The following is a 57671-nucleotide window of genomic DNA, read 5'->3' on the forward strand; positions in this document are numbered from 1 at the left end:
GCTAGTAAGCGTGGAATTTGATGCAGACAAGGTTTCTCATATCGTTTTTAAAGGTGCTAGTTTTGAAGCTGATGAGTTTATGCTGTGCGATTTCAACGAAACTGTCATTTACAAAATGGGACTTAGCTTTGGAGTAAAAAAGAGCAGACTTTATAAAATAAACTTTTTAAGCCAAAATTTACCAGAATATCCGCTATTTTTTGTGCGTGAGGGGCTAAGCATTATCGCTGAGGACGAGAGTGTAAAAATTTATGCTTTGGGCAATGAAAAGAGCAGTGTAAATGAAATTTTAAACAGAGTTAGAGATTTTACCTCCACTAAAGAGCTTAGGGAGTTAAATATGTCTTTTAGAGATGTTGTGGTTGGCTCTAAGTTACCGATATTTGGCAGGGATAGCGTGTATGAAAACTTGATATTTTGCTTTGGTTTTGGAGCGTTTGAGCTATCAAGTGCAGCCAGTGTGGCTGAAATTTTAGGCAAAGTCGTTGGTAACGGACTTTTAAACGAACAAAGTGATGAAATTTTGCTTTATAGCGGTATTTTGTGAGAGAGTTAGCTATCATAGGCACCACTGCTAGTGGCAAAAGTGCCGTTGCGATAGAGCTTGCCAGTGAGTTTAATGGGGTAATTTTAAGCCTTGACAGCTTAGCGTTATATAAGCATATTGACATTGCTAGTGCAAAGCCAAGCAAGAGTGAGTTAGAGGCAGTAAGGCACTTTGGGATTGATGTTATAGAGCCAAATGATAGCTTTAGTGTCGGTGCGTTTTTTGAAATTTATAAACACTCAAAAGAAATTGCTAAAAAAGAGAATAAAACGCTCATCATAACCGGTGGCAGCGGATTTTACCTAAAGGCGATGTTAAGCGGTCTTAGTCCAGATGTGCCAAAGTGCGACACGCCTGATAATGCCCAAATTTATGATTTGGTTACCAAAATCGATCCAGATTTTGCCATAAAAGTTAGCCAAAATGATACATATCGCTTGCAAAAGTGGTTTCAAATTTATAAATTCTGTGCTACAAAACCAAGCAAATGGCTAAAGGATAACACCAAAGAGCCACTCATTAAAAGTCTAGAAATTTATGAAATTTTATGGGACACAGATGAGCTTAGAGAGCGTATAAAGTTACGAACAGATCAGATGTTAGATGATGGTTTGCTAGATGAGGCCGACTGGCTTTTTAAGAGATACGGCAAGGAGCTAAAACCCTTTAGCTCGATAGGATTAAAAGAGTGTATGGAGTTTTTTGACGGCAAAATTTCAACAAAAGATGAGTTGCGTGAGCTTATATCCACGCACACCGCACAACTTGCAAAACGTCAACGAACCTTTAACCGCTCACAATTTGATAAAACCTTAGTCGGTAGCAAGGAGCAAATTTTAGCCACCTTAAAGTCGCTACTTAAGGGCTAAAGCTCGTTTATCTCGCTACTTCTTGCGTTATAAACAAACCAAGATAGTAGCAACACAAGCAGTAAAAAACCAAACACTAAAACCGCGTAAAATGTATTGGCCTCTATGGCATTTAGTTTGTGTAGTGAGATGAAGGTCGCACAAAGAGCGATTAAAAATCCGCCAAGTCGCAGGATAAAGTTTCTAGGCTTTATGCATATTAACAAAAGTGCTGCCGATATCGTAAGCATAGGCGATATGAGTGCGATATTTAGACAGCAAAGATTGTCAAATTCAAGGTGTAAGATTAGCACCAAACCAAGTGCGATTAATGATAAAATCATAAAAAACGCTCTCTTTTTCATAAGATTATAAATCGCACAGACAAAGCCCTTATCTTCTCTGTTGTAGTCCATAACACTTCCTTTATTTTAGGGTTATTTTAAAATTTAAAAGTTAAAGCAAAGCTAAAAATTTATAAAATAGGCAAAATTTTTAAAGGATATCAATGCCCTATGTAAATATAAAACTAGCTGGTCCAGAGCCAACAGACGAGCAAAAAGAGCAAGTAATCGCTGAGGTTACTGAGGTTATGGAGCGTGTTTTGGGTAAGAAAAAAGAACGCGTTATGGTGATGATTGAAACGCTTAGCCCACAAAGTATTGGCATTGGTGGCAAGAGTGTAAAAACTATCACAAAGGAGAGCAAATGAGCGAGTTTAGCAAGGCTGATTTAGAGAGAAAGGTCACACTAAAAGCTGGCGATGAGGCCCCAAATTTTGAGCTTGAAAATCAAGATGGGGTTAAAGTTTCATTAAAAGATTTTGTTGGTAAAAATGTCGTTTTGTATTTTTATCCAAAGGATAATACGCCCGGTTGCACTACCGAGGCTTGTGAATTTAGCGGGCTTTATGATGATTTTATCAAGAATGACAGCGTGATTATCGGCATTAGCCCAGATAGCGTAAAAAGCCATGCAAATTTCATCACAAAACAGAGCTTAAAGCACATTTTACTAGCTGACACCGATAAAGAGGTGGCAAAGAGTTATGGTGTGTGGCAGGTTAGGAAAAACTACGGCAAAGAGTATCTAGGTATTGTAAGAACGACATTTGTCATTGATAAAACGGGCAAAATCGCCAAAGTTTATAAAAGCGTAAAGGCAAAAGATCACGCTGCAAAAGTTTTAGGCGATTTGGTTGGATAGGGTTTGTATGAGAAAATTTTTAATAACTATACTAAAACCACCTATTTTAAATATATTCTTGCTTACGCTTTTTACGGTTTATCTCTCTAGTATTTATAAAATTTACTTTTTTGAAGGTGCAGACAGAATAGCTATTATGCATATATTTAGAAGTTTTAGCACGATATTTTTGCTAAATTTTATTATTTTTCACATTTTGTATTTGCTGTCATTTAGGTTTTTTGATTTTGTTTTAAAAATTTATGCAGTTTTGGTGTTTGTCTTTGTTTTTGTAGATATTTTTCTACTAATAAATTTAAAAACTACGATAAATATTGAGCTTTTAGACGCTATTTTTCATACAAATTTTAAAGAAACTACTGAGTTTTTTGCTGAATTTTTTGATATAAAATTTATATTTTTTATCCTGCTTTGTGCGTCTCTATCTATATTTTTTGTAACTCGTAAATGGGGGGGGGTGTGGCTCGAATTTAGTAAACGCTCAGTTATTATAATCTCAGTAATTTACGCAGTTTTTACCGCATCTTTTGTCATAAGCTCTATAAAACATATAAAAAATAACAAAATCCACAGAATAACAAATAAAGTTTCAGAACACGTTGTAATTGAGTTTGGTTTGGTTTTAAATGAGTATTTTAAAGATGATAATTTGGTTGCAAATTTACGAAAAATTGAGCAAGGATACGATAAAGCCAAAGTGCAAAATTTTGGCATACAAGCAAATAATAAAATAAAAAATGTTGTTTTAATAATTGGTGAGAGTTTGCATAGGGATTTTATGCAAATTTACGGTTTTAATCTTAATACCACGCCAAATTTAAAGACTCTTTTTGATGAGCAAAAAATGATAATTTTTACCGACACAGTCGCACCAGCTACTGCTACAAATCCATCACTACAAAGGGTTTTAAATTTTAGTAACTATGAGAGCAAACAAAACTGGTTTGATAGCCTAAATATCGTTGATATGTTTGATTTGGTTGGCTATGAAACAGCGTGGATTAGTAATCAGGGTGGCGGAGTTTTTTCTAGTGTGGCAAAAAGCGTATCACTAAGAGCAAAAGAACAATTTTTCACAAATGAGTATAGTCAAGCAATCAATTTTGAAGGACAAGCGTATGATGGCGAACTTTTACCTGAAATTTTAAAATTTAAAAATAGCAACGAAAAACTAAAATTTTATGCCATTCACCTAATGGGTAGCCATTTTAAATATGAACAACGATACCCAAAAGATTTTACAAAATTTACCATAAAAGATGTGCCTAGCAACCTAAAAGATGAGCAGAAACGGGCGGTAGTCCACTATCTGAACAGTGTTTTTTACAACGATTTTGTCGTAGATGAAATTTATAAAATTTTTAAAGATGATGAAGCGGTTATAATTTACCTTTCAGACCACGGCGAAACTATGTTTAGGCAAAAAGATGTCAGGGCTCACGGTGTGCTAAACCGCTTTGTGCTTGAAATTCCGCTTATTTTTATCGCTACTGATAAGTTTAAGGCAAATCACGCTGATATTTGGCAAAAGTTAAATGAAGCTAAAAATTTAGCCTTTATGAGCGATGATTTAATTCACGTGGTTGCTGATATTATCGGTGTTAAACCACTTGAATACGATGCAAAACGAAGCTTGATAAGTGGCGAGTTTAACGCAAGTAGAGCACGAATAATAAACGGCGTAAATTATGAGAGCCTAAAAAACGAAAAGCCGTTTTGGTGAAATGAGTATTTTAAGCCCAAAATTTGGGCTTAAGGTAAATATTTTAGGCTTCTTTTTCTGATTTAACAGCATCAAGAGCTGACCAGCCAATTATAATAATGCTAATAACGATAAAACTAGCCACGATAAAACCGCTCATTTTGCCTCCAAAATGCGATAAATACTTGATGATTTTAACCAAAAAACCCGTAAAAAATTCTTATTTAAACATTTTTTTGCTACACTCAGCAGAAATTTTATTTTCAAAGGCGAAAAATGAACACAGCAGAATTTATCTGGATGGATGGTAAATTGGTTAAATGGGATGAAGCAAAAGTGCATATCTTAACACACTCGCTTCACTACGCAAACGCCGTTTTTGAAGGCACAAGAGCTTATAAAACTGATAAAGGTCTAGCTATTTTTAGATTAGAAGAGCATACAAAAAGGCTTTTAAAATCGGCAAAAATGACAATTCTAAACGTAAAATACACACAAAAAGAGCTAGAAGACGCACAAGTTGAACTACTACGTGCAAACAAATTTAACTCTAACGTCTATATTCGCCCACTTATCTACTTAGGATATGGCGTTATGGGTTTAGCACACACAAAAGCCCCTGTAAATACGGCAATTGCTGCTTGGGAGTGGGGTGCGTATCTTGGCGAAGATGGCTTGGAGAAAGGCATAAAAGTTAAAATTTCAAGCTTTGCAAAGCTAAATGTGGCTGGTCAGATGAATAGAGCAAAGGCAAGCTCAAACTACCTAAGCTCACAAATGGCAAACTACGAAGCAAAAGAGGCTGGATATGATGAGGCGTTGTTGCTTGATAGTGAAGGCTACATTTCAGAAGGTCCGGGCGAGTGCTTTTTTATCATTGAAAACGGCGTAATTATCACTCCGCCAAATGACAATAGCCTAGCAAGTATCACGCAAGATACGGTTATAACAATCGCAAAGGATTTAGGCTATGAGGTTCGCCGTGAGCGTATTTCAAGAGATAGAGCTTATGTGGCTGACGAGGCGTTTTTTACAGGCACCGCGGCCGAGGTTACGCCAATAGCTAATATTGACAACAGACAAATTGGCTCTGGCAGGCGTGGCGAGATAACTAAAAAGCTTCAAGATGCTTATTTTGACGTAGTTTATGGACGAAATCCAAAATACGCTAAATTTTTAACATATATAAATTAAGGGACGATAATGCCAGCAGATTTAAATGACTATTTTAATAAAAAAAATGGCTCAAACAACAGCCAAAATAGCCAAAATGATGAGCCAAAATTTAAAAAGCCAAATTTAAATTTACCAAATGGCTTTGGCAAAATGGGCGTTATGGCATACATAATCATTGCAATTATTGCCGTCATCGCACTAACTCAGCCCTTTGTCATCATAAACTCAGGCGAAGTTGGCATAAAATCAACGGCTGGTAAATACGAACCAGCACCGCTTCAACCGGGATTTCACTTCTTTATCCCAGTTATTCAAAAGGTAAATGTCGTTGATACACGTGTAAGGCTTATAAACTACACATCAGGCGAAGATATGGGCGAAGCAGCAGCAAAATTTGGTGCTACAAGCAGTGCTGGAATAATCAGAAAAAATTCTATCTCTGTTTTAGACGCTAGAAACTTACCAGTTAGCATTGATATAACCGTGCAATACCGCCTAAATCCAGAAAATGCACCGCAAACCATAGCTGCGTGGGGATTTAGCTGGGAGAGTAAAATAGTTGATCCAGTCGTTCGTGATGTCGTTCGTAGTGTTACAGGTAAATACACAGCCGAAGAGCTACCAACAAAGCGAAACGAGATAGCAACAGCCATTGATAATGGCATTAGAAAGGATATTGACGCTCAGCCAAATAAGCCAGTTGAGCTTTTAGCGGTTCAGCTTCGTGAGATTATATTGCCAGCTAAGGTAAAAGAGCAGATTGAACGAGTTCAGATCGCAAAACAAGAGGCTGAGCGAACAAAATACGAAGTTGAACGTGCTAGTCAAGAGGCGTTAAAGCAGGTTGCCTTAGCAGAAGGCGAGGCAAAATCTGAGATCATTAGAGCAAAGGCAAAGGCTGACGTGGTAAAAATCGGAGCAGACGCCCAGGCTTACGCTAATAAAGAGGTTGCAAAAAGCCTTGATAGTAACCTTTTAAATTTAAAACAGATTGAAACTCAGGGTAAATTTAACGAAGCACTTCGTGAGAACAAGGACGCGAAAATTTTCTTAACACCGGGTGGTGCTGTGCCAAATATTTGGGTTGATACCAAAGATAAAGCAAAACAGAGTGCGATAAATCAGTAAAGGTAGAGTGTGGTAAAAATAGATTGGCAAAAGGTGGCAGGGCTTATCCCTGCTATTGCTGTTGATAGCGTTACTGGCGAGGTTTTAATGCTTGGGTATATGAACGAAGAGGCGTTAAATTTAAGCATTAAGACCGGCTATGCTCATTATTTTTCACGTACGAAAAATCGCATTTGGCAAAAGGGCGAACAGAGCGGACACACACAAAAAATTCTCTCAATCAAGCTTGATTGTGATAACGACACACTGCTTTTAAGGGTAGAACAAAAAGGCGTGGCTTGTCACACGGGGCAAAAATCTTGCTTTTTTACTGAAATTTTTAACCCAAACGAGGCTAAGACGACAGATGAAATTTCAAAGCCAAACTACGATGTTTTAGATGAGCTTTACCACGTCGTGCTTGATAGAAAGCTAAATGCAAATCCTGAAAATTCATACGTTGCAAGTTTGTTTAAAAAGGGCGAAAATGCTATTTTAAAAAAGGTCGGCGAAGAGGCTAGTGAGCTTATAATGGCAGTTAAGGACGCCACGAATACTAAGCAAAATTTAGAAAAAGCAAAATCGGACGTGGTTTATGAGAGTGCTGATCTGTTTTTTCACGCCGTAGTCGCACTTGCGTATCTTAATATCCACCCAGAGCAGGTTTTAAACGAGCTAAAAAGGCGTTTTGGACTAAGCGGGATTGCTGAGAAAAACTCACGAAATGCTAAGTAGTCTGCGTCAGGATATATTTTTTATCATACAAAATGCAGGTTTGATCGACTACTTGTCGTATGGCTTTGTTGTTTTATGCTTTGTTTTTTTATTTTTTTTGGGTATCTTTTTTGCACTCAAGTGGTGGTGGCAGATAGGATTTTTAGTAATTTTGGCTGATTTTATAACCATATTTTTTGCATTTTACTATACACAAAATTTCTTATCAAGTAAGCTAAGGAACATAAGTCTAAGCCCACTTTATACAAAGCAACTCCAGTATTCAGATAATCTGATTTTAGACCTTAACATCACAAATAATTCAAAAGAGATCTTGCAAATTTGCAAGATTGATATTGGCTTTTATGTCGCTTCAGATAGTGAGTTTAAAAACTACGCAAACTCACTAAATCCATTTGTAAAAAAGACGATAATTATAAAAGAGCCGATATTTCCAAAGCAGACAAAACAGATAAATGGCAGTGTTGGAAATTTTGCTTTTATTGACTATAATACCACTATAAAAGCGGAGTGTTTTGAATGAGTGCTAGTTATTTTTCTATCGTCCATATTATCGTCATAGTCGTTATAGCGGTGTTGTCACTCTTTCTTTTTGTGCTATCTTTTAGGGCTGATAGAAAGATATTTTTATCGCTTCTTTTTACAAATGTTTTAGTTAGCACGACGCTTTGCATATTTTTAATGATAGTAATGGATAAATACACCAAAAAGGGTAAGCTAGAAAACATCACAAGCCATAGGGTGCTTATGAATGAAAGCATTGTTTTTAACGGCAGTGTAAGAAATGTAGGTCGTTTTATGATTAGCAACTGTAAACTTACGGTAAAGTTGGTAAATCAGCCTTTAAATAGCAAGAATCTAAATTCAGAAGCGTTGTTTAAACCAAGTGGAGCTAAGTTTTTCTCTTGGTTATTTAATGATAACAGCGATGATAAGCCAAATAGTGTGGAGTATAAATTTAGCGTCGCTAAGGATTTAGAGCCAAAAAAGAGTGTGCCATTTAGCGTTTCTATGCCGTATCCGCCGTATTTTAGTAAGACTATGCATATTACAAAGATAAATTGCTATTGAGGGACAAATGGGTAAGTATTTAAATTTAGTATATTTTATCGTGATCATAATTGTTTCCTCTATTATTCTTTCGCTAGTGGTCCCATATTTTTCAGGTAGTGTCAATAAATATGAAATCAGACGCGCAAAGAGCAATATTAATACAATTTTGCTTGATTTAAATACATACTATGAATCTCGCCAAAGGCTCTCTCGCTTACGAGATATAAACTTAGCCATACCACCTGTTGTATTAAATGGCAAGGTTTGTTTAAGAGTAAGACAGATAGACGAGAGTAAAATTTTATTTGATATAAATAGCGACGGCGTTTGCGATGAAGCGTGGAGAATGAGTGATTTTAACCACTTAAAAGAGAAAATTTTATCTAATGGCAATAAACTTGAACTAGTGCCAAATATGAACTACTTACAATATGAAAATTAATGGAGATAATATGATAAATATCGGTATTTACGGAGCTAGTGGCAGAATGGGGCAGGAGATAGCTCAGTGTTTAAAAGGCTTAAATAGTGCTAGACTCAGCGTTGCTTACGCAGTTGATGAGATAAAACATCATCTTGATAAAGATGTTTTAATCACAGATGACCTTAAAACGCTATTTGATAATAGCGATGTTATTATAGATTTTACTGCAAAAGAAGGAACTATAAATTTAATAAATTATGCAAGAACAAATCCAAAGCCACTAGTTATTGGCACAACTGGTCTTGGCGATGATGGAAATGCTCTAATAGATACAGCAAGTAACGCTATGCCAATACTTTGGGCTTCAAATATGAGCCTTGGCGTTGCCGTTTTAAGTCACTTAGTTGCCACCGCTTCAAAGGCATTGCGTGAGTTTGATATAGAGATAACAGAAATGCACCACAAGCACAAAAAAGACGCTCCGAGCGGCACAGCCCTAACCCTTGCCACATCTGCTTCGTTGGCTAGAGGGCTAAATTTAAATGATGTTATGATAACTGGAAGAGAGGGTTTGACTGGTGAGCGTAAAAAGGATAGCATAGCCGTTATGGCACTTCGTGGTGGCGATATAGTAGGACGTCACACCGTTGGCTTTTATAATGATGGGGAATTTATAGAGCTAAATCACACGGCGACATCTCGTGCTACATTTGCAAAAGGCGCGATAAAGGCGGCGATTTGGTTAGTGGCTCAGCCAAATGGCAGGTATGGTATAAATGATTGTTTGGGATTTTAGAATAAATTTAGTATTTAAAGGAAATTTATGTGTGCGATAGTTGGTGTGATAAACTCGAAAGACGCAGCTAAAACGGCGTATTATGCCCTATTTTCTATGCAACATAGAGGTCAGGAGTCTAGTGGCATTAGCTCTTGCGATGAAAATGGCATTATAAAAACTATCAAAGCCTCAGGGCTTGTCACAGAGGTTTTTGGCAAAGATAGCTTTGAAATTTTAAAGGGCGATATGGCAATAGGACATAACAGATATGCCACAGCTGGAACTCAGTCGCTACTTGACGCACAACCTGTTGCTGTAAATTACGCTTTAGGCTCTTTATCGCTAGTTCATAATGGAAATTTGGTAAATAAAGATAGCGTAAGAAACGAGCTTATAAACGAAGGTGCGATTTTTGCTACAAATATGGATACTGAAAATATCGTTCATCTTATAGCTAGAAGCCACGAAGAGCACTTAAAAGACCGCATTATTGCCGCGTTAAAAAAGATTGTTGGGGCGTATTGTTTACTTATCCAGTCGCGTCATAAAATTTTTGCCATTAGGGATCGTTATGGGGTAAGACCACTTAGCCTTGGTAGGTTAAAAGACGGCGGATATATAGTGGCTAGTGAAACTTGTGCGTTTGATTTGGTAGAGGCTGAATTTATACGCGACGTAAGACCTGGCGAGATGATTACGTTTGAAAGAGGTAAAGATGAGTTTGTAAGTGAGCAAATTTTCGAGCCTGATCCTAGAATTTGTGCTTTTGAATATATATATTTTGCTCGTCCAGATAGCGTGATAGAGGGCAAGAGCGTTTATGAGGCAAGAAAGCGTATGGGGGCTGCTTTGGCACGCAAAAGCAAGGTTGAGGCTGATTTTGTTATACCGGTTCCAGATAGTGGAGTCGCAGCAGCTTTAGGATATGCAAAACAGAGTGGTTTGCCTTTTGAAGCGGCGATAGTTAGAAACCATTATGTTGGCAGAACTTTTATCGAGCCTAGCCAAGAGATGAGAAATTTAAAGGTAAAACTAAAACTAAATCCGATGAGCTCGGTTTTAAAAGGCAAGAGCGTTGTCGTAGTAGATGATAGTATCGTAAGAGGCACAACTAGCAAAAAGATAGTTGATTTGCTAAGACATGCCGGAGTTAGTAAGATCCATTTTCGTGTTGCTTGTCCAGAGCTAAAATTTCCTGAAAGATACGGCATAGATACGCCTAGTTTTGACGAGCTTATTAGCTCAAAAAGAAGCGTGGAGCAGGTGCGTGAGTATATTGGAGCTGATACGCTTGAGTTTTTAGATATTGCCGAGCTTGTTGGTAGTTTGGGCGATGAGAGAAGGTATTCGCTTGTTAGTTTTGATGGAGATTATTTTATAAAATGAGATGGTTTTTGCCGGTTTTAGTGCTGTTTTTTATAGGGTGCTCTACTCGTAGTGTTGATGGATTATCCTATGAGTATTATGAAAACAACTCATCAAAAAGTGAAATTTTATTTACAAATTCCACTGATATAAATGCTACAAATGCTGTCTACATCGGCAAAGATAGCGACCAAAAAATTTTAGGCAACTCATACACTAAAAACAAAGACTCATCTATCTTGGTGTTAAATTTAGATACAAACCAGAGCGTAAATTTGCACGACAAGAGCGATTTAAACGGACTTTATAAAGCAAAATCTATCAAAATTTATGATTTTAACAAAAACAAAATTTTAAAAACAGCAGTTTATAGCTCAGACAATAAAGTATGTAATAGCAGTGAAATTTTTATAAACTCTGTCATAAACTATTACGATATTTTTGCAGATATTACTAAGCCATTTGGTGTTTATCTTGCTTTGAAATTTGATGAATATGACGGCATAAGCGTCATTACTTATAATTTTTTAACCGATGATTTTACTGATTCTCAAAAAGCAATGCTCATAAAAATTAGCAAAACCAAAGAATTTATGCAAACTCTATCTTATGATATAAACGAGCAGGTAAAAACGATTTTGTGGCTTTGCCCAGCTACACGAAAATGATAAAAGAAATTTTAAAACAAAATACAAAAAAGTTGCTTTTAATAGCCATTTTGACCGCAATTTACAGCGGTTTTGGCATAGCAACACTCTCTTTTATAAATGAAAAATTACTAGCCATTAACACATTTGATATATCTGTGATTTTTCAATTTTTAGCACTTTTATTTGTATTTTTTATCTCTTCTGTTGTTGCTAATATTATGCTTACAAATTTCGGACATAGCCTAGTTTATCACATAAGAAAAAGGCTGATTAAACAAATTTTAGATACGCCAAACGCACAGATTGATCTTATTGGCAAAGCTAAAATCATAGCTAGTTTAAACAACGACATACGCACGATATCGTTTGCTTTTATGAGTGCTCCAAATTTGCTTCAAGGCTCGATTTTTATCATTTGCGTTAGCTTTTATCTATTTTACATATCGCCTATACTCTTTGCTTTTGTGTTTGTTTGGCTTGGCTTTACGCTTGGTATTGGTGTTATTTTTATGCAAAAAATACATAAATATTTTAAGCTTTCTCGCAGTAAAGACGATGAGCTTCAGCACTGCTACAATGACGTTGTAGAGGGTCATAGAGAGCTTAGTTTAAATGCAGACAGAGCAAGGATAGTTTTTGATGAGCTTGATAGTGTGGCGACTAAAAAGCGTGATTTTATGATTAAAGCTGATATATTTCACGCTTTAAGTGATAATTTTGGCAACATTATGATACTTGGTCTGGTTGGATTTTGCATATTTTTGTGCCTTGCCTACTCTTTAGCGCCGCTTTCTACGGCTGTTACAGCAAGTCTTGCGATACTATTTTTAAGAGGCTCTTTAATCTCAATGATAGCCTCAATCCCAGTTGCTCTAAGTGCAAAAGTAAGCTTGGATAAAATTTCAAAACTTGAATTTGCCGACTTTAAAGAGAATTTTGAAATTTTAAAAGATGATTTAAAGGATTGGCAAGAGATATCTTTAGATAGTGTAAATTTCAGCTACGACAACAGTTTTGCCATAAAGGATGTAAGTCTAAAACTAAGGCGTGGTGAACTCGTGTTTTTAATCGGTAAAAATGGCAGTGGCAAAAGCACACTTGTAAATTTAATATGCGGACTTTTAATGCCAAGTAGCGGTAAAATTTTAATCGATAGCGTTGCTTTAAATGAGCAAAATTTAAAATCATATCAGCAAAATATTAGTGCGATTTTTAGCGATTTTTATCTCTTTTCTCAAGCGATTACAAAGGGTGGTTTAAATGCCGATAATGACGTCATAAACGACATTTTAAAGCTTTTGCAAATGGATAAAAAGGTAAGCATAATAGACTCAAAGCTTAGCACGACATCTTTATCTCAAGGTCAAAGAAAGAGACTTGGACTGTTTTTGGCACTGCTTGAGCGTAGAAGTTTGCTCATACTTGATGAGTGGGCCGCCGATCAAGATCCGATATTTAAAAGAGTGTTTTATAGAGAAATTTTACCACTTTTAAAATCTTGGGGTATTAGCATACTTGCTATTAGCCACGATGATGGTTATTTTGATATAGCTGATAGGGTTTTTATGGCAAGTAATGGCATGGTTCGTGAGCTTGTGGGTGATGAGTTAAAAATTGCTAGTAAAGACGCCATACAAAAGTTAGAAGATGGCTTGATTTAGAGCTTTTTAAAAAGGTTTTTTATAAAATAAAACAAAAAAGGGCAAAAATGAGATTTTCAAATTTTAAAACCGGTAAGACACTAAGCCTTGCAAATTTTTTAAGCCTTACAAATTCCAGCCTAGCACAGGTAGTAAGGCAAGGTGAGTATCGCTATATATCTTGCATTGAGGATCGCTTTTTTGATAGTAAAAATTTAATCCGCTGTGAAATAGGCTCAGTAAGCTACGTTTTGGCACTTTTGTGTAAATATATGGGGGTTAGGGATAGTTATTTTGATGAGCTTGATGATGGCTTTTTAAGTGGCGAATGCAGTGTGGGCGAAGAGGAGTTTGAGTGTCTTGCTGATTGGGCAAAAGATTTAGAAAATATCATCATCGATAGCTCGTTTTTTGCTCATCAAGACGCACAAATGCTTTTTGAGTTTTTAAATCTTTTGAATGTAAATGTGGTTTTAGCTGACTCTGATATCAGCGAGTTTAACACCACTGGCAAACTAGATGAATTAAAAGAGTTAAACAGCTTTGATGGAAGCGTTGTGTATAAGATAAAGAGCGATCAAACAAGGCTAGTAGGCGGCTGCAATTTTGCCATAGTTAGCAAGATAAAAGATGGCGATAGTGTAAATTTAAGTGTAAATGAGCTAAATGACTCTGTGAAATTTGAGCAAGATAACGAACTAAAAGGCACGGTGGCACTGCTATTTATGCCTAAATTTAGCGGATATTGCTTTGAGTTAGTAAGGGTGGCTAAAGCGTAATGAATAAAATTTTAGCCGTTTTACTATACCCATTTTTTTTATTTGGTTTTACTCTATCGATAAATAGTGGGGCAGAAAACGGCAAACCATACAGCATTCTAACACTTAGTGACGAGCGTGAGTTTGAGTGCGTTGAGCAAATTTTAGCTTATGATACCAAGCGATATGCATGTATGTTTGATGATGACGGTATGGTAAATATCGACGATGTCGACCTTGCTTTAATGGATATAAGATACAAAAAGCAAGATGGTAAACTATTTGTAGTGATTTTACCAAAGGTGCATTCAAGACTTATAAATTTAGATACAAAGCTTTATGAAAATAGAAGTGTTTTTAAAGACAACTCTAGAATTTCAAAGAAATTTAGCATTTTAGTCGACTCAAATTTAAAAGAATTTGATGAAAATGCTCAAAATGGTGTAAATTTTGCCCCGAAATTTGATGATATGCTTTTGCCTAGTATTGGGGCTTTAGACTTTAGCAGGGCACCGATTGAGGGCATGGATAGCAATGACATAGACCTTTATATTAGCATTAAAAAGGCGTATGATGCTGGGTTTTACCCGCGTGTTTTAGAGGATAGCACGAGTGCGATTAGTCGTCACCCAAATAGCATTTTTGCCAGTGAGTTTTTGCTCTATCGTTTAAGGGCGATGAGTAAAATTTTAGAGTCAAATGAAAACAACGATGACGGCATAGGATATGAAAATATCGTAACCGAGGGCAAGGCTTGGATGCGAAAATTTACCGCTGATGAGAACTACCCCGAAGTGCTTTATGTGGTTGGCAGGGCTTATTTAAAGCAGAGTATGCTAAGTGACGCAAAGTATATAATGGATATGCTCTCTAGCGAGTATTCTAACTCAAATTTTAGCAAACTTAGTATGCTTGAGTATGCTGATGAGATTTATAAAAACTCAAAGGTAAAAGAGGCTGTTAAACTTTACGAAGATGTCCTTTATAGCGCTAAGGATATCGACATAGCAAGTCGCGCAGCACTTAGCCTTACTGACGCTAGTATAGATAAAAATAAGGTTAATGAAGCTAGGGATTATATTATTAAAATTTTAAATGCAAACTCAAAATTTTTCCTAGCAAATGAGCAAAAAGCAATGGAGTTAGCAAACACCTTTGCTAATAACCAAGTCCCGCAAATCGCTGCTAAAATTTATGAAATCATCGTAGATAAGGGCGATAAAAAGGGCGAGAATTACGAGGTTGCGCTTAAAAATTTGGGCGAGTTGCTAGTGCAAATGAAGGATGTTGATAGGGCGTATTCTTACCTGCAAAGGTATAAAAGTGAGTTTAAATACGGCGAATATACAGCCCAGGTGCAAACTGCCCTAGATAAGCTATTTTTTGAGCGTAGTGATGATAACTCAACCGCGCTTCATCAGTATTATGCCGAGCTTATGCAACGATATGAAAATGGCGAAATAGGCGTTAAAGCCTTGCTTGGCGAACTTGAGCTTAGCTATAAAGAGAAAAAATATCCAGATGTGCTAAGATTTACAAGCAATGTTAAGGATTTAAATCTTACAAGGGGCTTTGAGCTTTTAAATTTGTCCGCCCTAATGCTTGCTAAGCAGGGCATAAAGGCAAATGATTGCCAGGTTGTGATAAATTTGATCGAGGCTTATGATGTCAATATTTTAGAGTTACCGCAGTTTAAACTGCACGACTGCTTTAAACGCACATCAAGATTTGAGAGGGCTTTAAATTTAGCCCAAGCCCACATAAATGATGAAAATTTAGAGGACCGTATAGAGTGGTTAGTTAAGCTCTCTAGCGATTTAAGGCAACTAAAACGATTTGAAGAGAGCGTCAAAGTCGCAAATGACGCACTATCTTTGGGTGTAAGTACGCCTTATTCTGACCCCTCGCCTGTACTTTTTGATAGGTTTTACTCTCTTTTAAAGCTTGATAAATTTGGTGATGCAATAAGGACGCTAGGGGCTATTGAGGAGCTTAGGGGGCAGGATTTTAAAATCATCGAAGTCTATGATACAATCGCTAAATACGCATTTGCAAAAAATGACTACGCAAACACAACAACCTATGCAAAAAAGGCTTTAAGCTTAGCAAATAAAGCAAGAATCGACACATTTACGCCGGAGTTAAATTTCTTATACGCCACAGCTTCTTTAAAAATGGAAAATTTAAATGACGCACTTGATGAGGCAAAGTATATATTAAGCCTAAAGCTAAACCCAAATCAAAGGGCAAGAGCCTTAAACCTTATATCAAACGTTTATATAACGCAAAAGCGTCCAGAACTAGCTGTATCATATCTAAAAGAGTGTGTTTCATCAAACATACAAAGCGAACACAAATCACTTTGTGAAGCCTCTTTAAAAATGATACAGCCTTAAATTTTTAAATTACTCGCATTTGCAAGCAAAGATTTTAGATCTAAATGGATTGATAAATATCGCTAAAAAAGCATAAATAACTAATCCAAAAAATAGTGCCATTAGCCCTACTGTGCCCCAGTCAGCAACTGCTGAGTCTAGTCTAAACTGCTCTAAATAGTCTATTAAAAACCAAAGAGCCACACCAAGTGCTATGGCAAAAACAAAAAAGCCCCAAGAAAACAAAATGCTAAGACATTTTTTCATACTTAAATCTCCCAAAAATTTTTCACGATAGTAGCTAAAATTTTATTAAAATATCTTAAGTTACTCAGTTGGTTGCACTTTAAATCCGCCACCAAAAGCCTTATACACGTCAACAACCGCGTTATTTAAGTTAAGCTTGGCATTTACGTTGCCTAGTTTTGTACTAAGTAGCGTTCTTTGTGCGTCTAACAGTGTTATGTGATCGACGTATCCTGCGTTATACTGAGCGTCTGCTAAGTCGTAAATTTGAGTTTGTGATTTTAAAAGCTCATTTGAGTATTGTAAAATTTCAACTGCATTTTTGCGAGTATCAAGTGCTACTTTGGTTTCTCCAAGTGCTGTTTTGACCGCTTTTTCATAATTTAGTGCTTTTGTGTCTTGTGTTAGTTTTGCTATATCGACGTTATTTGACGTTTTGTTGTAGTTAAATAAATTTTGTGTCAACGAACCGCCAAGCGACCATAGGCTAGTTGTTGGAGTAACTAATCTATCAAGTTCGTTTGAGCTAAAGCCAAAAAGTCCAGTTAGTGACAACGTAGGAAAATACGCTGCTCTTGCGACGCCTACTAAGGCATTTGAGCTTTTTAAATTCTCATACGCACTAGCTACGTCAGGACGACGCAACAATACATCAGAGCTGATTTTGGCGTCTATTTGTGGTGCTGTTGGTAATGTTTGCTCAGTTGTTACGATAGAGTGTAAAATTTCATCGTTGCTTTTATTACAAAGTATAGCTAGAGCGTTACTTGCACTTGATATTGAGCTTCTTGTTTCTTGTAAATTTATTTGGGCACTTTGAACTTGTGCTACGCTTTGAAGATAGACCATATTTGTAATAGATCCAGCCTCAAACTGTCTTTTTCTATACTCCATCGTATCTATGTAGCTTTTTAGTGTATCTAGGTAAATGCTCTCTTGCATTTTTAGCGAAACAAGCGTAAAGTAGCTCTTTGCAACGCTTGAAGCTATGGCTAGACGTGATGTTTCATAGTCAAATTTTGAAGCATTTAAAAGTGCCTTATTTGACGCGACAGAATTTCTAACTCTTCCCCAAAGATCAACTTCATAATTTAAAACTGCATTTAAAGAAAATGAGTTATTTGGGTTTTTATCTCCTATTGAAGCTGCTTTTTTAGCATCGCCAGTTACGTCTATAGTAGGCAAAAAGTCAGCCTTTGCATTTTGCAAAGCTAGTGAAGCTTGTTCTAAATTTATATATGCGATTTTCAGATCGATATTGTTTTTTAATGCCTCATCTACAAGCATATTTAGCTTTTCATCTTTAAATTCTTGCCACCAGTTATCGTTGATATTAGCACTTTGGTATTGTGATGTGAAATTTGTATCGACATTTGGCATATCTGGTCTAAATGAACATCCAGCTATAAAAAACGCAACTATTAAAACTGCTATGTTACGCATGGGTTACATCTCCTTTGTCCTGTTTTTTGCTCCAAAATTTTGCATTTAGTTTTTCAAGTAGATAGTAAAAAAGTGGTACGAAAAATATCGCTATCGTCGTGGCTGCTATCATACCGCCAATAAGCCCAGTAGCTAGTGAGTGACGAGACGCTGCACCGGCTCCACTTGATAAAACCATAGGAAAAATTCCAAGTGTAAATGCGATAGACGTCATCACGATAGGGCGAAAGCGAAGACGTGCAGCATTTATAGCGGCGTCAAATATACTCTTGCCTTTTTCGCGTTCAGCCATTGCAAACTCGACAATCAAAATCGCATTTTTAGCTGAAAGCCCTATAAGAAGCAATAGTCCTATCTGAAAGTAAATATCGTTTGAAAGTCCTCTTGCCCACGTTGCTAGAAGTGATCCAAAAACTGCAAATGGTACGGCCGTGATAACTGCAAGTGGTATTAGCCACCTTTCATACTGGGCGGCAAGTATTAAAAATACAAATATCATACCAAATACAAATGCTGTGCTACCAGCACCAGTCGAGTCCTTTTCTTGGTAAGCTGTACCTGACCAAGCTATTGAATACTCTTCATTGCCAAGAGTTTGCCTTACAACCTCTTCTATTGCGTTTAGTGCGTCGCCTGATGTGTAGCCAACCGCTGGTTCGCCCATTATTTTTGCTGCTGGGAATAGGTTAAATCTCTCAACCAGGTCAGCACCCATGCTTCTAGTTAGCGTAGCGACTGCGTTTAGTGGAACCATTTCTCCTTTTGAGTTTTTAACAAATATATTTCTTATGTCATCAGCCGAGTTTCTAAAGCTCTCTTTTGCCCTCACATAAACGCGGTAAGTTTTGCCAAACATTGAAAAGTCATTTATATAGTATCCGCCTATGGTAGCAGCAATGGTTAAGAATATATCTGACTTGCTAATGCCTAGTAAATTTGCTTTATCTTCGTCTATTGTTATGTCATATTGTGGAAATGTCGTATCTAGTGTTGTTCTAACGCGAGTTAACTCAGGACGTGCGTTTGCTGCTGCGACTACTTTTTGTGTGTCCGCCTCTATCTCATTGTATGTTTTTCCGCTTTTATTTTGTAGATACATATCAAAGCCACCAGTCATAGAAAGTCCCATAATAGGTGGTAGATTCATAACAAAGCTAATACTCTCTTTGCTAGGTGCGAGCATGCCATTAAATGGTCCAAGTAGGCTAAAAATTTTATTCTCTTCACCTTTTCTTTCGTCCCAGTTTTTAAGCTCAACAAATGCAATTCCTGCATTTTCACGAAGAACGCCAGATAGCATATCAAAACCAGCAATAGCCGTTACGTTGGTTACATTTTCGTTAGATAAAAATTTAGATGAAATTTCATTCATCTCTTTTATCGTTCTTGTTGATGATGAGGCAGCAGGTAGAGACGTGATAGCCATTGCATATCCCTTATCCTCATATGGCACAAGCGAACTTGGTATTGTTTTTAAAAGTTGCAACATTGCTAAAATTATTATGACTACTATTATGATACTTGGGATTACGTGGCGTAGCACCTTGGCAACACCAGCTGAAAATATACCTGTGCTCCAGTCAAAAAAATCGTTAAATTTCTTAACAAACCAAAATGGCTCTGAGTGCTGATGTTTAAGCATAACCGCACAAAGTGCTGGTGTAAGAGTAAGTGCGACAAGGCCTGAAAGTGCCACTGAAACCACTAAAGTTAGTGCAAATTGTCGCTGTATAACGCCTACAAAGCCCTCCATAAATGAAACTGGCACGAAGACTGCTGATAAAACAAGTACGATTGATATTACTGGTGCAGCAACCTCCTCCATGGCCTTTATGGTTGCCTCTTTTACGCTTAAATTTGGCTCTTCGTGCATTATACGCTCAACGTTTTCAATAACAATAATAGCGTCATCAACGACTATACCAATAGCTAGAATCATCGCAAAAAGAGTAATTAGGTTTATACTAAATCCCATAAGATAAAATCCTGCAAATGTGCCTATTATTGATACAGGAACGGCTAACATAGGTATTATCGTAGCTCTAAAGCTCTTTAAAAACATATAAATAACTATAAGAACAAGAAGCATAGCTTCTATAAATGTTTTAATAACCTCTTTTATCGAAATTTCAACAAATTTTGTAGTATCGTATGAAACTATGTGACTCATACCATTTGGATAATTTTTGCTTAGCTCATCAAGTTTTGCCTTTATAAGTCCCATTGTTTCGATAGCATTTGCTCCGTTTTGCATATTTATTAGCATAGGTGCTATTTTTTCATTATTTAAAAAGGCTTGGGTTGAGTAGTTTCGTGAACCTATCTCGATCTCTGCGACATCTTTTAAGCGAAGTATGCTTCCGTCGTTATTTGCACGAAGTATTATGTTATTAAATTGTTCTGGTTTAGAAAATCGTCCATCGGCCTTTATGCTATAAACATACGGCACTTCGTTTTCTATTGGTGCTTCGCCGATTTTACCAGCTGCGTATTGGCTATTTTGAACCTTTATCGCACCTAGAACTTCTGATATGCTTAGGTTGTATTTTGATAATAAATCAGGCTTTATCCAAATTCTCATCGCATAGTCTTTGCCACCTACGACGTTAATATCTCCAACACCTTTTACACGTTTTATCTCATCTGATATATTTAAAATAACATAGTTTGTAAGCTCAATGCTAGACATATTTGGGTTTGTAAAAGCTACGACACCAAGGATTGAGCTACTTCTTTCTCTGACCGTTACACCAACTTGTTGCACTTCATCCGGTAGTCTTGATAATGCAGCTTGAACGCGGTTGTTAACGTCTATAGTTGCTTGTTTTGGGTCTGTGCCTATCTTAAAATACACACTTAGGCTCATTGAACCTGATGAGCTTGATGTACTTTGCATATATATCATATTTTCTACGCCGTTTATCTGCTCTTCTATGACTGAGGCAACGGTGTTTGCTATAACGTCTGCATTTGCTCCAGTATAGCTAGCACTTACGCTTACTTGTGGTGGAGTAAGTTGTGGATACTCTTCTATTGGAAGCCCACGCATCGCCATAAAACCAGCTATAACGATAACTATCGATACAACCGCAGCAAATATAGGGCGATTTATAAAAAATTTTGAAAACATTACTTATTCTCCTTAACCTGTGCTGTTATAGGAGCTCCTACTCTAATTTTATTAAAGTTATTTATGATGATTTGATCGTCATTTTCAAGCCCATAGACAATGGCTGTATTTGATGTTTGGTATTTTATTTGTATGTTTTTTCTGTCGACCTTGCCGTCTTTTGCCACTAAGACATAAGCTGTGGTTGTATCTTGCTTGATAGCTATTTGTGGCAACAAAAAGCTATCTTTTTGTACAAAGCCCTCCATTATGATTTTAGCAAATGTTCCGGCGAGTAATCTGCCATCATCGTTGCTAAATTCAGCTTTTGCTAATATGCTACCAGTCGTTTGATCTACGATATTATCTATAAAATTTACCTTGCCGTCAAATGTATTTTTGTCCAAAACAAGCTTTGCATTCGCGTTTAGTTGTACCCAATTTTTGTTTTCTATATTATTTATGCGGTCTAAATTTGCAGTGTCTGCTATATAGAACCTAGCCTCTATCGGATTTGTTTTTACTACTCTTACTAGGTTTGCATTTCCAGCTATTACGTATGTGCCTACATCGACTAAATTTTCGCTTACTACGCCGTCAAATGGAGCTTTGATGTTTGTGTAACCTAGGTTTAGTTTTGCACTTTTTTCACTAGCCTTGGCACTTGCTAAATTTGCCTTTGCTACTTCAAATGAAGCAAGAGCACTGTCGTATTCTTTTTGGCTTGTTGCCTTTTGCTCATATAGTTTTTTTACCCTATCCATCTCATTTTTGGCATTTTTTACATTCGCCTCAGCCTGTAAAACCCCAGCTTGTGCCACTTCATAAGATGCTTCGTAGGTATCTGGTTCTATTACAAATAGCGTCTGCCCAGCTTTTACGCTATCTCCTGGCTTGAAATTTTGCTTGATAATGGTGCCAGAAACCTTTGGCGTAAGAGTAACATCTTGTTTGCTTTGAATGCGTGCAGGATATTCAAAACTCATCTGATTATCAGCCGTTTTTGCTACTATGACGTCTACTGGAACTGCCATCGGTGCTTGTTGATTTGCTTGAGTATTCTCTTTTTTGCTAAAAAGATCACATCCAGTAAAACCAGTCAGTATCGCTAGTAAGACAACTATATGTTTGTAGTTCATTTTATCTCCTTGTTTTCAAACCTTAAAAAAGTAATAAAAATTACATAAAATATTTAATAGCCTGAATTATAATTGAATTTTGTTAATAAAAAATTAATTTTTTAACCAGTTATCCCGTTTAAAAAAATCTCCACATTTTGCGATACCAAATTTTGCTTTTCTTTAAGACTAAGCTGTTTTAACTCCTCGCCTAAAATGATATTTTTAATAAAAAACGGCTCTCTTATCAAAGCACAAAATTTATACGCTAGTCCACTTATATCGTTTAGTTTAATCTTTGATCTAACCTCTTGTTTTTCAAAAAAATCTTGTAAAATTTTTATAGCGTCTAGCTCCGAAAATAGCTTGATAACCTCTTTGTTTTTATATGTTTCACTCATTACTATTCTAGTTAGTTTTATTCCGTCGGGTTTAAAAAATATCTCAATATAAGCAAGTCCAAATTCGTTTAAAAATTTCTCTATATCGTCTGTTTGATTTAGTGCTATGTCGTTAATTTGCTCTTTAAATTCTAAAAATTTACCTTTTATAATTGTGGCAAAAAGTCGCTCTTTGCTCTCAAAAAATTTGTATATACTAGATAGCGAACCCCCACTTTTTTTGACGATATCATTTAAACTGGTTTTTTCATATCCATTTTCTAAAAATAGCTCTAATGCAACCTGCATTATCGTTTCGTAGCGTTTTTGCCCCTTTTTTGAAATTTTCATTTTTGCTCCTTAGGATAGACAAAAATCGTATTTCTCTCTACGCTTATTCTATCCTTATCGTCAGTGGCAAAAGCGTGTATTTTAATCCTTTTAGTATCGCCATTTGCGTGTTTTGCGTCTGTTGATATTGTCACTATGACTCTTTGTTTTGCACCAGGTTGTATCGTTATTGCCTCTAGTGGTTTTAAAATTTTAAGATTTGAGTCATTTGTGTCAAAATAGTAGTTGTGTGGCTTTTTGTCGGTGTTTTGAAATAAAAATGTATAGTAGTTTTGTACACTGCCGTCATCCATAACCCTGTATAATTCGCTCGTTCGGTTAATATTTAAAAGCATATTCTCCTTTTTACCGCTCATTAAAAATAGTGCGGTTACTACAATCACTAGTGCAACGCAGTAAGCTACGGTTCTAAAACGAGCATATTTTACCTTTTGCTTTGTTTTAATGGAATTTTCACTGCTCCAGTTTATTAGCGATGGCAAATTCAGCCCACTCATCGTTTTTGAACAGGCATCAACGCACTCAAGGCAGTTTATGCACTCAAGTTGCATACCTTTTCTAATATCAATATGTGTTGGACAAATTTTTACACACGCTTCACAACCCGTGCATTGTGCGTCTTGTATTTGAGGTTTTTTCCATAACTTTGTGTGTTTATCATAAATTTTACCGCCACGATTTTCATCATAGATAACCTGTATGGTGTCGTTATCAAACATAACCGATTGCACTCTAGCGTAAGGACAAAGATAAACACAAAATCTCTCTGCCAAATAACATACATCAAATACCAACCAAAACGTTATAAACGCTACTATGCCAATTAATAGCTTGTGTTCGGCTGGGTTTTTAAAGTAGTAAAAAAAATCCTCAGGTGGCACAAAATACCACATAAAATTACAGGCAGCAACAAAAGCCAAAACGGTCCATATCGCAACGCCAATTGCTGTTTTTGTGCTACTTATGGCTGGTTTTTGTTTGTTTTTTATATTTTTGTAGTTTTTTAAAATTTTAGTTTGTATAAGGTCGCGGTAAATTACCCTAAATATCGTTTGCGGACAGCTCCAACCACACCAAATTCTACCGCCAAGCGTGGTTAGAAAAAATATAAACAAAAATAGGAAAATAAAGCAAAATGGCATAAGATAAAGCTCTTGCATATCAAAACGAGTAAAAAGCAGATGAAGCTCTTTTTTATCAAAACTTAGTAGAAAAAAGTGGTTTGAGTTGATCCTTAAAAATGGCAAAATCAATGCCACACAAGTTATTATAATATATACAAAATATCTCTTTTCTCGCCATTTTGTTATCATTTCTCAGTCCTTGTAAATTAAAACAAATTTGTATTTTTTTAAGCTCAATTATAGTTCTTATAAAATTAAAAGAGTATAAAATTTGTAATTTTAAATATTTTAGGATATAATCAGCATTTTTTAATCTTATACTGAAAGGTGGTGAGGATAGTGCCAGGCATTAAGGTACATCCTAACGAGTCTTTTGACGAGGCTTACAGGAAATTTAAAAAACAAGTTGATCGTAACCTTGTAGTAACAGAAGTGCGTGCTAGACGTTTTTTTGAGCCAAATACTGAAATTCGCAAGAAACAAAAGATTGCTGCTCGCAAAAAAATGCTTAAGCGTCTTTATATGCTTAGACGTTACGAGTCAAGACTCTAAAACCAAACAAGCTAGTCAGATAATGACTAGCTTTCTTTAAATAAACCGCTTTTAGTTCATTTTGCAGGAGATTTTATGCACAAGTTGCCTATTGGCGAGGCTGCTGAGGTTTTGGGCATAAGCAAAGAAGCCATCTATAACCGCATACGTAGAGGTTCGCTAAGATCTGTTGAAAAAGACGGGGTAAAATTTGTCATCATAGACGATGAAGCAAATGAACAAAAAAGTGATAAAAAACCTAGCAAAAAAGCACCTAAATCTATAGAAAAAACCGACTCTGAATTTGTAAAATTTTTACTTGCTGAACTTGCCGAGTTAAAAGGTAAAAATGAAAACTTGTTAGCCGATAAAGAGCGACTCTTTAAAGAAAAAGAGCAGATGTTAATTGATAGCAAAAATGAAATTTCACAAATTTATAAAGAGCGTGATGAGAAGCTAATGGCGTTTTTAAACGCTATGCAAAATCCGCTTTTAAATAGAGCAAATCAAGCCCACAATAGCGACTCTGACGAGATTGTCGAAGCTCATGTTGAAGATGATGAGGAGCAGAAATTTGTGGTTGTAAGTGAGTATCTAAGAGCCTTAAATTTAAGTTACAAAGAGTATAAAAAAGCTCAGAAAAAGATAATTAAACAGGTTGGAAAATCTAAATTTGTAAAATTTCAAAATGGTGTGATTCTTATTAAAAAAGACAAAAAATTAAAACATATAATTGGAGATTTATGAAACACATTAAAAAAATAGCAACATACGCCGCTATTGGCGGATTTGGAGCGGTGGTTATGGCTGGACTTTCTGGCTGTGGCGATAGTGGTAGTGAAGAGCAAAGTAGTGCTATAGAAGCCACAAAACAAGGGGCTTTTGTCATTATCCACGAAATAGAGCCTGGAAAATACAAAGTTGTCGAAGAGTATCCAAGTAGCGAAACGAGAGTGGTTTTAAAGGATATTAATGGCACTGAGCGTGTGCTTAGTAAAGAGGAGATGGATAAATTAATCGCCCAAGAAAATGCTAAAATAGATAACGGCACTTCAAATTTGACAAAGCCTGACGCACAGGTTTCAAGTGGTGGTGCCAGTCTTGGTGAAATTCTTTTAAGTTCGGCAGCTGGAGCGATTATTGGTAGCTGGATAGGTAATAAGCTTTTTGGTAATCAAAATTTCCAAGCAAATCGTCAAGGTGCATACCAAAATCCAAGTGCCTACACAAGAAGTGTTGATAGCTTTAACAAAGCCAAAACTACGGCAAATTCACCAAAATCAAGTAGTGGCAAGAGCGGATTTTTTGGCGGAGCTGATAAGAGCAGCTCACAAAGTACACAATCAAGCGGTGGTTGAGACTAGGACGCAAAAATGAAATTTAAAAAAATACAACCTTTAACAAACGAATTTATGGAGCAAATCGGCTTTGAGTGGCATACGGACGCTGATGGCACGGCTTATGTGGCTGATGAGATAGTTGCTGTCACTAGCGATGAGTGCGAGGCGTATTACGAGGCGGTAAATGAGCTATATGATATGTATGTGGCAGCTGCACAGCACATCATAGACAACAACCTTTTTCACGAAGTTGGTATCCCGTTTAATTTAGTTGAGCTTATCAAAGATAGCTGGCAGAGCGAGGTTCATTGGCATTTGTATGGGCGTTTTGATTTAGCGGGTGGGCTTGATGGTAAGCCGATAAAACTTATTGAGTTTAACGCCGATACACCGACTGCCGTTTTTGAAACAGCAATTATTCAGTGGGCAATGCTAAAATTTAATAAAATGGATGAAAACAGCCAGTTTAACGACCTTTACGCTGGACTTGTTGAAAATTTCAAACGCCTTGTTACGCTTGATGAAAGCACTGATGATTTTGCAAAATATTATGAGGGCTGGAGGATTTTATTTAGCTCGGTTGCAGGTAGTATTGAAGATGAAAAGACGACAAAACTGCTTATGGTAGCGGCAAATGAGGCTGGATTTGGTTGCGATTTTGCTTATGCTGATGAGGTGGTTTTTAGCGATGAGGACGGCATTTTTAAGGATAATGAAAATTACGAATACTGGTTTAAGCTAATACCTTGGGAGGATATCGCTGTTAAAGAGGGTGAGCTTGCATTAATCCTAAAAAATATCGTGCAAAATCACAAGGCGATAATCCTAAATCCAGCCTACACGCTACTTTTTCAAAGCAAGGGCATACTTAAAATTTTGTGGGATTTATACCCAAATCACCCATTGCTTTTAGAGACAAAAGATGAGCCATTAGCTGGAAAAAAATGCGTGAAAAAGCCTATTTTTGGGCGTGAGGGGGCAAACGTAGCAATCCTTGATGAGAGTGGTAAAATTTTAAGCCAAAATGACGGCGAATACGAACAAAATAGGGCGATTTATCAGGAATTTTACGAGTTTAATAAAGATGAAAAAGGCGAGTGTTATCAAGCCGGTGTATTTTTTGCATTTGAGGGGTGTGCATTAGGTTACCGAAAAGGTGGCGAGATTTTAAACAACACTTCAAAATTTGTAGGGCATTATATAGAGTAGAATATGAAAATAGTTTGTCTAGACGCTTTGACATTAGGTAATGTTGATTTAAGTGAGTTTGCGAAATTTGGCGAGTTTGTAAGCTTTGATATGACAAAGTCAAGCCAAACGATTAGCCGTTTAAGTGGTGCTGATATCGTGATTACAAATAAAGTTTTAATCACAAAAGAGGTCATAGACGCTACAAATTTAAAGCTAATTTGCGTGAGTGCGACCGGCACAAATAACATTGATATGGCTTACGCAAAAGAGCGTGGTATACCTGTAAAAAACGTCGCTGGATACTCAACGCCAAGCGTTGTTCAGCAGACTTTTGCCTCTATTTTGACGCTTTTAAATAACGTCCGTTATTACGATGATTACGTCAAAAACGGCGAGTGGGTGAGAAGTGAAATTTTTACAAACTTAGACGCACCTATATTTGAGCTAAGTGGCAAGAATTTTGGCATTATCGGACTTGGCGAGATAGGCAAAGGCGTGGCGAAGGTCGCAAGTGCTTTTGGTGCAAATGTTTGTTATTTTTCGCCAAGTGGTAACACGCAAGATGTGCCGTATCAGAGAGTAGAGCTTGATGAGATGTTGCAAGCCTGCGATATTGTAAGCATTCACGCACCGCTAAATGAGAAAACAAAGGGGCTTATTGGCAAACGAGAGCTTTGGCTTATGAAAAAAGGTGCGATTATCTCAAATTTTGGTCGTGGTGGGATTGTTGATGAGAGTGCATTAGCAGCTGCGATTGATGAGCGAGGACTAAAAGCCGTGCTTGACGTGCTTGTGTGTGAGCCGATGAATGCTGATAATGCACTTTTAAACGTAAAAAACAAGCAAAATTTAATCATCACGCCACACGTAGCTTGGGCGAGTTTTGAAGCTAGGATTAGGCTTGTAGATTTAATGATAAAAAATATCAAGGATTTTATAAATGGCAAGTGAACATAGTTTTGATGTATCGGCTAGTGTTGATATGATGGAGGTTAAAAACGCTCTTGAAACAGCTAAAAAAGAGCTTTCTGGGCGTTATGATTTTAAGGGCGTTACGGCTAGTATTGAGCTAAATGAAAAGGAGAAATTTATAAGCCTTTTAAGTAGCTCTGACGCTAAGATTGACGCTTTAAAAGATATCGTAATCTCAAAGATGATTAAGCGAAATATCCCACCGGTAGCACTTAGTGAAAGTAAGCGAGAGAGTGCAAGTGGCGGTAATGTTAGGGCAATTTTAAAGCTAAATGATACGCTTGATGGCGAAAATGCCAAAAAAATTACAAAAGCCATAAAGGACGCAAAGCTAAAAGTAACGCCTAGCATTCGTGGCGATGAGGTCAGAGTGGTTGGCAAAAGCATTGATGATTTACAAGAGTGTATCAGGCTAATTCGTGGGTTAAATTTAGAGTTGCCACTTAGCTTTAAAAACCTAAAATAACGCTCAAAGTAATATTTAATAAAATTTTTGATATTCTAGCGGACTGCATTAATAAATACTTAGCAAAGGTAATTAATTATGAATTTTAAAAATATCATAGAGAGTTTCGCGGTAAATTACGCACATAAATCGATACAAAAATCTCTCTATAATGAATTTAATATAAAAATTTTAAACGATAACCAAACTTACATAAAGACACCAGATCCTAAAAAGAGCTATATGCTTTACGCTCACGTGCCGTTTTGTCATACGTTTTGCCCGTATTGCTCGTTTCACAAATACCACTATGAGCAGGAGTTGGCCAAAATTTACTTTGAAAATTTACGCACAGAAATGAGGCAAATTAAAGACGCTGGATTTGATTTTAGCTCGATGTATGTTGGCGGAGGCACGACGCTTATAAATGAGCCAGAGCTTGAAAAAACGCTTATTTTGGCAAAAGAGCTTTTTAATATAACTGAAATTTCGGCAGAGAGCGACCCAAATCATATCTCGCTAGAGAGTCTTACTAGGTTTAATGGGCTTATTGATCGCCTAAGTGTCGGCGTGCAAAGCTTTGATGATGATATTTTGAAAAAAGTTGGCAGATATGAGAAATTTGGAAGTGCAAAAGAGGTTCAAAAACGTCTAGAAAAGGCTATCGGTATGCTTCCAGTAATCAGCCTTGATCTTATTTTTAACCTGCCAAATCAAACAAGAGAGCAACTCATAAACGATATAAATGTCGCAAAAGCAGTATCTCCAGAGCAGATTACTCTATATCCATTGATGAAGTCAGAGCTTACACGCGAAAATATCGCTCGTTCTCTTGGTGTTTCAAGTGTTGATAATGAGCGTGAATTTTATGAGATTATAGTTAGTGAGTTTGCAAAAGGTGGCTACTATCAGAGCAATGCTTGGGCTTTTTCAAACCAAAGCTCGGCAGATATGCGTGATGAGTATGTTGGTTCAAACCACGAATATGTCGGTATCGGAAGTGGGGCATTTAGCTTTTTAAATGGCGAACTTATTATAAACGCGTTTAATCTTCTTGAGTATGGCAGAAAGGTAAAAGAGGGCAAAAGCACGGTTATAGCAAAGTGCGGATTTAGCAAAAAAGAGCGATTAAAATATATCTTTTTAACAGAGCTTTTTGACGGCTGTGTAGATGTGGCAAAATACAACTCAAACAACAACGCAAATATCCATAAAGAGCTATTTGTAGAGCTAAATTTACTAAAAATAGTAAACGCCATATATGAAGAAAATGGTTGCATTAAGCCTACATTTTTTGGAAGGTATATCTGCTTGGTGCTTATGCGAGATTTTTATGCTGGTATGGATAAGGTTAGAGCGTTATTTAAAGACGACGCAAGGATAAAACGTGGTAAAAATTTACACGTAATGAGCGAAAATACCGAAGTTGATTACGAGCAGGTTGTAAGTAGACCAAAAGTGGCTATATGAAGCTGTTAAACGCTCTTTTTGTCGGTGCTTTGCTGACGTTCGCTCTAGTTTTTATGCTCTTTGTTGGGCTTTGGAATAACTATTTTAAATTTTATGGTGTTGATGAGTATTTTAATGCCATTTTTGTTGATAATGTCCCATTTTTATGGCTTTTGCCGGTTTATATGTTTGTGGGATATGCGATTTTTTATGCACCATTTAGGAAAATTTTTAGAGTTTTTTATGTTTTGCTTGTGGTTTGTATACTTTTTTCTTGGCACAAGGATATTGGCTTAAATGTAGGTCAGTGGCTATTTATGAAAGATGGCAAGGATATAAATTTGCAAAATCAAGAGAGTGTGCCTACAAAAGAGATCTATGCTGGGCGATATAAGATATATATCTTAAGATCAGATACCGCCCAAATTTTAAAAATTCCAAAGAGTTAATCTACTCTTGATATTTTAATTGTAACTCTTTAGCATCTTTTTTTGGTGTAAAAAATGCTACACCTTTGCCAAAGAATAGCTCAATGCCCTCAGCCTCATTTATAAGTCTTGTGCCACTTGCTGATGGAGCGTTTTTAAGCTCGTGTTTTTTACCATTTGCGTCTATAAATATCGCAGTATCAAACATATCGCTTGATGTCGCACTAACTTTATAGTTTGGATTGTTTACATCGGTAAATATTATGGTTTGCATTTTATTTGGCATTTGGTGTACCGTTTTCATATCTGCCTTATTTGTTGTGGCACAACCGCTAATCATCGCGACCACACCTAGTGCTAATAGAAACTTTCTCATTTTCTCTCCTTTGAAATCGTTTGTGTATTATGCCTAAAATTTATAAATTTAACCATTTAAAATTTTTCTAACCGCAAGACTTGCCAAATTTAGCCCAAAAATAGCAGTTACGCCCATAAAACTGCCAAGCACCTTACACCTTGGCTCTTCGGTTGAAAATACCACTTCAAAATCCCCTTTAAAGCCAGATTTTTTAAGCTCGGTTCTAAATTTTCTAGCCAAAGGATCGTTGTAGGTTTTCCAAACCGAAGCTACCTTAACCGCGGTTGCATCTATACGTTTTGCACCGCCCATTGAAGCGATTAGCTTGCTGCTAACCTTGTTTGCAAGTGCTACTTTTGCACTCATATCATCAATCGCGTCAATAACTAAATCAAACTCGCTAAAGTCAAAATTTTCTATAAATTCCGGCGTTATAAGCTCACAAATCGCCTCGATACTATCGTATCTTTTAGCAAACTCGCCAACCTTAACCGCACCCACCGCTTCGCTGTAAATTTGGCGATTTTGGTTTGTGATGTCAAAAATATCTTTATCTATGATGACGATTTTACCAACACCAGCACGAGCCAAAGCGTCAACACATATACCGCCAACTCCACCAACTCCGCAAACTAAAATTTTCGCATTTTCAAGCTTTGCAAAATCATCGCCAAATAGCCAACGCGAACGCGTAAATCTATCTATTTTATCCATTAAATGACCTTTTTAGAATTTCTAAGCTCTCATATGCTGTTAAGTCTAGTTTTATCGGTGTGATTGTTGCAAAACCGCTATTTATCTCGCTTAAGTCGCTTTTTGTATCTTGTGATATAAAATCAAGCTGGGCATTGCCTAGCCAAAAGTACTCAACTCCGCGTGGATTGCGGTTTAAAACCGCGTCGGTGCCGTATTTTCTATTTCCTGCTGGGACAACACGAAAGCCCTTAAAATCGCTTTTTGACACACTTGGAATATTTACGTTTAAAAACTGCCTTTGTGGCAGACTAAACTCATCATCAATTACCTTTTTAACGACGATTTTTACGATCTTGCGAGCTAGGTCAAAACCAAGCTCATTTAATGAGTTGTTTTTGTAAAATTGTGAAAATGCGATACTTTTTACACCTTGTAAAACACCCTCCATACACGCTCCGCACGTGCCAGAGTAGGTTATGTCCTCTCCTAAATTTGCTCCGTGATTTATGCCCGATATGATAATGTCTGGCTTTTTGTTATAAAGTGCGTGAAGTGCGAGATACACGCAGTCGCTCGGCGTTGCGTCATCAAGCTTGAAAAAATCATCATCAACCTTGATAAAACGAAGTGGTTTAGTTAGTGTTAAAGAGTGTGCACAAGCTGATTTTTCGGTACTTGGTGCTACTATTGTAACGTGAGTATTTTCTAGCTCTAAAAGTGCTTTCTTAAGCTCTAAAAGCCCTTGTGCTTCGTAGCCGTCATCGTTTGTTATTAAAATTTCTACCATTATATGCCTTGGAATTTTTAGCCAATTTTAGCATATATTTTTTATCGTTGTATCGCCATTTGCTACTTTTGCTAGAATTTTCACGTCACATAAACGCTCTATCATTACGGCGTTATCGTTGTGAATTAATGATTTTTCATCAAAATTATTTAACACTATCCCTTTTATTTTTATGTTCTCATTTTTTAGGTAGCTCGTGCTTAAAACGGCAGAGTTTATCGCTCCAAGATTTGAGTTTGAAACTAGCAAAACATCGCAGTTTAAATCTTTTATGAGATCAAGTTGCATAAACTCGCCAAACGGACAGACCACCCCGCCACTGCCCTCAATGATTAAAATTTCATATCTTTTTTCAAGCTCGTTTATCTTTTTTGCTATCTCATCTTTATTTGGCGTGAAATTTTCTATTTGTGCTGCTAAATGTGGCGAGTAGGCATCTTTAAAAGCGTAGCCAAACATAGCAAATATATCAGTTTTAAGCCCTGCAAAATCTCTTACAAATTTTGCGTCATCAGCGATTAATTTACCATTTTGAGTGTGAGAATTCCCACTTGCAAGTGGTTTAAAATACCCAACATTTACGCCCTTTTGTGCTAAGCTTTTAACGATTAAGGCACTCACATAAGTTTTACCCATATCCGTGCCTGTTGCTGTTATAAAAATTTTCAAAATTTCCCCTTTTTGGCTAAATTATACTAAAATAACAGCTTTTTAGGGGGGATTTTATGGATTTAGTAGAGCTTGATTTAAAACACATTTGGCACCCTTGTTCGCAAATGCACGATTACGAGAGTTTTAAGCCAATCGTTATAAAAAGAGCAAAAGGCGTCTATCTTTATGGTGAAAATGGCGAGTCCTACATTGACATTATTAGCTCGTGGTGGTGCAATCTTTTTGGTCATCTAAATGAAACGATAAACGAGAGTATAAAAGAGCAATTAAATCAGCTAGAACACGTCATTTTTGCAAATTTCACGCACGAAGGCGTTATAAAATTAGCTACTAATTTAGCCCAAATTTTACCAAATGGACTAACTAAGTTTAACTTTTCAGATAACGGCAGTTCGGCAGTTGAGAGTGCTTTAAAGATGGCATTTCAATTTCACGCTCAAACAAATAACGCTTCTAAAACAAAATTTATGTGCCTAAGCGAAGGTTATCACGGCGAAACTTTGGGTGCACTATCCGTCGGTGCTATGGATTTATACGCGAAAATTTATAAACCAATTTTAATTGAAACGATTCGCATAAAAGCACCAGATTGCTACCGCTGTGAGTTTGGCAAGTGTAGGGATAATTGCAACGCCGAGTGCTTTATTTACGCCGAGAGTGAGTTTGAAAAACACGCCAAATACACGGCAGCCATTATCGTTGAGCCACTTTTGCAAGGTGCGGCTGGTATGAGAATTTATCCGCCACTTTACCTTAAAAAACTACGCGAAATTTGCGATTTTTACGGCGTGATTTTAATCGCCGATGAGATAGCTACTGGCTTTGGTAGAACTGGGGCTATGTTTGCTTGTGAAAAAGCTAACATTAGTCCCGATATTATGGTGCTTTCAAAAGGGCTAACTGGTGGCTATATGCCAATGTCAGTTGTGGCAACAAAGCCAAAAATTTATGACGCATTTTACGCACCTTATAACGAACACAAGGCATTTATGCACTCGCACACTTACGCTGGTAATCCGCTAGGTTGTGCTGCCGCACTTGGTGTGATGAAAATTTTTAAAGAGCAAAACGCACTAAAAATCGCAAACGAGACGGCAAAGGTTTTAAATGAGCTAATATTAAAGGCGTTTAATAAGCATAAATTTGTAGGCGAAGTGCGAAGTATTGGGCTTATAAATGCCATTGAACTAGTTAAAGATAAGGGTAAAAAGCAGAGTTTTGACGCTAAACTTAGGTTGGGCTATGAAATTTACAAAGTCGCCTTAAAAAATGGGCTTTTGCTTCGCCCACTTGGCGATGTTTTGTATTTTAACCCACCGCTAAATATTACGCCAGATGAGTGTGAAAAAGCGGTAGAAATTTGCAAAAAAAGCATAGACGAGGTGCTAAAATGAAGCGTGTTGCCCTGCTGTTTGCTACCGAGATGTGGGAGAAGTTTTGTTTTTATGGTATGCGTTCAATCTTTGCACTTTTTATGGTGCATTTTTTGGGCATTAGTGAGACGCAGGCTGCGATTTATTATGGTGCGTTTTTGGCGTTTAGCTATCTTACGCCCATTTTTGGTGGATTTATTGCTGATAAAATTTTAGGCTATCACAAAAGTGTGATTTTAGGCTGTGCCTTGCTTTGTGCTTCGCAGCTTTTGTTTTTTATATCAGCTTGTGGCGTTAAAAGTGCCTTTTTATCGCTTCTAGCCGTGATTTTTGTAATGTTAGGTAACGGCTTTTTTAAGCCAAGTATCACTGCACTTTTGGGTATAAAATCGCAAAATTTAAACGTTGATGCGGTATTTAGTTCGTATTATTTTTTCTTAAACCTTGGCGTTTTGCTTGGCTCATTTATCGTGCCGTTTTTTGGTGATGTTGTAAATGAGGGTGGGCGTGATATAAGTGCCTTTAAATGGGGCTTTTTATCGGCATTTTTAGCTCAGCTTTTAGGGCTTATTATTTTTACTTTGTTTAGCAAAGATGAGGGCTATAAAAAAGATGAAATTTATATAAATTTTAACGTTAGAAATTTCATCATTTGCACGGCAATTTTTACTGTAATTTTTGCCATATTATCGGCATTTAGTGGCGATAATTTTATAAAAAGCTACGTTTATCCAGCCATTTACTCGCTTGGTATTAGTTTAGCAGTTTATATTTTGCTTGATAAAAGCCTAAGTAAAAGCGAAAAACAGGGTGTTTGGCTCATTTTTATTAGTGCGATTTTTATCGTATTTTTTTGGGCTACTTTTGAACAAGCAGGCTCATCGCTCGTGTTTATTGCAAATAATCAAATGGATAGAAATTTATTTGGTTTTAATATCCCACCAGCGATGATAGCGATGTTTAATCCACTTTTTGTGCTAATGCTTTCGTTTGTATTCTCTGCAATTTACATAAAAACACCAAATTTTAGCGGACTTGATAAACAGGCTTTTGGACTTGTTTTGCTAGGTTTTAGCTACCTAATTATTGCCTTTAACGTTAAAAATTTAGGACAAAATTTGCTTGATATAAAGTGGTTTATTTTGCTTTATTTTTTGCAAACTTGTGCTGAAATGCTAATCTCGCCAATCGGTTTTGCACTTGTCGCAAAATTTTCGCCAAAGCGAATTTTGGGGCTTATGTTCGGGCTTTTTTATCTTGCAAATGCCGCTGGTTACGCACTTTCTGGCACACTAGCTGCTCTTATGCCACCAACTGCTGATAAATTTAATAAAGCACACGCTCTTGGCATTGATTTAAACGCCGTTTTAAATGGCAAAACAAATGCAAATGAGCTTGAAATTTTAAGGGCAAATTCTATACCAACAGCATATCCTGAAATTTTTAATATACAAATCACAAGCCTTTATGAGTTTTTTATGCTATTTTTTGTGCTTTGTGCCTTTGGCGGGGCATTGCTGTTTTTTGTAAATAAAATTTGCTATAATCAGCCAAAAATTAATGGATAGTAATGAAGCTTTTAATCTCATCTCTTGAACCATCGGCAAATTTGCATTTAGAGCAGGTCTTAAAACATTTAAGCGACGCACAAATTACTGGCATTTTTGATGAGCGTTTTGGCACGCCTTTTATGAAAAGCTCGGAATTTTCGGCTATGGGTTTTGTTGAGGTTTTGCCACTTATTTTTAAGGCAAAAAGGGCGATAAAAGATATGGTAAATTTAGCAAAGAGTGCCGACGCCGTGCTTTTAATAGACAGCCCAGCCTTTAACTTGCCCCTTGCACGTGCGATAAAACAAGCAGGGGTAAAAACGCCCATAACCTACTACATTTTGCCACAAGTTTGGGCGTGGAAGCCAAAAAGAGTGGCAAAGGTAGAGAGATTTTGCGATCATTTAGCTTCAATTTTGCCGTTTGACGCTAAATTTTATAACCGCTCAACATACGTAGGACACCCCTTGCTTGATGAACTAAATTACAAAAAGCAAAGCGTTAGTAATAACGGCGTGGTGGCGTTTTTGCCGGGTTCAAGAAAAAGCGAGATAACAAGACTAATGCCAGTTTATAAAGAAATTTCAAAAGAGATACAGGCAAAAAAATTGCTTGTTGTGCCAAAATTTTTAATGAGCGAGATTAACGCACTTTACGGCGATGTAAGCGATTTTGAGATTGTAAATGATACGCCAAAAGCGTTGTTTGATAGCGATTTTGCCTTTATTTGCTCAGGCACTGCCACGCTTGAAGCAGCCCTTATTGGCACACCTTTTGTGCTTTGTTATAAGGCAAAAGCCATTGATGTTTGGCTTGCACGTAAGCTTGTAAAGGTAAAATTTGCTGGACTTGCAAACATTATCTTTGATTTTATGGGTAAAAACGCCCTTCACGACGAGCTTATTCAAGAGCAAGTAACTAGGCAAAATTTGCTAAATGCCTATAAAAATTGTGACAAAGAGCGATTTTTAAAGGGTGCAAATGAGCTAAGAGAGTATTTAAAACAGGGCAGTAGCCAAAACGTAGCAAAAATTTTAAATGGAGAGATAAAATGAGCGAACCAATGACGATTTATGGGTATGAAAAAATTGAAGCTGAGCTTAAAGATTTAAAGCAAAATCAGCGTCCAGCGATAGTTAAAGAGATTGATATAGCACGAAGTTACGGCGATTTAAAAGAGAATGCCGAGTATCACGCCGCAAAAGAAAAACAGGCTTTTATTGACGCTAGAATTGCCGAATTATCAGGGCTTTTAACACGTGCAGAGGTGATTGACCCTAGTAAATACGAGCACGACAAGGTTCGCTTTGGCTCAAATGTAACGATAATGGACGTTGAAACTGAGATAGAGCACACTTACACAATTGTTGGCATTAGTGAGAGCGATTTAGAGCGTGGACTAATCTCTATAAATTCGCCACTTGCAAGGCAACTTATCGGCAAAAGCGAGGGCGATGAGGTGCGTTTAAGTCTGCCAAACGGCGTTAGTGATGTTGAAATTGTAAGCGTTTGCTATAAAGAGATAAATTTTAGGGATTAAGATGAGAGTTGGTATCATCGGAGTTAGCGGATATACGGGCTTTGAGCTAATTAGGCTAATCTTAAATCACCCAAAATTTAAGATCTCATATCTAGGTGCGAGCACACAGGGTAGGATAGATGAAATTTTTGGCTCACTTAAAGGTGTTTTTGATTTTGAAGTAAGCGTTGCAAATGCCGATGACGCCTCAAAACTTTGCGATTTGGTCTTTTTAGCCCTGCCACACAAAGAGGCTATGGGATATGCTAAAATTTTGCTTAGTAACGGCGTAAAAGTGGTTGATTTATCGGCTGATTATAGGCTAAATTTGCAAAATTACGAGAAAAATTACGGCGAACATTTAGATAAAGAAAACCTAAAAAACGCAGTTTATGGACTAACAGAGCTAAATAGACAGGCAATAAAAAACGCTAAAATTTTAGCAAATCCGGGTTGCTACCCGACTGCTTCGATTTTAGCCGTTTTGCCGTTTTTGCCATACATTGATACAGATTTTGGCGTGATAATAGACGCAAAAAGCGGTGTAAGCGGTGCTGGTAAAAAGCCAAGTGCTACTACACATTTTGTAAGCGTAAATGAAAATTTAAACGCCTACAATCCAATAATCCACCGCCACGCCGATGAGATAGCCCAGCACCTAAGCACAGCGGCAAGTAAGAGCGTAAATGTGCTTTTTGTGCCACACTTAGTCGCGCTTACTCGTGGTATGCTAGTATCTGCTTATGCAAAGCTAACGGCTAGGATTAATCCACTTGAAGTGCTAAATGAGTTTTATAAAGATGAGAAATTTATTCGCATTCGCACTGAGCCAGTTAGCGTTAAAAACGTGGCAGGAACGCACTTTTGCGATATTTTTGCGATGGTTAAGGACGATAAAATTTTCATAAACTCAGCCATTGATAATCTCTTAAAGGGTGCTAGCTCACAAGCCGTTGTAAACGCAAATTTAATGTGCGGATTTGACGAGAGTTTAGGGCTTAGCGTGGTAAGTCAGTTTTGTTAGAGATTAAAGATGGTGCGGTTTTTGTCGCTGACGCTCACGTAAATGAAAACCGCACGGAATTTCTAAGCTTCTTAGAGCTTATAAATAGCGGTAAAATCGCTACTACTCAGCTTTTTTTAATGGGCGATATTTTTGATTTTTTAACAGGTTATGGCGACTACACGGCAAAATTTTACGCAAAATATATAGATTTAATAGAACAAATTGCACTTAAAATAGAGGTTTTTTACATTGAGGGCAACCACGATTTTAGGCTAAAAAAGCTTTTTAAAAATGTAAAAATTTATGAAATTTCAAAACAGCCAGTTAGTTTTTTTATCACAGAAAATAACGAAAAAAAATCCGTCCAGATCGCACACGGCGATAACTATTTGCCATTTGTTAGCAAATACGCACTTTTGTTTTTGCGTTTAAAATGGTTTTTAAAATTTATGAATTTTCTTGATGTTTTGCTTAATTTTAAAATTTCAAAGTCAATCTTAAAGGCACTAACAAAGAAAAAATTAGACTATAAAATTAAAAATTTCAAAGGCTTTATAAGCCCAAAAATGCGTCATTATGACGCTAATTTTGTCATTGAAGGGCATTATCATCAGGGCGAAATTTTTGATATTGACGAAAAATTTTATATAAATTTACCAACTTTTGCGTGTGAGCAAAGTTATTTTGTTGTAGAATACGCCCATAACAAAATCAAATTTGCTCAAAAGAGCTTGAAAGGACATTGATGTTTGGAGACAACGTATTAAAAACGGGCTCAAACGAGATGGAACTTGTTGATTTTCGTATCTTTAAAAAGAGCGATAGTAAGGTATATGAGGGTATATACGGCGTAAATGTCGCAAAGGTGCGTGAGATCATTAAGATGCCAAATCTGACCGAACTACCCGGCGTTCCAGAATACATTGAAGGTATTTTTGACTTGCGTGGCGTGGTTATACCTGTTATAAATTTAGCTAGATGGATGAATATCATCGAACCAGACGGCGAGGTTGTCATAAAACCGCGTGTTATTATCGCTGAGTTTAGCGGGATTCTAATCGGTTTTATTGTTCACGAGGCAAAAAGAATACGTCGTATTAACTGGAAAGATATCGAACCTGCAAATTTTGCAGCAAGCGGCACAGGCACACTTGATAAGGGTAAAATCACAGGCGTAACTCGCATTGAAAACGACGAAGTTTTGCTGATTTTAGATCTTGAAAGCATTGTTGAAGAGCTTGGAATTTACTCTCCAAAGCTTGATGTTGAGATAGATGAGGGTAAAAAGCTAAAAGGCTGGGCGCTTGTCCTTGATGATAGCACGACTGCTAGAAAGCTCGTAAAAGATACGCTAGAAAAAATGGGACTTAGTATAGTCGAAGCCAAAAACGGCGTTGAGGGACTTGAGCGTATGAACGAGCTTTATGAGAGATTTGGCGATAGGATCAAGCAAGAGGTTCGCGTGATTCTAAGCGATATTGAGATGCCGCAAATGGACGGCTATCACTTTGCTGCAAACGTTAAAGATGATGAGAGATTTGCTGGAATTCCTATTATATTTAACTCATCTCTTAGTAATGAGTATAGTGAACTTCAAAGCAAAGAGGCTGGTGGCGACGCTTATCTTACTAAATTTGATGCAAATGTATTTTATCAAGAGGTGCTAAAAGTGATTGAAGCACACTCAAAATCTGCAAAATGAGGTGAAAAATGGATGATATGAAAGAGATAATGGAAGACTTCTTAGTAGAAGCTTTCGAACTTATTGAGCAGATAGACCACGACTTAGTTGAGCTTGAGGCAAACCCTGAAGATTTGGAGCTTTTAAATAGAATTTTCCGTGTTGCACACACCGTTAAAGGTAGTTCAAGCTTCTTAAATTTTGACGTTTTGACAAAGCTTACTCACCATATGGAGGACGTGCTTAATAAAGCTAGAAAAGATGAGCTAAAGATCACTCCTGACGTTATGGACGTAGTGCTTGAGTCGGTTGATATGATGAAAGGGCTTTTACACAGCATTAGAGATCATGGTAATGATAGTGACGCTGGTATTGAAATTTCAGATATTTGCCGTAGACTTACAGCTATCTCTGAGGGCGACGCTGAGCATATAGCAGCAGCTCCAGCACCAGAGGCAACACCAGAACCAGCCGCTCCAGCTGAGCCAGAGCCTGAAATGAGCGATGAAGATCTATCAAATTTAAGCGATGATGAGGTTGAGGCTGAGATTGAAAGGCTTTTAAAGGTTAGAAAAGCAGAAGATCAAGCAAGACGTGCTAGCAAGGGTGCTTCAGCTTCTACTCCTGCTCCTAAACCAGCAGCAGCCCCAGTACCAAAGCCAGCTCCAAAAGATGACGGCGAGAAAAAGGTACCTGCTCAAAGCGGAGGTGCGGTCGCTCAGGAGCAAACGATTAGGGTTGAGGTTAAGCGACTTGACCACCTAATGAACCTAATTGGAGAGCTAGTACTTGGTAAAAACAGGCTTTTAAAAATTTATGATGACGTTGAAGAGCGATATGAGGGTGAGAAATTCCTTGAGGAGCTAAATCAAGTTGTTTCAAGCCTAAGCCTAGTTACAACAGATATTCAACTTGCTGTTATGAAAACTAGAATGCTTCCAATTGCAAAGGTGTTTAACAAATTCCCACGTATGATTAGGGATTTAAGCCGTGATTTAGGAAAGCAGATTGACCTTGAAATTTCAGGTGAAGAAACAGAGCTTGATAAATCAATCGTAGAAGAGATCGGCGATCCACTAGTTCACATTATACGTAACTCTTGTGACCACGGCATAGAAAGCCCAGAGGTAAGAAGAGCGGCTGGAAAACCTGAAAAGGGAACAGTCGAGCTTAAGGCTTACAACGAGGGCAACCACATCGTTATTGAGATTGTCGATGATGGTAAGGGACTTGATGCTGATATGCTTAAGTCTAAGTCGATAGAAAAGGGCATAATTACTGAACGTGAAGCTGACGCTATGAGCGATAAAGAGGCGTTTGGACTTATATTTAAGCCTGGCTTCTCAACGGCTGCGAAGGTTACAAACGTAAGTGGTCGTGGCGTTGGTATGGACGTTGTTAAGACAAATATTGAAAAGCTAAATGGTATTATTGATATCGAGAGTGAAGTTGGCAAAGGCACGGTTATGAAGCTTAAAATTCCACTTACTCTTGCTATTATTCAGTCGTTACTCGTTGGCACTCAAGAGGAATTTTATGCTATACCACTTGCGAGTGTTCTTGAAACTGTTCGTGTGCCGATTGATGATATTTATACGATTGACGGCAAAAACGTGCTTCGCTTAAGAGATGAGGTGCTTTCACTTGTCCGCCTTTCAGACGTGTTTGGTGTAAATAAAGTATTTGACGGAGGCGATCACACTTACGTCGTTATCATCGGTGTTGCTGAAGCAAAACTTGGTATTATCGTTGATACACTTGTGGGTCAAGAAGAGATTGTTATTAAGTCAATGGGCGATTATTTACAAAATATACCAGGCATTGCTGGAGCGACAATTCGTGGCGACGGACGTGTTACGCTAATTATTGATGTTGGCGCGATGATGGAGATGGCAAAGGATATTAAGGTAAATATCAGAGCCGAAATGGACGCTGAAGCTAAAAACGTAAAAGAAAAACCAAGTGACTATAAGGTTCTAATCGTTGATGACTCAAAAATGGATAGAACGATAATGCAAAAATCGCTTGAGCCAACTGGCGTAACTGTTATAGAAGCTACAAACGGTGTTGAAGCATTAAATGTTATAAAATCAGGTGAACACGCGTTTGACGCTATTTTAATTGACATTGAGATGCCTAGAATGGACGGCTACACACTTGCTGGTGAAATTCGTAAATACTCAAAATACAGAAATTTACCACTCATTGCCGTTACGTCAAGAACGTCAAAAACCGATAGATTACGTGGCGTAGAGGTTGGAATGACTGAGTATATAACCAAGCCATACTCATCAGAGTACCTTGAAAACGTTGTTAGAAAAAATATTAAGTTACCATAGGGAGTAAGATATGGCAGGTAATAAATTAAACGAAGTCTTACAAAAACAAAAAACGCAGATAGAGGAGCCAAATGCCGTTAATAGCGAGGATATAATCCAGCTTGTTGGCTTTGTGGTAGGAGAAGAGGAGTATGCGATACCTATTTTAAATATTCAAGAGATAATAAAGCCGATAGAGTATACTAGGGTACCAAGTGTACCTGAGTATGTTTTAGGCGTGTTTAATCTTCGTGGTAACGTTATCCCGCTTATTGATTTAAGAAAGCGTTTTTCACTAACCACAAGTAAGCAGAGTGCTAGTACAAGATATATTGTTATGAAGGATAATGAAAATATCGCTGGATTTGTCATTGATAGGCTAACAGAAGCCATTCGTATAAACAGAAACAGGATTGATCCGCCACCAGAGACTTTAGTAAAAGATAAGGGTATGATTTATGGTATCGGTAAACGAGATCAAAATATCCTTACTATATTAAAAGTTGAAAGCCTGTTAAAGCGCGACTTCTAAAGGTAAAATTTGATAAGACTTTGCGTGTTTGATTTTGACGCGACATTGATTGATAGCGAGACGATAGATGAACTCGCTATCTCTTATGGCGTTATAGATGAGGTAAGAGAAATAACCATTAAGGCTATGGCTGGTGAGTTTGATTTTTACGAGAGTTTGCAAACAAGAGTTCAGAAACTAGCCGGTATGAAGCTTGAGGATGTTGTTAGGGTTTGTGAGAATTTAAAGCCGACAAACGGAGCGGCTGAGCTTGTAAGTGGGCTAAAACAGCTTGGCATTAAAGTTGTAGTTTTTAGTGGCGGTTTTCAAATAGCAACAGATATGTTTAAAGATAAAATAGGCTACGATGAGAGCTTTGCAAACACTTTGCACGAAAAAAACGGCGTATTAACAGGACTTGTTAATGGCGGACTTACTTTTTCAAATTCCAAAGGTCAGATGATACAAAGGGTGCAAAATTTGCTCGGAGTAACACCAGAAGAGACGATGTGTGTCGGAGATGGTGCTAATGATATCTCTATGTTTGCTCACGCTAAAATAAGCGTGGCATTTTGTGCAAAAGATATTCTAAAAAAACACGCAACCCACTGCGTAGATGTACGTGATATGCGTGAAATTTTAAAAATAGTAGGCTAAAAATGTATAAAAATACGAACTTTTCACTTTGGTGTGATTTTATTGAAAGAGATTTTTTAGATAGGGAATTTTCAGATCTCATAAAAGACAACACTATAAATGGTGCCACTAGCAATCCTGCGATATTTAAAACAGCTTTTAGTAGCTCATCGTCATACACCAATGCACTTTTAAGTAGTCAAAAACGCCACCCAAAAGAGCTTTATGAGCTACTTGCGACCCAAGATATAAAAATTGAAGCTTGTAAATTACTTAAAAACTATGCAAATGGCGATGACGGCTTTGTTAGTATAGAGGTTGATCCAAATTTATCTGATAATACAGAAGGCACAATAAAAGAGGGTGAAAGGCTTTATAATCTTATAAAAATGCCAAATGTGATGATAAAAATTCCAGCCACAAAAGATGGTTTTGAAGCTATGAGTGCTCTAATGGCACAAGGCATAAGTGTAAATGCAACGCTAATTTTTAGCCCAGATCAAGCCAAAAATTGCCTAGACGCTTTTAAACAAGGCAGTGAAATTTACAAAAAACGCTATCCAAACACAGAGCTTCCAAAAGGCGTTATAAGCATATTTGTAAGCCGTTTTGATAGACTTCTTGATACTACTATGAGTCAAAAAAATCTACCAAAATCACAAATAGGTATAATGAATGCAACTAAAATTTACCATATTATTAACGAAGCAAATTTGCCAAATGTTAGGGCACTTTTTGCAAGTACTGGCGTAAAAGGTGGCGAATTAAGGGGCGATTATTACGTGCGTGAGCTAATGTTTGAAAATACGATTAACACCGCACCGTTTGATACTATTAAAGAATTTATAAAACACGATGTAAGCATTAAAAATCCAAGCTCAAAAGAGAGTGTGGAGAGCTTTTTTGGTGTATTAAAAAATGCAGATATTGATATAAATTTAGCTTATAAAGAGCTTTTAAATGATGGTTTAAAGGCATTTGTGGTCGCATTTGATGAAATTCTAAGCTCACTAAAATAGTTAAATTAATTCTAAATTTATAAAATTTTAGCTACAATCAGCGACTTATTTTATTGAAAGGATGACGATGTTAGAAGGAATCGTTAGAGAGAGTATCGGTAAAAAGTCTAGTAAGGCTTTAAGAAGAGATGGTTATCTAATCGCAAACATTTATGGTAAGGGATTAGAGAATATATCAGCCGCTTTTAAGGTAAATGAGTTTATCAAAGAGGCTAGAAAAAAAGAGACCCTTGCGTTTGATGTAAAGGTTGGCGGTAAGGTTTATAACGTTGTTATCGTTGATTATCAAAGAGATGTTGTAACAAACGACCTAAAACACGTGGATTTAAAGGTGGCGTTACCGGGCGTTGTATCAAAATATATGATCCCAGTTAAGCCTTTTGGGACACCAATTGGTCTTAAAAACAAGGGCGTTTTAATCCAGTCAAAACGCAGAATAGCAGTAAAATGCACAGCTGAAAATTTGCCAAATTCATTTGATGTTGATGTAAGCAAACTTGACATTGATGATACGATTTTAGTTCGTGATATTAAAGTCCCAACTGGTGTTACGATGGTTGAGGCTGACAGAGTGGCTGTTCTTGGAGTTATCAAAGCTAGATAAGGCTAGTTGATGACGCTTATCGTGGGGCTTGGAAACCCCACAAAACAATACGAAAATACTAGGCATAATGTCGGATTTATGCTAATTGATAGGCTAAAAGACGCAGATTTTACAGACGTTTCTAGCACAAAATTTCAGGGCGAACTATACAAATTTAAAGACCTTTTGCTTTTAAAACCACAAACCTATATGAATCTTTCAGGCAACAGCGTAAAAGCAGTAAATGACTTTTATAAACCAAGTCGGATTATCGTTATTCACGATGATTTGGATTTAGGTTTTGGTGCGATTAAATTTAAAAAAGGTGGTAGTAGTGGCGGACACAACGGCATAAAGTCGATTGATAATCTAATCGGTGCTGATTATGAGCGTGTTAGGATTGGTATAGGGCGAAGTGGTGAGGCTAAAAATTTCGTGCTTGGCGAGTTTGGCGATGATGAAAAAGAGCCATTAAATGAAATTTTAAACTACACAAAAACAGCCCTCTTAGAGCTTTTAAAAAGCGATATAGTCACGATAAATCAGAAATACTCACGCAAGGGCATAAAATGAACCTATATGCTAGATATGTTGGCTGGGTCTATTTTAAGTCCTTTTTGGTAGTTTTTCTCTCGCTCTTGTTATTTTATGTAGGTATTGATCTTTTATCAAATTTAAAAGATATACCAAGCTCGGCAAATACGCAAATTTTATATTTTTTATTTACTTGTGTTAGTGCTGTTTCTTATGTTTTGCCGATATCTTTGGTGTTTGCACTCATCGTCGCAAAGATAAATATGGTTCGCTCAAACGAACTTGTGAGTTTTTACGCACTTGGAGTTAGCAAAAACGCCCTTATCCGCCCACCATTTTTTATCGCATTACTTATAACAATTTTTTACGTTGGGCTAAATTTTACGCCATTTGCCTACGCTTATGATTATCAAAAAAGCCTTATTAAAGATAGAGATTTTAACAAAATCACAAACGATACGCTTGTAAAATTTGACGGCAAATTCGTGTATATTAAGGAGTTAAATCCGCTTGAAAATAAAATTTTAAGCGTTGATATTTTTGATATAAACGAGACAACTCTTAAGAGCGTAGCCTCGATTGATATGGCTAAATTTAAAGACAATCAATGGTATGCAAATGAGACAAATACGACTTATTTGCCAGATAAACTTGAGCTTGGAAAGGCCGGGCTTACGCTAGAAAGTGGTAAAAACGAGGTTGCCCTAAGTGGATTTAAGCCAAAAAGCATACAGAGTGCAAATGTCGCTGATAAAAGTAGTCTAAGCGTAGTTGATGTGCTTGATTTTATTTTTACCTTTAAGGACGAAGGTATTGAGCTAAACTCGGCAAGATCGATGTTTTACTCGCTTACGATATATCCATTTTTTGCACCATTGCTAGTGCTTGTTTTATATTACTACTTGCCCGTTACTGGCAGGTTTTTTAATCTAGCTTTTGTGAGTTTTATCCTTGTCTTGGTAACACTGGTTTTATGGGGAGTATTATTTGTGCTTATTAAATTTTCACAAAGTGCTACTATTTTGCCAGAGATTGGAATTTTGCTACCTATTTTTGCTCTTTTTTGCTACTCTATTTATCTTACAAAAGCTCATCATTAAGCCAAATTTTGGCATTTTTTTTGTAAAATCCCTGAATTTACCAAAGGGCTTTAATGGACTATAGAAATCTTGCAAAAAAATATGGCACACCACTTTATGTTTATGATTTTAACCACATTAGCACTCAATATACCCAGCTAAAAAGTGCTTTTAGTGGTAGAAAATCCCTAGTTTGCTACGCTGTTAAGGCAAACTCAAATCTAAGCGTTTTAAAGCATTTAGCAAATTTAGGAGCTGGATTTGACTGTGTTAGTATTGGCGAAGTAAAACGTGCTTTAATGGCTGGTGCTAAGCCTTATCAGATTATTTTTAGTGGTGTTGGCAAGAGCGATGATGAGATAAAAATAGCCCTACAAAGTGAAATTTTAATGATAAATTTAGAGAGCGAAGCTGAGCTTGATAGGGTCGAAGCCATCGCAAAAGAGCTAAATAAAACAGCACGGATTAGCATAAGAATAAACCCAGACGTCGACGCAAAAACGCACCCCTACATCTCAACTGGACTTAATGAAAACAAATTTGGCGTTGATATAGTAACTGCTAAAAAGATGTATCTAAAAGCCAAAAATTCAGCACACATTGAGCCTGTTGGAGTGCATTTTCATATCGGCTCACAGCTAACTGACACACAGCCAATAATAGACGCTGCCAAAATTGTATCTAAAATTTTAAGTGAGTTAAAATCGCTTGAGATTGATATAAAATTCTTTGATATTGGTGGCGGTGTTGGTATAACTTATCAAGATGAAGAGGCTGTAAATCTTTACAACTATGCACAGGGAATTTTAGCGGCACTAAATGGGCAGGATGTGACGATAGTTTGTGAGCCTGGCAGGTTTATCGTCGGCAACTCAGGCGTTTTAATCACAAGTGTTTTGTATGAGAAATTTAACAAGAATAAGCGATTTGTTGTAGTTGATGCGGCTATGAATGACCTAATTAGACCAAGCCTTTATGACGCTCATCACGGCGTTGAGTTTGTGGGAGAAAATGAGCAAAACTCAACTTGCGATATCGTTGGTCCGATTTGCGAAAGTGGCGACTTTTTGGCTAAAAATATCTGGCTACCAACTTGCAAGAGTGGCGATTTGCTAGTTGTTAAGAGTGCCGGAGCTTATGGTTTTAGTATGAGCTCAAACTACAACACGAGGGTGCGTGCAGCCGAAGTTGGTGTAGAGGACGGCAAAGATAGGCTTATCCGTCGCCGTGAAACCTTTGAGGATTTAGTCGCGTTTGAAACGGAGTTTTTAAAGTAATGCAAGAGTTAAACGAGCTACGAAAAAGTATTGATGAGATTGACGATCTGATTTTAGCTAAGCTTAATGAAAGAATGCAGATTGTTAAGAAAATTGGCGAGTTAAAGCATACAAGTGGCACTCCGATATATCGTCCAGAGCGAGAAAGGGCGATTCTTAACCGCCTTGAGGCTACAAAGGGTGGACTTTTAAATAAGGCAGCAATTGAGGCGATTTATCTTGAAATTTTCGCCGTTTCAAGAAACCTTGAAATGCCTCAAAAGGTAGCCTATCTTGGACCTGAGGGCACTTATACTCATCAAGCTGCACAAAGTCGCTTTGGTGCGATGAGCGAGTATCTGCCACTTGCGACGATTGACTCGGTTTTTACAAAGTTATCTTTAAAAGAGGTAAAATACGGCGTTGTGCCTATTGAAAATAATACCGAAGGTGCGGTTGGAGCGACGCTTGACTGCTTAGCAAAATTTGAAAATGTAAAGATTGTAGCCGAGCTTTATCTTGACATTCATCATAGTTTTGTAAGCCAGAGTGAAAATTTAAAGACTATAAATACCATTTACTCTCATCCGCAAGGATATAATCAGTGTAAAAATTTCCTTGAAAGCCATCTTCTAAGCGGTGTAAAATTTGTGCCGTCAAAATCAACGGCAGAGGCGGCATTTTTAGCCTCAAAGGATCCAAATTCTGCAGCAATTTGCTCAAAAATAGCTGCTAAAATTTATAACGTACCGATTTTGTTTGAAACGATTGAGGATAATCTTGCAAATCGCACGAGATTTTTAATCCTAAGCGACTTTAAAAACACAAACAATCCGCACTCAAAAACATCGATTTTAGCCAAAACTGCTCACAAGCCAGGCGGACTTGCTGATTTGCTTAGAATTTTTAAAGATGAGAATATAAACCTAACAAAACTAGAGAGTCGCCCGGTAAAACAGCGTAAATTTGACTTTATGTTTTTTATCGATTTTGATGGGCATATTGATGACGAGAGTGTGCAGAATGCCATAAATTTAGCCACAGATCAGGGTGCAGAGATTAAGTGGTTAGGAAGCTATCTTGACGGAGAGATTTAATGTTTAATAAAAAGCTAGAAAACCTAAAAAACTACGAGGCCGGAAAACCAATCGAGCTAGTCGTTCGTGAATATGGCATAGACGCAAAAGATGTCATAAAGTTAGCAAGTAACGAAAATCCATTTGGCACAAGTGTGCTGGTTGAGCAAGCCCTAAAAAACGCTTCAAACAAGGCTCATCTTTACCCAGATGATAGCTATTTTGAGCTAAAAGAGGCTTTGGCTGCCAAATTTAACGTAACGCCAAAAAATTTAATAATAGGGCAAGGTAGCGATCAGATTATCGAGTTTATTGCTCACGCTGTTTTAAATGAAACGAATGCCATTTTAACGGCTGGAGTGACATTTGCGATGTATGATATTTACGCTAAACACGCTGGTGCTAGTGTCATAAAAACGCCGTCTGCTTCGCATAATTTAAGCCAAATGCTTGAGCTTTACAAAGTAAATAAAGATAAAATCGCAGCCATATTTTTATGCTTACCAAATAATCCGCTTGGCGAGTGTTTAGATGTTAGTGAAGTTTATGATTTTATGCGTGAAATTTCGCCCAAAACTCTAATCGTAATTGACGGAGCTTATAATGATTTTGCAAAATTTAAGGATGCAAAAAAGGCGATAGACCCAAGTGATTTGATCAGAAATTTTAAAAACGCAATCTTTTTAGCGACGTTTTCTAAATCTTACGGACTTGGCGGAATGCGTGTTGGATACGGCATTGCTGATGAGTCTATTATAAATGAACTTGGCAAACTTCGCCCTCCGTTTAACATCACTACACTTAGCTTAAAAGCTGCAACAATCGCACTTAGTGACGCAGAATTTGTAGATAAAACGCTAAAAAATAACTTTGAGCAGATGACTAGGTATGAAAATTTTGCAAAAGATCATGGCATAGAATTTCTGCCAAGCTATACAAATTTCATTGTTTTTAAATTTAATACGCAAAATTCTAGTCAAATATCGCAAGAGTTGCTAAAAAAGGGTATAATTGTGCGAGATATGCAAGGCTATGGATTAAATGCGATACGAATCACCATAGGCACAGCAACGCAAAATGATAAATTGTTTGAAAAATTAGATGAAATTTTAAAGTAAAGATATGGATTTTAAGGCACTACTTCATCAGATAGCTGGACTTTATCAAAAGCTCTCACTAAAGCAAAGGATTGTTATTGCTAGTTCGGTTGTCGTAGTTGTTGGTTTTTTGGTGTTTATTAGCATATATAAAAGCTCAAAAGGCGATAGCTACGCAGGTTATAGTGTTTTATTTGAAAATATCAGTCCAAACGATAGTGCATTAATCATAGATCAACTTAAAAAAGATGGCGTTAGCTACAAACTCGCAAATGAAGGCACGATTCTTGTGCCAACCGCCGATGTTTATAAAGAGCGTATATCGGTAGCAACTTTGGGAATTCCAAAAGAGAGTAAGGTTGGTTTTGAAATTTTTGATAAACAGGAATTTGGGGCTACCGATGAGGAACAGAGGGTAAAATATCAGCGTGCATTAGAGGGAGAGCTTGCAAGGACTATCGAGAGTCTTGCACCTATTGCTAAGGCTGGTGTTCGTATAGCTATACCAAAAGAGACGGTTTTTACAGAGAGAAAAGTCCCGCCGACAGCCTCTATCGTAGTGGATTTAAAGCCAGGCACCAGTCTAAATCAAAAGCAAATTTTTGGTATTAAAAATTTAGTCGCAGCCTCTGTGACTGGACTTGCCTTTGAAAATGTAAAAATAGTAAGCAGTGACGGTATCTCTCTTGGCGATGATGACGGCGGTTTTGATAGCGAGATAATAGCTCAACAAATAAGATACAAACGAGAATTTGAGAACAGCTACGAGCAAAAAATCATAAATGTTTTAAGTCCGATTGTCGGTGGAGCTGAGCGAGTTGTTGCAAAGGTTAATATAGATTTTGACTTTGATAAAAAGGATAGCCAAAGCGAAGTTTATGACCCAAATAACGTTGTTAGAAGTGAGAGCAATATCGAAGAAAAACGACAAGGAAGCCAGCCAAATGACATAGGCGGTGTGCCTGGAGCCGTTAGCAACATAGGACCAGTAGAAGGCATTAGCGATAATAAGCTAGTCGAGCAGTATAATAAAAGCTCACAGCAGACAAACTATGAAATTTCAAAAAAGGTAACAAACATCAAAGGTCAGTTTGCGACCATAAACCGAGTAAGTGCCGCTGTTGTAGTTGATGGAAGCTATCAGTATAAAAAAGATGAGAACGGAAATCCTACTTCAGAAATGGAGTTTGTGCCCTTATCTGACGCACAAAAGGCTTCTATTACAAATTTGATAAAACAGGCAATTGGCTTTAATGCAACTCGTGGCGATGAGGTTAGCGTTGATAACTTTGAGTTTAAGTTAGCCGACACGACCACTCCTTCAGATAAGGTAAATAACATTGTTCAAACCTATGTCTTGCCGTTTATACCTATTTTGAAGTATGTTTTTGCTGCTATTTTGCTCTATCTGTTCTACAAAAAGGTCATCATCGTCTTTATGCAAAAAATGCTTGAAGATGCAAAAGATGAAGAAGAGGAGCGCTTGCCTGACCTTGAGGAGCTTGAGATAGATGACGAGGATAGCCTAGAGAAATTTAAGGCTGCTAAGAAAAAGGTTGAAGATCAGCTTGGACTTACTGGTGAGTTTAACGAGGATGAGCTAAAATACGATGTATTGATTGAAAAAATGAGAGGTATAATCCAAGAGCGAGGCGAGGAAATTTCAAACCTTTTACAAGACATTATCAGAAATGATACTGACTTTAATATACGTAAGGATAGCTAGTGGCAATAAAACTAAGCGAACAACAAAAGCAGATTTATGATGAACTGGCAATGCCAGAAAAGATAGCTATTTTACTTATACAGCTTGGCGAAGAGTCGACAAGTTTGCTATTTTCTCACATGGATATTGATGTAATTACCGATATCTCAGGATATATCGCAACAGCAAAAAATATCGACAGACAAGTTGCGTCTGCAATTTTAGAGGAATTTTACGCTCTAATGCAGTCAAACCAGTATGTAAAAAGCGGTTCTTTGGAGTATGCAAAAGAAATTTTATACAAAACCTTCCCGCCAGATGAGGCGCAAAAAATTCTTGACCGCCTTGCAAAAAGTATGGAAAATAACAAATCATTTGGCTATCTTAATAAGATTAAACCGCAACAACTTGCCGATTTTATCGTAAAAGAGCACCCACAAACCATTGCTCTTATTTTAGCCCATATGGACGCGACTGGTGCTGCTGAAACGCTTGGATATTTTCCTGATGATTTAAGAAGCGATGTTGTTATAAGAATGGCAAATTTAGGCGACATTAGCCCGTCTGTTATCAAGCGTGTTTCGGCTGTGCTTGAGACAAAACTTGAGAGCCTTACATCTTATAAAGTTGAGGTTGGTGGTCCAAGGGCTGTTGCTGAAATGCTTAACAGGCTTGGTCAAAAGGCTTCAAAATCTACTATTGAATATATCGAAAAAGCAGATAATAAACTTGCCACAACCATTAAAGAGCTTATGTTTACATTTGAAGACATCAATACACTAAACAACACAGCCATACGTGAAATTCTAAAAAATGTCGATAAAAAAGATCTCATGGTAGCTCTAAAAGGCTCGGGCGACGCCTTAAAAGATAAATTTCTTGGCAATATGTCACAGCGTGCAGCAGAGGCATTTAAAGAGGAGATGGGCTATCTTGGTGCTGTTAGAGTTAAGGACGTTGAGGAGGCACAACGCCGTATAGTTGAAGCAGTTCAGGCACTAGCAGAGCAGGGAATTTTCCAAGTTGGCGAAGCAGATGAGATGATTGAATGAAAAGTAGCGTAATCACAAACGAAGAATCTTCGGCACATTTTATAGAAAATTATAGGTTTAAGGTTTTAGGTACTCACGATCATCACGCTAGAGAGGAGCAAAATTTAAGCCAAGAGCAAGATGAAGCACCTTTAGAGCCACGCCAGGTAGTTCAGCAACCACAACAAGTAGCACCCGCTCCAGTAGTTTCTAGCGGTTTTGATGCTAGTTTTGTTGAAGAGCTTCTTAAAAAAACCGATGAGCTAAGCGGAAATATCGTAAAACTTCAAATGCAGATAGAAAATCAAGAGGCTGAATTTAATAGACGATTAGAAGCTGAAGTTTTACGTGCCAAGGATGACGGCATTGCAGAGGGCAAGGCTCAGGCAAACGAGCAGTTTCAGGCTGAAGTCGCCACGCTAAATGAGCGTTTTGCTTCATCGATAAACAAGCTTTCAAATTTTTATAATACACTAGAGGAATTTTTACAAAAGAGCGAAGATGAGCTAGCAACAGCGGCAATAGGCGTTGCAAAACAAGTCATCGTAAAAGAGATAAGCTCTAGCTCAGCAAATGTTGCATTATCACTTTCAAAGGCGTTAATTAGCGAGTTAAGGGACGCAAAAAACATAACCATTAGAGTAAATCCGATCGACGCCCAGTTTTTATCTGAAAATTTTCAAAGCAACGACCATATAAAAATAGAAGCAGACGACGCTATTAGCAAGGGTGGAGTTGTGATTATTAGTGAGACCGGAAATATCGATGGTAGCATAGAAAATAGACTTGAAAAGCTAAAGAGTTTAATGTGATAGATGTTAAAAATTTAGATATAAAAGATTTAAATGGGCTTTGTGAAAAGATTAGGGCTAGAATTTTAGAGGTTGTTAGTAAAAATGGCGGACATCTTAGCTCAAACATCGGTGCAGTTGAGCTTATAGTGGCTATGCACTATGTTTTTGATGTTAGTAAAGATCCATTTATATTTGATGTAAGCCACCAAAGCTACGCTCACAAGCTTTTAACTGGGCGTTGGGAGAATTTTGATAGTTTGCGTAAATTTGGCGGTATTAGCGGATTTTCAAAACCAAAAGAGAGCAGTGCTGACTACTTTGTGGCAGGGCATAGCTCTACTTCTATATCTCTTGCGGTGGGTGCTGCAAAAGCGATAGGGTTAAAGGGCGAGGATCGTTTGCCAGTAGCTTTGATAGGCGATGGCTCTATGAGTGCTGGTATGGTTTATGAAGCCTTAAATGAGCTGGGGGATCGCAAATATCCTTGTGTGATTATCTTAAACGATAACGAGATGAGTATAAGTAAGCCAATAGGTGCGATTAGTAAGTATCTAAGTCACATTATGGCGGGTGAGGCGTATCAGAAATTTAAAAGTGGCGTTGAAAAACTTCTAAGCTATATGCCAGACTCAGCCGCATATATGGCACGTAGAGCAGAAGAGAGCATACGACTCATTACGCCTGGTATTTTATTTGAAGAGCTTGGGCTTGAGTATATAGGACCAGTTAATGGGCATAATTTAGAGGATTTAATAGCCACTTTTAAAACCGCAAAGGCTATGAAAAAGCCAGTTATCGTCCATACCCAAACGCTAAAAGGTAAGGGCTATGAAAAGGCAGAAGGGCATTTTGCTAGTTGGCACGGAGTGTCTCCATTTGATTTAGAGAGTGGCGAGAGCATTAAAAAACCAAGTCCAAAATCTGCAACTCAAATTTTTAGCGAACATCTAGTCAAAATGGCAAGTGAGCATAAAGATATAGTCGGTGTGACTGCTGCTATGCCAACAGGCACTGGAATGGATTTGCTTATAGAAAAATTCCCAGATAGATTTTGGGATGTTGCTATTGCCGAGCAACACGCCGTTACATCAATGGCAGCTATGGCAAAGGAGGGTTTTAGGCCGTTTGTTGTGATATATTCAACATTTATGCAACGTGCTTTTGATCAGATTATTCACGATGCTTGTATATTAAATTTAAACATTACTTTTGCGATGGATAGGGCTGGTATAGTTGGAGAGGATGGCGAAACTCATCAAGGCGTGTTTGATATTAGCTACTTCAATCTTATCCCAAACACAACCATCTTTGCGCCTCGTTGTGCTAAAAGCCTTGAAGCAAGTATGGAGTTTGCCTACGCCCATAATGGCGTAAATGCACTTCGTTATCCGCGTGGGGCGTTTTTATTAAGTAGCGAATTTGAAGCGACAAAATTTCAGTTAGGGCGTGGCGAGTGGCTTGTTAAAAGTAGCAGTCAAGTTGCATTTATAGGCTATGGAAACGGCGTTGGTAGAGCCTATGCTGTGATGAAAGCTAAAAATTTAGATGTAAATTTGATAGATTTAGTTTTTGTAAAACCACTGGATAAAGATTTGCTTATAGAACTTGCTAAAAGCACTAAAAAATGGTATATCTTTAGCGATAGCGTAAAACGTGGCGGGGTTGGTGAAATTTTATCTGGCTTTTTACAAGATAATAAAATTTATAATATACAAATCTATAGTTTTGAGTATAAAGATGAGTTTATCACTCACGGACAAATGGCTCTTGTTGAAGAGAGTTTAGGGCTTAGCATAGAGCAAATTTCTAGTTATATATTAAGTAATAATTAATATTATTTAATAACCACCTAAGCAACTTTTTGATATATTTAGCTAATTTTTTTAAGGAATAAAATGCAATACGTTTCACTTTTAAAGCAGTTTAATCTAAAAGTTACACCGCAACGCTTAAGCGTTTTAAAGGTTTTAGATAAGCATACGCACCCAACAATAGACGAACTTTACGAAGAGATAAAAAAGGAAAATCCGTCAATCTCACTAGCAACCATTTATAAAAATTTAAACACTCTAAAAGATGAGGGGTTGGTTGTTGAAGTAAATGTGGTAAATCAAAAACCACGCTATGATATATACGAGCACCCGCATATTCACGTAGTTTGCCAAACTTGCGGATACGTTGAGGACGTTATGTATGAAGACGCTGAGCTTGGAGTTTATCAAGAGAAGCTTGAGAAAAAACTGGGCAATATTATTGATAACCTAAGCGTTGTTGTTAGCGTTAAAAACTGCAAACACTGCCATTAATCAAAACACACATTAAGCCATAACCTGATAAAATATTATAAAATTTCAGGGAGGCTTTATGGGTGCAAAAATAATACGTAAATTCCTACTTAAAGACGACAGCCTTCTAAAATTTTTAACCGCACAAAATGTGAAATTTATACACGATTACAAAGAGCATTTAGACGGGCAGCTTTGTAAGCATATTTATGGATTTAAGCTAAATAACAACCAAACAAATATTGAAATTTATGGTGGAGATTTTAGCGGACTTTGTATGCTAGATATCACGTTTAATGACGAGCTTTATGGTGTATTTTTTAAAACTCCTGAGTTTTTAAACGATTTTATAGAGTGCGAAGTAACCGATAAGAGCGAATTTAGTGAGCAAAATCTCTTAAAATTTGGCTTACCTAATGAGAAATTTGATCTTTGTGAAATTTTTTATATCTTAAAAAATCACGACTTAAACTTAAATTACCCAAGCAGCATAAGAGTAAAAGACGCCGTAGCGGTTTTGCTTTTTACGCTAAATTTAAAGATAATTAGGGCAAAAGAGCGGTTTTTATCACAAAGTGACCCTGATGATTTTATTAAGATATTTTTGTATGTTTCTCAAAGTATCGCGATTTTGGAATTTTTTATCGGTGTTTTTGACGAGAAGACAACCCAGTTTTTTTTAAAAAATTTCAAAGAGTTGTTTGCAAAACTTGAGCAAAATTCACAGATTTTATCCTCTCTTAGTTTGCTTGAAGATTTTAAAAACTCAGAGCTTATGATCTATTTTTTAGAACACGCTTTAACAAATAGCTCAAAAAACGTCTCACTGGCCTTACAAGAAAGCCTGTTTTTAAAGGATTGGGAGGTTTTTTTAAGCGATACTAGCGATTTTTTTAGAGGCGAGAATTCTGATGAAAAACTAAGCGTTTTTGTTTCAAAACAGCTACGTTTATCTATTTTAGAGTGCCTAAAAAGCTTTAAAAAGCTAGATGAGAATAGTAAAAATATTAAATTTTATGAAATCCTTGATAAGACCCAAGTTATCGGTGCTATGTTTGAAAATTTTAACCACCTTTTTAATCTTAAAAAACCAGCCAAATTAAACAAAAAACTTAAAAACAAGCTTTTAAAACTTTATGATTTAGATATACTTTTAGAGTTTATACAAAAGGCTGGAGATAGTGAACAAAACGATAAACTCAAAGCAAAAATTTACTCTAAAATTTATAAAATAAGAGAGAAAATTTTAAATTCCAATTTTAAAAACCAAAAATTAATAGAACTAAAAAAATACTATCAAAAGGCATAAAATTTTATGGAAAAACAAGAAAAAATAGTGCAAATGTTTAATGATATCGCACCAACTTATGATGTTGCAAATCGCGTTTTGAGCATGGGAGTTGATATAAGTTGGCGAAAATTTGCTTGTAAAACGGTGCTTAGTAATTTTAAAGATAAAAAAATCGATATAGTCGATGTAGCGTGTGGTACTGGCGATATGATGGGTATTTGGCGTGATAGTGCGATAAAACAGGATGTGCAACTAAACTCGATCATCGGCATTGACCCGTCAAGCGGTATGCTAGATGTGGCAAGGTCAAAATTTCATAATTT

The 57671-nt window shown here is 37.0% G+C and carries 60 protein-coding genes (2 of these 60 running past the window's edge); 49 read left to right on the forward strand and 11 right to left on the reverse strand.

Annotated features, from left to right (window positions below):
- A protein-coding gene (locus tag CMCT_RS00600) for an FAD-dependent oxidoreductase (protein ID WP_034968809.1) crosses the window boundary here: on the forward strand, nt 1-547 show its end. 563 nt of this gene lie to the left of the window's left edge; only the last 547 of its 1110 coding nucleotides appear in the window; its start codon lies beyond the left edge, outside the window; the stop codon is at nt 545-547.
- Nucleotides 544-1416, forward strand: a complete 873-nt coding sequence (gene miaA / locus CMCT_RS00605) for a tRNA (adenosine(37)-N6)-dimethylallyltransferase MiaA (protein ID WP_034968811.1) — start codon at nt 544-546, stop codon at nt 1414-1416. Before CMCT_RS00600 ends, miaA begins: the two co-directional genes overlap by 4 nt.
- Here the strand turns inward: miaA and CMCT_RS00610 are convergent.
- The gene (locus CMCT_RS00610; RefSeq protein ID WP_034968814.1) at nt 1413-1811 is read right to left on the reverse strand and encodes a hypothetical protein; all 399 of its coding nucleotides are present in this window, start codon (nt 1809-1811) and stop codon (nt 1413-1415) included. The genes miaA and CMCT_RS00610 overlap by 4 nt on opposite strands.
- A 92-nt stretch (nt 1812-1903) precedes the next feature.
- Between CMCT_RS00610 and CMCT_RS00615 the strand changes: the two genes are divergently transcribed.
- The 15 genes from CMCT_RS00615 to CMCT_RS00685 all read left to right on the forward strand — a co-directional run bounded on the left by CMCT_RS00615 (nt 1904) and on the right by CMCT_RS00685 (nt 16385).
- Nucleotides 1904-2107, forward strand: a complete 204-nt coding sequence (locus tag CMCT_RS00615) for a tautomerase family protein (protein ID WP_034968816.1) — start codon at nt 1904-1906, stop codon at nt 2105-2107.
- Nucleotides 2104-2601: a thioredoxin-dependent thiol peroxidase gene (bcp, locus tag CMCT_RS00620; protein WP_034968818.1), complete on the forward strand. Its 498-nt coding sequence runs from the start codon at nt 2104-2106 to the stop codon at nt 2599-2601. Before CMCT_RS00615 ends, bcp begins: the two co-directional genes overlap by 4 nt.
- 7 nt (nt 2602-2608) lie before the next feature.
- Nucleotides 2609-4324 carry a phosphoethanolamine transferase gene (locus CMCT_RS00625; RefSeq protein WP_034968820.1) on the forward strand — a complete coding sequence of 572 codons (1716 nt, stop codon included), beginning with the start codon at nt 2609-2611 and terminating at the stop codon, nt 4322-4324.
- Nucleotides 4325-4579: 255 nt separating this feature from the next.
- The gene (locus CMCT_RS00630; RefSeq protein ID WP_034968822.1) at nt 4580-5497 is read left to right on the forward strand and encodes a branched-chain amino acid transaminase; all 918 of its coding nucleotides are present in this window, start codon (nt 4580-4582) and stop codon (nt 5495-5497) included.
- Between the two features lie 9 nt (nt 5498-5506).
- A complete protein-coding gene (locus CMCT_RS00635; RefSeq protein WP_034968824.1) occupies nt 5507-6607 on the forward strand; it encodes a prohibitin family protein in 1101 nt (366 codons plus the stop codon).
- A 9-nt stretch (nt 6608-6616) separates the two neighbouring features.
- The gene (gene hisIE, locus CMCT_RS00640; protein WP_034968827.1) at nt 6617-7321 is read left to right on the forward strand and encodes a bifunctional phosphoribosyl-AMP cyclohydrolase/phosphoribosyl-ATP diphosphatase HisIE; all 705 of its coding nucleotides are present in this window, start codon (nt 6617-6619) and stop codon (nt 7319-7321) included.
- A complete protein-coding gene (locus CMCT_RS00645) occupies nt 7311-7844 on the forward strand; it encodes a DUF2393 family protein (protein WP_034968829.1) in 534 nt (177 codons plus the stop codon). The genes hisIE and CMCT_RS00645 overlap by 11 nt, the downstream gene beginning before the upstream one ends.
- A complete protein-coding gene (locus tag CMCT_RS00650; RefSeq protein ID WP_034968832.1) occupies nt 7841-8392 on the forward strand; it encodes a DUF2393 family protein in 552 nt (183 codons plus the stop codon). The genes CMCT_RS00645 and CMCT_RS00650 overlap by 4 nt, the downstream gene beginning before the upstream one ends.
- A gap of 148 nt (nt 8393-8540) precedes the next feature.
- Complete coding sequence (locus CMCT_RS00655) at nt 8541-8816, forward strand: hypothetical protein (RefSeq protein ID WP_169776788.1); 276 nt, start codon at nt 8541-8543, stop codon at nt 8814-8816.
- Nucleotides 8817-8826: 10 nt separating this feature from the next.
- Entirely contained in the window at nt 8827-9594 is a 768-nt protein-coding gene (gene dapB / locus CMCT_RS00660; RefSeq protein WP_034968838.1) for a 4-hydroxy-tetrahydrodipicolinate reductase, read from the forward strand.
- 27 nt (nt 9595-9621) lie between these two features.
- Nucleotides 9622-10962: an amidophosphoribosyltransferase gene (gene purF / locus CMCT_RS00665; protein ID WP_169752611.1), complete on the forward strand. Its 1341-nt coding sequence runs from the start codon at nt 9622-9624 to the stop codon at nt 10960-10962.
- Nucleotides 10959-11609: a DUF8095 domain-containing protein gene (locus CMCT_RS00670; RefSeq protein WP_034968840.1), complete on the forward strand. Its 651-nt coding sequence runs from the start codon at nt 10959-10961 to the stop codon at nt 11607-11609. The genes purF and CMCT_RS00670 overlap by 4 nt, the downstream gene beginning before the upstream one ends.
- On the forward strand, nt 11606-13252 hold the full coding sequence (locus CMCT_RS00675) for a multidrug ABC transporter permease/ATP-binding protein (RefSeq protein ID WP_034968842.1): 1647 nt from the start codon (nt 11606-11608) through the stop codon (nt 13250-13252). The genes CMCT_RS00670 and CMCT_RS00675 overlap by 4 nt, the downstream gene beginning before the upstream one ends.
- Before the next feature lie 47 nt (nt 13253-13299).
- Nucleotides 13300-14010: a hypothetical protein gene (locus CMCT_RS00680; protein WP_034968845.1), complete on the forward strand. Its 711-nt coding sequence runs from the start codon at nt 13300-13302 to the stop codon at nt 14008-14010.
- Nucleotides 14010-16385, forward strand: coding sequence for a tetratricopeptide repeat protein (locus CMCT_RS00685; RefSeq protein ID WP_176324966.1), 2376 nt, complete (start codon nt 14010-14012; stop codon nt 16383-16385). Before CMCT_RS00680 ends, CMCT_RS00685 begins: the two co-directional genes overlap by 1 nt.
- Before the next feature lie 9 nt (nt 16386-16394).
- On the opposite strand, the gene CMCT_RS00690 is transcribed toward CMCT_RS00685, so the two are convergent.
- From CMCT_RS00690 to ccoG, 6 genes are all read right to left on the reverse strand, one after another.
- Nucleotides 16395-16631, reverse strand: coding sequence for a hypothetical protein (locus CMCT_RS00690; protein WP_169752606.1), 237 nt, complete (start codon nt 16629-16631; stop codon nt 16395-16397).
- A 60-nt stretch (nt 16632-16691) separates the two neighbouring features.
- Nucleotides 16692-18053, reverse strand: a complete 1362-nt coding sequence (locus CMCT_RS00695) for an efflux transporter outer membrane subunit (protein WP_034968847.1) — start codon at nt 18051-18053, stop codon at nt 16692-16694.
- On the reverse strand, nt 18046-21183 hold the full coding sequence (locus tag CMCT_RS00700) for an efflux RND transporter permease subunit (RefSeq protein ID WP_034968850.1): 3138 nt from the start codon (nt 21181-21183) through the stop codon (nt 18046-18048). Before CMCT_RS00700 ends, CMCT_RS00695 begins: the two co-directional genes overlap by 8 nt.
- Entirely contained in the window at nt 21183-22301 is a 1119-nt protein-coding gene (locus tag CMCT_RS00705; RefSeq protein WP_034968853.1) for an efflux RND transporter periplasmic adaptor subunit, read from the reverse strand. Before CMCT_RS00705 ends, CMCT_RS00700 begins: the two co-directional genes overlap by 1 nt.
- Nucleotides 22302-22402: 101 nt before the next feature.
- Nucleotides 22403-23011, reverse strand: a complete 609-nt coding sequence (locus CMCT_RS00710) for a TetR/AcrR family transcriptional regulator (RefSeq protein WP_034968855.1) — start codon at nt 23009-23011, stop codon at nt 22403-22405.
- A complete protein-coding gene (ccoG, locus tag CMCT_RS00715) occupies nt 23008-24324 on the reverse strand; it encodes a cytochrome c oxidase accessory protein CcoG (protein WP_034968859.1) in 1317 nt (438 codons plus the stop codon). The genes CMCT_RS00710 and ccoG overlap by 4 nt, the downstream gene beginning before the upstream one ends.
- Nucleotides 24325-24474: 150 nt before the next feature.
- On the opposite strand from ccoG, the gene rpsU reads away from it, so the two are divergent.
- From rpsU to CMCT_RS00755, 8 genes are all read left to right on the forward strand, one after another.
- Nucleotides 24475-24687 (forward strand): 30S ribosomal protein S21, encoded by a 213-nt coding sequence (gene rpsU / locus CMCT_RS00720; protein ID WP_034968862.1) that lies wholly within the window; start codon nt 24475-24477, stop codon nt 24685-24687.
- 75 nt (nt 24688-24762) lie between these two features.
- Nucleotides 24763-25413, forward strand: coding sequence for a DNA-binding protein (locus CMCT_RS00725; protein ID WP_169776799.1), 651 nt, complete (start codon nt 24763-24765; stop codon nt 25411-25413).
- Nucleotides 25410-26024: a UPF0323 family lipoprotein gene (locus tag CMCT_RS00730; protein WP_034968864.1), complete on the forward strand. Its 615-nt coding sequence runs from the start codon at nt 25410-25412 to the stop codon at nt 26022-26024. The genes CMCT_RS00725 and CMCT_RS00730 overlap by 4 nt, the downstream gene beginning before the upstream one ends.
- Nucleotides 26025-26039: 15 nt before the next feature.
- Nucleotides 26040-27215: a glutathionylspermidine synthase family protein gene (locus CMCT_RS00735; RefSeq protein WP_034968867.1), complete on the forward strand. Its 1176-nt coding sequence runs from the start codon at nt 26040-26042 to the stop codon at nt 27213-27215.
- A gap of 3 nt (nt 27216-27218) precedes the next feature.
- Nucleotides 27219-28148: a D-2-hydroxyacid dehydrogenase gene (locus CMCT_RS00740; RefSeq protein WP_034968869.1), complete on the forward strand. Its 930-nt coding sequence runs from the start codon at nt 27219-27221 to the stop codon at nt 28146-28148.
- Nucleotides 28138-28635, forward strand: coding sequence for a YajQ family cyclic di-GMP-binding protein (locus CMCT_RS00745; RefSeq protein WP_034968872.1), 498 nt, complete (start codon nt 28138-28140; stop codon nt 28633-28635). Before CMCT_RS00740 ends, CMCT_RS00745 begins: the two co-directional genes overlap by 11 nt.
- 78 nt (nt 28636-28713) lie before the next feature.
- Entirely contained in the window at nt 28714-30084 is a 1371-nt protein-coding gene (locus CMCT_RS00750; RefSeq protein WP_034968875.1) for a coproporphyrinogen III oxidase family protein, read from the forward strand.
- Entirely contained in the window at nt 30081-30512 is a 432-nt protein-coding gene (locus CMCT_RS00755; protein WP_034968877.1) for a hypothetical protein, read from the forward strand. Before CMCT_RS00750 ends, CMCT_RS00755 begins: the two co-directional genes overlap by 4 nt.
- Nucleotide 30513: 1 nt before the next feature.
- On the opposite strand, the gene CMCT_RS00760 is transcribed toward CMCT_RS00755, so the two are convergent.
- Genes CMCT_RS00760 through bioD form a run of 4 tightly spaced genes read right to left on the reverse strand, consistent with a single transcriptional unit; the run spans nt 30514 to nt 33001 of the window.
- Entirely contained in the window at nt 30514-30867 is a 354-nt protein-coding gene (locus CMCT_RS00760) for a putative periplasmic lipoprotein (RefSeq protein WP_051654877.1), read from the reverse strand.
- A 48-nt stretch (nt 30868-30915) separates the two neighbouring features.
- Entirely contained in the window at nt 30916-31563 is a 648-nt protein-coding gene (locus CMCT_RS00765) for a tRNA threonylcarbamoyladenosine dehydratase (protein ID WP_034968880.1), read from the reverse strand.
- Nucleotides 31556-32332, reverse strand: a complete 777-nt coding sequence (surE, locus tag CMCT_RS00770; RefSeq protein ID WP_034968882.1) for a 5'/3'-nucleotidase SurE — start codon at nt 32330-32332, stop codon at nt 31556-31558. The genes CMCT_RS00765 and surE overlap by 8 nt, the downstream gene beginning before the upstream one ends.
- Before the next feature lie 27 nt (nt 32333-32359).
- Nucleotides 32360-33001: a dethiobiotin synthase gene (bioD, locus tag CMCT_RS00775; protein WP_082198653.1), complete on the reverse strand. Its 642-nt coding sequence runs from the start codon at nt 32999-33001 to the stop codon at nt 32360-32362.
- A gap of 56 nt (nt 33002-33057) precedes the next feature.
- Here bioD and bioA point away from each other — a divergent pair, with 56 nt between their 5' ends.
- The 24 genes from bioA to ubiE all read left to right on the forward strand — a co-directional run.
- On the forward strand, nt 33058-34398 hold the full coding sequence (gene bioA / locus CMCT_RS00780; protein ID WP_176324967.1) for an adenosylmethionine--8-amino-7-oxononanoate transaminase: 1341 nt from the start codon (nt 33058-33060) through the stop codon (nt 34396-34398).
- A complete protein-coding gene (locus tag CMCT_RS00785) occupies nt 34395-35945 on the forward strand; it encodes a peptide MFS transporter (protein ID WP_051654878.1) in 1551 nt (516 codons plus the stop codon). Before bioA ends, CMCT_RS00785 begins: the two co-directional genes overlap by 4 nt.
- A gap of 2 nt (nt 35946-35947) precedes the next feature.
- On the forward strand, nt 35948-36982 hold the full coding sequence (gene lpxB, locus CMCT_RS00790; RefSeq protein ID WP_034968890.1) for a lipid-A-disaccharide synthase: 1035 nt from the start codon (nt 35948-35950) through the stop codon (nt 36980-36982).
- Nucleotides 36979-37467 (forward strand): transcription elongation factor GreA, encoded by a 489-nt coding sequence (gene greA, locus CMCT_RS00795; protein ID WP_034968893.1) that lies wholly within the window; start codon nt 36979-36981, stop codon nt 37465-37467. The genes lpxB and greA overlap by 4 nt, the downstream gene beginning before the upstream one ends.
- A gap of 1 nt (nt 37468) precedes the next feature.
- Nucleotides 37469-38470 (forward strand): N-acetyl-gamma-glutamyl-phosphate reductase, encoded by a 1002-nt coding sequence (gene argC, locus CMCT_RS00800; protein ID WP_034968895.1) that lies wholly within the window; start codon nt 37469-37471, stop codon nt 38468-38470.
- Entirely contained in the window at nt 38464-39198 is a 735-nt protein-coding gene (locus tag CMCT_RS00805) for a UDP-2,3-diacylglucosamine diphosphatase (protein WP_034968898.1), read from the forward strand. The genes argC and CMCT_RS00805 overlap by 7 nt, the downstream gene beginning before the upstream one ends.
- Nucleotides 39198-40154: a chemotaxis protein gene (locus CMCT_RS00810; protein ID WP_034968900.1), complete on the forward strand. Its 957-nt coding sequence runs from the start codon at nt 39198-39200 to the stop codon at nt 40152-40154. Before CMCT_RS00805 ends, CMCT_RS00810 begins: the two co-directional genes overlap by 1 nt.
- Before the next feature lie 8 nt (nt 40155-40162).
- Nucleotides 40163-42472 carry a hybrid sensor histidine kinase/response regulator gene (locus tag CMCT_RS00815; RefSeq protein ID WP_034968903.1) on the forward strand — a complete coding sequence of 770 codons (2310 nt, stop codon included), beginning with the start codon at nt 40163-40165 and terminating at the stop codon, nt 42470-42472.
- A 10-nt stretch (nt 42473-42482) separates the two neighbouring features.
- Complete coding sequence (locus CMCT_RS00820) at nt 42483-42983, forward strand: chemotaxis protein CheW (protein WP_034968906.1); 501 nt, start codon at nt 42483-42485, stop codon at nt 42981-42983.
- Between the two features lie 9 nt (nt 42984-42992).
- Nucleotides 42993-43619: a phosphoserine phosphatase SerB gene (gene serB, locus CMCT_RS00825; protein WP_034968909.1), complete on the forward strand. Its 627-nt coding sequence runs from the start codon at nt 42993-42995 to the stop codon at nt 43617-43619.
- A 2-nt stretch (nt 43620-43621) separates the two neighbouring features.
- Nucleotides 43622-44617 carry a transaldolase gene (locus tag CMCT_RS00830; RefSeq protein ID WP_034968912.1) on the forward strand — a complete coding sequence of 332 codons (996 nt, stop codon included), beginning with the start codon at nt 43622-43624 and terminating at the stop codon, nt 44615-44617.
- A gap of 67 nt (nt 44618-44684) precedes the next feature.
- A complete protein-coding gene (locus tag CMCT_RS00835) occupies nt 44685-45221 on the forward strand; it encodes a 50S ribosomal protein L25/general stress protein Ctc (protein ID WP_034968914.1) in 537 nt (178 codons plus the stop codon).
- 9 nt (nt 45222-45230) lie between these two features.
- Nucleotides 45231-45773 carry an aminoacyl-tRNA hydrolase gene (pth, locus tag CMCT_RS00840; RefSeq protein WP_034968917.1) on the forward strand — a complete coding sequence of 181 codons (543 nt, stop codon included), beginning with the start codon at nt 45231-45233 and terminating at the stop codon, nt 45771-45773.
- Nucleotides 45770-46834, forward strand: a complete 1065-nt coding sequence (locus CMCT_RS00845) for an LptF/LptG family permease (RefSeq protein ID WP_034968920.1) — start codon at nt 45770-45772, stop codon at nt 46832-46834. Before pth ends, CMCT_RS00845 begins: the two co-directional genes overlap by 4 nt.
- A gap of 53 nt (nt 46835-46887) precedes the next feature.
- Entirely contained in the window at nt 46888-48090 is a 1203-nt protein-coding gene (gene lysA / locus CMCT_RS00850) for a diaminopimelate decarboxylase (protein ID WP_034968922.1), read from the forward strand.
- Nucleotides 48090-49166 carry a prephenate dehydratase gene (gene pheA / locus CMCT_RS00855; protein WP_034968925.1) on the forward strand — a complete coding sequence of 359 codons (1077 nt, stop codon included), beginning with the start codon at nt 48090-48092 and terminating at the stop codon, nt 49164-49166. Before lysA ends, pheA begins: the two co-directional genes overlap by 1 nt.
- On the forward strand, nt 49166-50263 hold the full coding sequence (gene hisC / locus CMCT_RS00860; RefSeq protein WP_034968928.1) for a histidinol-phosphate transaminase: 1098 nt from the start codon (nt 49166-49168) through the stop codon (nt 50261-50263). The genes pheA and hisC overlap by 1 nt, the downstream gene beginning before the upstream one ends.
- Nucleotides 50264-50267: 4 nt before the next feature.
- The gene (gene fliF, locus CMCT_RS00865; RefSeq protein WP_034968930.1) at nt 50268-51968 is read left to right on the forward strand and encodes a flagellar basal-body MS-ring/collar protein FliF; all 1701 of its coding nucleotides are present in this window, start codon (nt 50268-50270) and stop codon (nt 51966-51968) included.
- Nucleotides 51969-52018: 50 nt separating this feature from the next.
- On the forward strand, nt 52019-52999 hold the full coding sequence (gene fliG, locus CMCT_RS00870) for a flagellar motor switch protein FliG (RefSeq protein WP_051654897.1): 981 nt from the start codon (nt 52019-52021) through the stop codon (nt 52997-52999).
- Nucleotides 52996-53790: a flagellar assembly protein FliH gene (gene fliH / locus CMCT_RS00875; RefSeq protein ID WP_034968936.1), complete on the forward strand. Its 795-nt coding sequence runs from the start codon at nt 52996-52998 to the stop codon at nt 53788-53790. Before fliG ends, fliH begins: the two co-directional genes overlap by 4 nt.
- The gene (gene dxs / locus CMCT_RS00880; RefSeq protein ID WP_034969120.1) at nt 53790-55604 is read left to right on the forward strand and encodes a 1-deoxy-D-xylulose-5-phosphate synthase; all 1815 of its coding nucleotides are present in this window, start codon (nt 53790-53792) and stop codon (nt 55602-55604) included. Before fliH ends, dxs begins: the two co-directional genes overlap by 1 nt.
- A gap of 63 nt (nt 55605-55667) precedes the next feature.
- A complete protein-coding gene (locus CMCT_RS00885) occupies nt 55668-56078 on the forward strand; it encodes a Fur family transcriptional regulator (RefSeq protein ID WP_034968939.1) in 411 nt (136 codons plus the stop codon).
- Nucleotides 56079-56136: 58 nt separating this feature from the next.
- A complete protein-coding gene (locus tag CMCT_RS00890) occupies nt 56137-57366 on the forward strand; it encodes a CYTH domain-containing protein (RefSeq protein ID WP_034968943.1) in 1230 nt (409 codons plus the stop codon).
- Nucleotides 57367-57372: 6 nt separating this feature from the next.
- Nucleotides 57373-57671 carry the 5' portion of a bifunctional demethylmenaquinone methyltransferase/2-methoxy-6-polyprenyl-1,4-benzoquinol methylase UbiE gene (ubiE, locus tag CMCT_RS00895; RefSeq protein ID WP_034968945.1) on the forward strand. 418 nt of this gene lie beyond the right edge of the window, so only the first 299 of its 717 coding nucleotides appear in the window; its start codon is at nt 57373-57375; its stop codon lies off the right edge, out of view.

Source organism: Campylobacter mucosalis, from assembly GCF_013372205.1.
Taxonomy (GTDB): Bacteria; Campylobacterota; Campylobacteria; order Campylobacterales; family Campylobacteraceae; genus Campylobacter_A; species Campylobacter_A mucosalis.

Excerpts from the sequence above, each read along its gene's own strand:
- CMCT_RS00610 (WP_034968814.1), bottom strand. The coding sequence starts at position 1,811 with ATGGACTACAACAGAGAAGATAAGGGCTTTGTCTGTGCGATTTATAAT.
- CMCT_RS00615 (WP_034968816.1), top strand. The coding sequence starts at position 1,904 with ATGCCCTATGTAAATATAAAACTAGCTGGTCCAGAGCCAACAGACGAG.
- bcp (WP_034968818.1), top strand. The coding sequence starts at position 2,104 with ATGAGCGAGTTTAGCAAGGCTGATTTAGAGAGAAAGGTCACACTAAAA.
- CMCT_RS00625 (WP_034968820.1), top strand. The coding sequence starts at position 2,609 with ATGAGAAAATTTTTAATAACTATACTAAAACCACCTATTTTAAATATA.
- CMCT_RS00630 (WP_034968822.1), top strand. The coding sequence starts at position 4,580 with ATGAACACAGCAGAATTTATCTGGATGGATGGTAAATTGGTTAAATGG.
- CMCT_RS00635 (WP_034968824.1), top strand. The coding sequence starts at position 5,507 with ATGCCAGCAGATTTAAATGACTATTTTAATAAAAAAAATGGCTCAAAC.
- CMCT_RS00645 (WP_034968829.1), top strand. The coding sequence starts at position 7,311 with ATGCTAAGTAGTCTGCGTCAGGATATATTTTTTATCATACAAAATGCA.
- CMCT_RS00650 (WP_034968832.1), top strand. The coding sequence starts at position 7,841 with ATGAGTGCTAGTTATTTTTCTATCGTCCATATTATCGTCATAGTCGTT.
- dapB (WP_034968838.1), top strand. The coding sequence starts at position 8,827 with ATGATAAATATCGGTATTTACGGAGCTAGTGGCAGAATGGGGCAGGAG.
- purF (WP_169752611.1), top strand. The coding sequence starts at position 9,622 with ATGTGTGCGATAGTTGGTGTGATAAACTCGAAAGACGCAGCTAAAACG.
- CMCT_RS00670 (WP_034968840.1), top strand. The coding sequence starts at position 10,959 with ATGAGATGGTTTTTGCCGGTTTTAGTGCTGTTTTTTATAGGGTGCTCT.
- CMCT_RS00675 (WP_034968842.1), top strand. The coding sequence starts at position 11,606 with ATGATAAAAGAAATTTTAAAACAAAATACAAAAAAGTTGCTTTTAATA.
- CMCT_RS00680 (WP_034968845.1), top strand. The coding sequence starts at position 13,300 with ATGAGATTTTCAAATTTTAAAACCGGTAAGACACTAAGCCTTGCAAAT.
- CMCT_RS00685 (WP_176324966.1), top strand. The coding sequence starts at position 14,010 with ATGAATAAAATTTTAGCCGTTTTACTATACCCATTTTTTTTATTTGGT.
- CMCT_RS00690 (WP_169752606.1), bottom strand. The coding sequence starts at position 16,631 with ATGAAAAAATGTCTTAGCATTTTGTTTTCTTGGGGCTTTTTTGTTTTT.
- CMCT_RS00695 (WP_034968847.1), bottom strand. The coding sequence starts at position 18,053 with ATGCGTAACATAGCAGTTTTAATAGTTGCGTTTTTTATAGCTGGATGT.
- CMCT_RS00700 (WP_034968850.1), bottom strand. The coding sequence starts at position 21,183 with ATGTTTTCAAAATTTTTTATAAATCGCCCTATATTTGCTGCGGTTGTA.
- CMCT_RS00705 (WP_034968853.1), bottom strand. The coding sequence starts at position 22,301 with ATGAACTACAAACATATAGTTGTCTTACTAGCGATACTGACTGGTTTT.
- CMCT_RS00710 (WP_034968855.1), bottom strand. The coding sequence starts at position 23,011 with ATGAAAATTTCAAAAAAGGGGCAAAAACGCTACGAAACGATAATGCAG.
- ccoG (WP_034968859.1), bottom strand. The coding sequence starts at position 24,324 with ATGATAACAAAATGGCGAGAAAAGAGATATTTTGTATATATTATAATA.
- CMCT_RS00725 (WP_169776799.1), top strand. The coding sequence starts at position 24,763 with ATGCACAAGTTGCCTATTGGCGAGGCTGCTGAGGTTTTGGGCATAAGC.
- CMCT_RS00730 (WP_034968864.1), top strand. The coding sequence starts at position 25,410 with ATGAAACACATTAAAAAAATAGCAACATACGCCGCTATTGGCGGATTT.
- CMCT_RS00735 (WP_034968867.1), top strand. The coding sequence starts at position 26,040 with ATGAAATTTAAAAAAATACAACCTTTAACAAACGAATTTATGGAGCAA.
- CMCT_RS00740 (WP_034968869.1), top strand. The coding sequence starts at position 27,219 with ATGAAAATAGTTTGTCTAGACGCTTTGACATTAGGTAATGTTGATTTA.
- CMCT_RS00745 (WP_034968872.1), top strand. The coding sequence starts at position 28,138 with ATGGCAAGTGAACATAGTTTTGATGTATCGGCTAGTGTTGATATGATG.
- CMCT_RS00750 (WP_034968875.1), top strand. The coding sequence starts at position 28,714 with ATGAATTTTAAAAATATCATAGAGAGTTTCGCGGTAAATTACGCACAT.
- CMCT_RS00755 (WP_034968877.1), top strand. The coding sequence starts at position 30,081 with ATGAAGCTGTTAAACGCTCTTTTTGTCGGTGCTTTGCTGACGTTCGCT.
- CMCT_RS00760 (WP_051654877.1), bottom strand. The coding sequence starts at position 30,867 with ATGAGAAAGTTTCTATTAGCACTAGGTGTGGTCGCGATGATTAGCGGT.
- CMCT_RS00765 (WP_034968880.1), bottom strand. The coding sequence starts at position 31,563 with ATGGATAAAATAGATAGATTTACGCGTTCGCGTTGGCTATTTGGCGAT.
- surE (WP_034968882.1), bottom strand. The coding sequence starts at position 32,332 with ATGGTAGAAATTTTAATAACAAACGATGACGGCTACGAAGCACAAGGG.
- bioA (WP_176324967.1), top strand. The coding sequence starts at position 33,058 with ATGGATTTAGTAGAGCTTGATTTAAAACACATTTGGCACCCTTGTTCG.
- CMCT_RS00785 (WP_051654878.1), top strand. The coding sequence starts at position 34,395 with ATGAAGCGTGTTGCCCTGCTGTTTGCTACCGAGATGTGGGAGAAGTTT.
- lpxB (WP_034968890.1), top strand. The coding sequence starts at position 35,948 with ATGAAGCTTTTAATCTCATCTCTTGAACCATCGGCAAATTTGCATTTA.
- greA (WP_034968893.1), top strand. The coding sequence starts at position 36,979 with ATGAGCGAACCAATGACGATTTATGGGTATGAAAAAATTGAAGCTGAG.
- argC (WP_034968895.1), top strand. The coding sequence starts at position 37,469 with ATGAGAGTTGGTATCATCGGAGTTAGCGGATATACGGGCTTTGAGCTA.
- CMCT_RS00810 (WP_034968900.1), top strand. The coding sequence starts at position 39,198 with ATGTTTGGAGACAACGTATTAAAAACGGGCTCAAACGAGATGGAACTT.
- CMCT_RS00815 (WP_034968903.1), top strand. The coding sequence starts at position 40,163 with ATGGATGATATGAAAGAGATAATGGAAGACTTCTTAGTAGAAGCTTTC.
- CMCT_RS00820 (WP_034968906.1), top strand. The coding sequence starts at position 42,483 with ATGGCAGGTAATAAATTAAACGAAGTCTTACAAAAACAAAAAACGCAG.
- CMCT_RS00830 (WP_034968912.1), top strand. The coding sequence starts at position 43,622 with ATGTATAAAAATACGAACTTTTCACTTTGGTGTGATTTTATTGAAAGA.
- CMCT_RS00835 (WP_034968914.1), top strand. The coding sequence starts at position 44,685 with ATGTTAGAAGGAATCGTTAGAGAGAGTATCGGTAAAAAGTCTAGTAAG.
- pth (WP_034968917.1), top strand. The coding sequence starts at position 45,231 with ATGACGCTTATCGTGGGGCTTGGAAACCCCACAAAACAATACGAAAAT.
- CMCT_RS00845 (WP_034968920.1), top strand. The coding sequence starts at position 45,770 with ATGAACCTATATGCTAGATATGTTGGCTGGGTCTATTTTAAGTCCTTT.
- lysA (WP_034968922.1), top strand. The coding sequence starts at position 46,888 with ATGGACTATAGAAATCTTGCAAAAAAATATGGCACACCACTTTATGTT.
- pheA (WP_034968925.1), top strand. The coding sequence starts at position 48,090 with ATGCAAGAGTTAAACGAGCTACGAAAAAGTATTGATGAGATTGACGAT.
- hisC (WP_034968928.1), top strand. The coding sequence starts at position 49,166 with ATGTTTAATAAAAAGCTAGAAAACCTAAAAAACTACGAGGCCGGAAAA.
- fliF (WP_034968930.1), top strand. The coding sequence starts at position 50,268 with ATGGATTTTAAGGCACTACTTCATCAGATAGCTGGACTTTATCAAAAG.
- fliG (WP_051654897.1), top strand. The coding sequence starts at position 52,019 with ATGCCAGAAAAGATAGCTATTTTACTTATACAGCTTGGCGAAGAGTCG.
- fliH (WP_034968936.1), top strand. The coding sequence starts at position 52,996 with ATGAAAAGTAGCGTAATCACAAACGAAGAATCTTCGGCACATTTTATA.
- CMCT_RS00885 (WP_034968939.1), top strand. The coding sequence starts at position 55,668 with ATGCAATACGTTTCACTTTTAAAGCAGTTTAATCTAAAAGTTACACCG.
- CMCT_RS00890 (WP_034968943.1), top strand. The coding sequence starts at position 56,137 with ATGGGTGCAAAAATAATACGTAAATTCCTACTTAAAGACGACAGCCTT.